The following is a 47,500-nucleotide window of genomic DNA, read 5'->3' on the forward strand; positions in this document are numbered from 1 at the left end:
TCGTTCTTTAAAACTTTAAACGTAGAGATGGAAGAAAATTTAACACAATATGGAAAGCACAATATTTCTGTTTGACTACATAGAAAGATATCACAACAGAAGGAGAAGACACTTGGCTTTAGGCTACCTTAGCCCGGTTGAGTTTCGAATTAAAAATTCTGCATAGCCGTTCTGTTTTTTCGGGGGAAGTTCAATGTATAGTTATAAAGAAAAACACCGAATTACCAGGCAAGGGTATAAACTGGTTTATAGAAAAATCAGAAGATTTCAAAAAAGATTTTCCTTCAGAAAAGAAACAATTAATAAATGAAATGTTATTCGACGTTTTTCACTATGAAAAATGGCCTAAAGTTCTCGAGCATTTCAATCTTGAATCAAATAATCTACCGATAAAAACTTTCACTCAAAGCAACGGTTCTGCTCTAAAAATAAAATCGAATGGCGGCGAGAGCGAATTTCATAAAAATTTAAAAGAAACTATTTCGAAAAATCCAGATCTCCTTAATTTAAAAAATTACGTTGTTGGTGAAACGGAATATTTCTTTCCTTCTGCAGATATGCGATAGACATTCTCTTTGAAAATAGCAAAAGTATTGTTGGGATCGAGGTAAAATCTAAAATTTCCAATGAGGCTGATATTATTAGAGGAATGTTTCAATGCATAAAATACGAATCACCGATTGAGGCAAAAAATAGAGTCAATGGTTCACGCAAAAAGATTCGTGCAATTTTAGCATTAGAAAATGAATTTCCTAAGAATCTAATTCCAATAAAGAACATCTTATCTATTGATGTCATTGATTCGCTAAGTGAAAAAATCAAGAATAGCGGGTAACTTTCAGAAAGCGAAAATCTTTCCAAAGCACCAAATTAAGGAGCAAGCTCTGATGAAACATAAAACTAATGACCCGGTTAACAGGTAAAATATAATTCAAGTTAAGGAGCGAATATGACAACCGAATCTCAGGGATGTACTCAGAAAAAAATTAAAATAAAATTCTCAATTATTCTACTCATATCTACATAATAGAGTGTCCAAAATTCTGCGTTTAAACGTGCTCAAATTAACGGTATTTTATTTCATAAGATCAGCAATACATGCACCTACAATAAAGAAACAATTAGTTTCCTTATTTCAACAAACCCACCTTACATTCGTATTTTAAAATATACTTAATTTTTGTTTTTTGCCGGAATCGGAGGTAGAGTTTCCTTTTGAATCATGTTGTCGGCTCGTATTTCTTCGTTGCTCACGTCCATCAGGGAGATCCTTCCCGAAGTGATGATGGAATAGTTATCGTCGTGAACTTCAAGAACGTCAATCGGCCTTTCCTTGGCTTCTCCAGGAGGAACGATTTTTCTTTGAAGCAAGCCGTTGTCTATGTAGTTAATCAAAGTATTTCTGATTTTTTCGTAATCGGAGGTATTCTCTTTTTCAACCGCAGCTCTGATATCGTCCAGATTCACAAACTGATATTCAGGTTTGTCTTCCGTAGGAGTTTTGGACGCAATCATTGCAAGGAGCGCAAACTTTCTCGCCCTTCTCGCGATTTTGATCCCTTCCCCGTGCAAAAGCAGTTTATATCGAAATTGATAAGGAGAAGAATTATATGCGATCGTAAAATGATCTTCAGAACTCTTCAGATCTCGAAAACCGAGGCGTAATAAATGTTGTGCAATCTTATCATTACTCCTTACGATCAAAGGAGAGGCATATTCCAAAAGAACTCTGGAATTTTGTAGATACTGTTCATGAGTCGACTGATAAAGATTCTTCATCTCTTCTTGGGCCGCTCTGAGATTTTTAAAGGAAAGACTGTAATTACTCTGAAAATAAAGCATGTTTCCGTTAAAATCGGATTGATTTGCTTTTTTCAAACTTGCGTAAGAAGGAAGCACCCCCAACTTCTTATAAAGTTCCTCCTTTCCGGGAACATCGGGCGTAACTGCAGCACCTGCTTCCGCCTTAGTATTATTAGGAGGATTTTTATTCGAAGTCCCCGCGGTATCTTCGTCCAAAATAGGAGCAAGATTGCTCACACATATATTGATGAATTTAAGATTGGTCTTATTCTCCCCAATCAGAATCCCGAGGTTGATTTGATCCGGCGATACGGCCCAAAGCAGTTGTCCGGAAACGAGGATAATTGCGATCAGTATTGTTTGAATTCTGCAAACCATGGTGTTCTCTATTTTCCAGTATCGGCCTTCCGTCTTTTTTTCGAGGAAAAATTCGTAAAAAACCATCCTCTTTCGGGCGGAATTTCCCCCGGCTTATCTGTTTTCATCCACTTTACGTGAATTCGAGGTAAGAAAAATTTGGCGAACAAGAAACTAAAGCGTTACGACGCCCTATGGTATCAAATTTCATAGCGGACTGGATCGCGACCTGTCGAACGCCCAGGAAACTCAGCGAATGCCTCTTTTGCGAATCGGCATTCAGGGAGTGAGATGTTGATTAACGCTTTCGTAAAAAGCATTTCACTGAGTTCTTTTCGTTCTAATTCCTTCGAATGAACTCAATGCTACAGTTGCAGCATAATGCTACAATCGCTTTCGCATTGGTTGCGCCGAAAACTCAGACTAATTTGATTCTTGAATACGATCTACGAATTGGAATGAAAGTTCCGGTTAGACAAAATCTTTTCATTAGAATTACTGAATTCAGATTAACAAAACTGCTTCAATCGTCCGTTTCAACGAAACAAAAACAGATGAGGAGTTTTTCCTCTTACTCATGACTATATAAATAAGTACCTATTCTATTGCGGCCTGTCTCCAACAGCTTTTAAGACAATCGGCCTTTGACTTGTATTTTCTTAAAGTAGAACTTGCTCTTTTAGATAAAGAACTTAAATCTTGAGGGCAATAGTTTGCCATGTCGTTTCTTTTCCAACGACCCCAGATGTATTCTTGCGGATTCAACTCGGACGCATAGGGAGGTAAAAATTCCACTCGAAGCCTTTTCTCATTCTCTTTTAAAAATTCATTCATTGCTTTGCTTTTATGAACGGATAAGTTATCCCAAATTAATAAAATCTTTCCTTGATTTTCCTTTAAAAGCATTTTTAAAAAATGAATGAGATTACAACTTTTAACGGCACCTGATACAATCTGGAATTGAAAATCTTTCTTCGAGATAGCGCCTATAACAGATAGTTTTTTCCAAGACATCTTGTAACGAATGATCGGCGTCTTCCCTACCAATCCCCAAGTTTTAGCCGAATACGGAATTTCACTGATTCCACTTTCATCTAAAAACATGATTTTCTGCCGATTTGTCCGGGCTTTTTTTTAAATCCGGCCAAGTTACGGTTTTCCAAGTTCGAATTGCAGATTCATTTCTTTCCAAAGCTCTTTTTTTAGGTTTTTGATACGAAAATCCCAATTGATGCAATAATACTCCAACAGAGTCTTGATGATATTTTACCTTAAACTCTTTACGAATTACATCTGTTATGCGGACTGTTGTCCAGAGTTCGTTGGGATAACCGTAACTTGTGGGACCTTTCAGGATAATTTGTTTTAATTTGCGTTTCTCCATATTCGTTAATTTTGAAGGACGACCGTTGATTCCATTCCATTTTACTCCTTCGATTCCTTCCAATTCGTATTTGTCACGCCAACGCATTACCGATTGTTTACGTACGCCAAGCTCTTTAGCTATCCTATAACAACTATACCCACGTTCAAGGAGTCGAATGCCTTTCAATCTACGCTTTTCTAATTGTTTTAAATCTTTTTTATTTGTTATCTTCATGGGTTACAATTTTAGGCCCACCTCTTTATTTGGGTACTATTTTTTACAGGGGTGAGTAGTATAAGCCTTTCTCTTTTTTTACGCCGAACTCACGTTAGTTATCGTTAAATAAATTATCTCAAAGAAGACTCGATTCTAACTCCTTGAACTTCTCACGAATTCGCCCTTTGCTGAACCGTTATTCGCTTTTTCACCGAGTTTATCGCCAATTCAAAAGCTTTCCCGTATTCATTCCGATTGGTTTTAAATTCGGGAGCGATACCATAAAAACATATAAAAAATCTTGCATTTATTACGACTCTTTTTAGCGTACAATCTATATTTGGAGGAATACTGGTGAAAGTCCAGTGCTGGCCCGCAACCGTAATGTCTGAATTCTTCGATTGCGTAAGGATTCTCTAAGAACCGGTCTCAAAACTACCTATTAAAAAAGTTAAAAACAATGATTGAGCTTGCAAGATAAAGAGAAGCCAGATAGTTTTCTGCTTTTCTTTCCCAGCGAATCAAAATAGCTCTGAATCGATTATGCCAACTATTTGTTCTTTCAACGACCCAACGTCTAGGTTTTCCTTTGTATTTACCAATGAGAGGTTTTTCACCTTTTTTCCGAATATGAGGTCGAATGTTTCTTCTTTTGATCAATGCTTCTATATCTTTGAAGTCATAACCTTTATCTAAACAAAGGTGTTTTGTTTTTTTTCTTTTTCTTCCGGAAAAAACCAAGATGGAATTCAATGTATCTTTTACATTGCGTTTATCATGAACGTTCGCTCCGCTCAACGTAATTGCCAATGGAATTCCGTTTCCATCCGTAAGAATATGCCGTTTAACTCCCAATTTGGCACGGTCTGTAGGATTTTTCCCGGTTAAACTCCCCCTTTGGGAGCTTTAACCATTGCGGAATCCATCGAAGCCCAATCCCATGCTATCTTATTCTTCACATCATAATATTTTAAAATAGATTTATAAATCTTTTTGAATACTCCCGCTCGTTCCCATTCTTGAAATCTTCTGTGACAAGTTTGACCCGATCCAAAGTCATTCGGAATTGCACGCCACTGACAGCCTGTTTTCATTCGATAGATGATACCTGCCATTACGACTCTTGTTGGAACGCGATTGCGACCACCTTTCGGCTTTGACTTCTCTTTTGGGATCAAAGGGGCTATTTGTTTCCAAAGTCCCTCGGGAATCTCTGAATAATATTTGTCCATTTCACAATTATAGTATTACACTCTCAAAGTACAAGGAGTTTTGAGACCGGTTCTAAGTCGGATACTCCTCTTTTAAGAAACACTCTCGTGGACATGGTGTGTTTTTGCTTTCAATTCATTTCTTTTGAATCGCTTCATAAGAACAGTTTGTTGGATTCGTCCAACTTGAGTGATTGCGTTTTGCATCGGGCCGTCCTCTAAGTAATATTATGTTTTTAGAGGCAACTATCTTATGGAAAAATTTAGGCAATTGATTACTCGTCGTTCTCATCCGATTGATGCGGCTCGATGTTTTTTCCACTTTCTCTTACTACTCGGACGTATGCAAACGGTACTCGAAAGTAAGAAATCGATTTTGCAAAAGTACAGCGGTTCTCAAAAATTAAGTCAAATCGGAAAATCCAGGCTTTTTAGTTATATATTCTAATTTTCGAAATAAGTTTATCATAGTATTTTATTTATACGTCCGAGTAATAAGCGTTCTGTCCTTAGGAAATTTTCCTTTTCCTATTGAAATCATCGCCCAGGAACCCGATAAGAAAAAAACGGAGCAACAAACGATCCATAGAGAAAATAAGAACAATCCGGAAGATGGGAATGGGTCCGACGGTATATTAGTAAAAGGTTATCGAAAAAGAGGCCTGACGGGTATGAAACAAAATGTCCGTTTAAAAGACATTCCGGCTACCGTTAATATAATCGACGCTCATGAGCTAAAAGCCCGCTCTGCAGACCAATGGCTCTCCGCTATATCTTACACTCCCGGCATCTTCGCAATCCGAAATTACGGCGGATTTAATACGCTCACTATTCGAGGATTAGATTCACGCAACGCTCTTTTACTCAGGGACGGAGTTAGGGACGACACGTTTCTCATTCAAAACAGTTCTCCTATGAGCAGCTTTGCAAACGTCGAAAGAATTGAAATTCTGAAAGGACCCAATTCCGTTTTATACGGACAAGGGGCAATGGCAGGTGTGATTAATATCATCAGTAAAAAGCCCAAAAAAAAGCGAGCTACGAGCTTTCTCTTACGGAAGGAAGTTTCGGCACACATAGAACTTCCGCCGGGGCTACCGGGCCAATCGGTACCGAATCCGTCCGATATAGAATAGATGCGGCAACTTCTCAATACAAAGGCTTTAGGCAGAACTCTTATATTTTGAATAACGTATCTGCCATTTTAGAATGGGATATTTCGCAAAAACATACCTTGTCGATTTCTTCCGGAAAAACTTTTGACTTTATAAAACCGGACGCGGGTCTCCCGAAATCAAAGGATCCTAAGATCGACTTGGCGGAGCCCGGAATTTCCTTGAACAATAACTATAATACGAACAACGATTACCTTAAGAACAATAATGGAAATTTTAAAATCCAGCTAGATAGCAAGTTTTCTAATATTCTTTCCATGAGGTCCTTTATATCCTATTTACCGCAAACTTACTATTATTTTGCAGCGGAAGATTTGACTCATTCTTCCATCAATAAAAATACGATAGAACGCGACCACCTTCATTTTGAAACCGGTAGATTTCCTTTACAAGGAACCGCGGAACTCAATTGGACTTTTCAAACCTGGTTTAAACATAATTTGCTATCTGGTTATGAATACCACTGGATGATTAGTCGTCACAGACAGAGATACTTTCCAAAAGGCACTACCTCTGTGAATCTTCAATATCCTAAAATCGATCCCGTTCAACCTCTACCGGAGAATTTTACCGACCGAAAAACTTTATACCAGCAAATATATTCCTCATATTTTCAAGACTTGATGGAATTTTCGGAAACCATAAAGTTCCTTCTGGGCGGTCGATACGATAGTTGGCTCAGAGAAAGCAGAACAGAAAAATTATTCGATCTAAACGATAACTATGTTTCAAAATCCGGTTCCCTTCCGACAGAACTCGATCCGATGCCAAGGTTTTTACTTACCGAGTCGGATTGATTTATCAGCCCCTGCATTATTATACCGCGTACATCGGGCATTCCACCGCGTTTGTTCCGATGACGTTTATCAATACGAGCGGCAAACAGCTCAAACCAGAAAAGGGAGAACAGGTCGAGATCGGTCAAAGAATTGAATTTGCAAAAGGGAAAGTCCAACTGACGACAGCGCTCTTTACGGCAAGGAAGTATGACGTTGCCGTTTTAGTAAATTCTCGCCCTCCTCTCTACGACCAAGCGGGAGAACTACGAACCAACGGTTATGAGTTCAATATAGATTTTCACCTAACCAAAGAATGGTTTTTCAAATCCGGCTATGCGCATACAATTGCGGAGTGGGAATTTTTTCGCCTTACAGATTCAAAAGGCAATGAAATGGATTATAAGGGAAATCGGCCGATCAATGTTCCCAGAAATACAGCGAATTTTTGGACCACTTATACGTTCTCCTCCGGTCTTGGATTCGGATTAGGTGGACGTTATGTGGATTCTATAGCTGCGAATAACGTGAACTCTTTCTTCGTCCCGTCTTACGGATTGTTCGACGCGTCCGTTTATTACAAATACAGCTACTATTATTTTCAGATTAACTGTACCAACGTATCGAATAAGAGATATTTTGTATCGTCCATCCCAAACCCAACCCCGGGACCTCCAAGACAATTTTTGTTTACGATCAGTGGTAAATTCTAAGTTAATGTGAGCAGGGTCGTAAGGAAGAAAAAAAGAGAAAGATCTTGTACAGAAAAGGCCAGATCACATATTGAACCAAATTTCCACAAGACGTATAAAAACCTTTTCAAAATTTCGGAACGGGGAGGTTCTTTGATTTTCCGTATTATTTCTATACGTCTCCGTAGTGTGTAATTAAACGAAAAAAAGTTCCAAACTTGAAAATTTTTACGATACGACGAAACATATCTTTGTCATAGAAAACGTAAAACACATTTACAGTTCAGTTCGTCATACGGGAACAAAGTCAATTTTCGCCTACGGCTGCAATCCGATCCGACTCTAAAATACGAACTCCTGTCGGTTCCTTTTCCGCGATACGAATCATTGCTTTAGCGACAGTCCTTCCATGAATCAATCTATACTTTCGAATTCCCCCTAAAAGGAATGGATTTACAATCTTTGCAAAAAACTGACCCAACGTTTCACCGGAACGAACTTCTTCCCTTTCCCCTTCCAACAAAGAAGGTCTAAAAATCCCAAGAAAAGAAAAACCGACACTTTCCAGATCCCTTTCCATTTCTCCCTTTATTCGATTATAAAATACGAATGAGTTTGGATTAGCTCCTAAAGCGCTAACTACGAAAAAAGATTGAGCCCCTATTTCTTTTACGAGTTTAGCAAGTTTCAAAACATATTCATAATCCACTTTTTTGAAATTCTCCTGGCTTCCCGCTTTGGACATCGTGGTTCCCAAACTGCAAAATACGTCCGTAATTCCTTGCGGAAGAAGTGAAGCAACTAACGCGTCATAGTCGGAAACGATTTCTTCGGCTCCGACTACGCTACCCGGTCTGCGTACGAGCGCATATACTTTTTGGTATTCGGCGGAAGTGGATAATTCCTCCAAAAGATACTTTCCGATCAGGCCCGTCGCACCTGCGACTAACGCTAATTTCTGAACCATAACCATCTATTCTCCTACAAAATGCGAAAAGAATGCGTTTCTTTCTTTTTTATGAAAGAATTTTTTTTAAAATCAATTTCTCTTCCCGGAAAGAATTGATCTCGAACCCGTAAGTTTCTATCTTGAACTTTGTGAACATTTTCCTATCGATAAAAAAAGCGCTTCATACGTTGGATAGAAAGTCCATGCCGGATTCCGTTTTGGAAGTTCTCAAAAAAGAGGAAAGAAGCGGAATCATTATCACAAATTACTTTCGCTATCTAATCGCCTTATTTTTTCTGCTTCAGATCGTCGTCAACGTCAACAGTGGAAATCACAAATTCAATCTCATCGCATTTTTGATCTATCTTTCTTTAACCTTCGCGCATACGATCGTCATCCGAGTCTCTCCCCTTTCCGTCGTAAGCGTTTTCAACTACATAACTTTGTTTACCGAATACCTTCTCATACTCGGAGTTTTGCTTTTTTATACCTTCACGACAAAGAATGTGGATTTAGGTTTTGCTCTGAAAAATCCGATTAATCTTTTCTTTTTATTTCCGATCATATATTCCCTTTTGCAGTTTAAAATTCGTTTCGTTTTTATCGGGCTATTTCTCTTTTATTTGATCTATTATTCGATTTTATGGGTCGCGGTTTCTCAAGGTCAGCTCATATACACAAAAGATTGGGGGAGTTATGTCAGCGGTCCGAATATTTTGATCGAAGACATAGTCGCGGGCAAACCGGGTTTGTATTTTTGTTTCGCGATGATGATTTCCACGGGAATTTTCCGGACAATCTCGATGGTAAAAAGAATCGGAATCGTAGAAGGTCAAAAGACAGAACTTTCCAGATATTTTTCACCTAAGATTGTAAACGAAATGGTGGAAAATCCGGAAACCTTTCAAAACGGAAATCGGCAAATTGTAAGTATCCTTTTTTTAGACATTCGCAACTTTACCTCGATGTCCGAGAACATGGACCCAAAAGAACTCGGCGAACTTCTATCGGAATTTCGGAAAATAATGACGGAATGCGTCTTTGAAAATAACGGAACCTTGGACAAATATATCGGCGATGCAGTGATGGCGACATTCGGCACGCCTCATCCTTCCCCTTCGGCGGAAGTAGACGCAAGAAATGCGGTCGGCTGCGGAGTCATTATGCAGAAACGTCTCGCAGAATGGAACTTACTTCGAAAATCGGAAGGAAAAACTCCGATCTCTATCGGTATAGGAATTCATACGGGAGAAGTTTTTGCGGGAAACGTAGGAAGCGATCTTCACAGAGAATATTCGGTCATCGGCGACGCGGTCAACACCGCTTCCCGCATCGAATCCCTCTGTAAAGTTTTAAAAAAACCTTTTCTCATTTCGAAAGAAACCATGGAGTTGCTAGGTGGAAAATATACTCTCAACCGTATGCCCCGTGTCAAAGTAAAAGGAAAAGAAGAACCTCTTCAAATCTACGAAGTTGTTTGGGGATAATTCACGATCCCTAGAGAGTGAATTAGCTAAAGCGAAGCGACAGCTTACAAGCGTTAGCTTGGAAAATGCGCCCCAGGAAACTCAATAAAACAACTCCCTATGGGTCGTGTTTTAGGAAGCAACTCAGCTAAAGCGAAGCGACAGCTTACAAGCGTTAGCTTGGAAAATGCGCCCCAGGAAACTCAATAAAACAACTCCCTATGGGTCGTGTTTTAGGAAGCAACTCAACTAAAGCGAAGCGACAGCTTACAAGCGTTAGCTTGGAAAATGCGCCCCAGGAAACTCAATAAAACAACTCCCTATGGGTCGTGTTTTAGGAAGCAACTCAGCTAAAGCGAAGCGACAGCTTACAAGCGTTAGCTTGGAAAATGCGCCCCAGAAAACTCAATAAAACAACTCCCTATGGGTCGTGTTTTAGGAAGCCATAACCAACCCCACAAATTAAGAAGGCTTTTGGGATCATAAGAATCAAAAACTGATATTTTTCAAGTGTTCCGACAAGAATGAGGCTTTCTACTTGCAAAAAGTATGATTTTCTGATAGAGAAAAATCTCCCGAGTCTTTCCACCTCCAAACTCAGCGCCTCGCTCTTCAGCAGAGCTCGTCATCCCCACCCAAAATCAGGGGAAACTCAGGCACAAAGCTTCCTAAACTCAGTAAACACCTTCCTATGGGTCGGTGTTTAGGGCGCGTTGTGGGAACTAAGTTTCAGAGAGGATTTGTCGGAATTCCGACAGATTTATCTTCGGATCCGAGTATTTGTGGATAAGGTTATGTTAAAGAGCAACTCAGCGTAAGCTTGAGAAATGAGACTTAAAAGTAGTAGTTCCTACATTTTTTGGAGCTTACTTTTTGCCGATTTTTTCCAATTCCTTACCGATTTGTCCGGTGAGAATATAAAAATACATCACCCAATCGCCCATAAACGATTTAAGGGGGTATGTGAAAGTCGCGGGACGGTTTTTCTCAACGAAGAAATGGCCGATCCAAGCAAAGAAGTAACCGGAAAACAATCCGGCAAGAATATAAAACGGATCGAAATTGGCGATAGCCGCCAAAATCCAACCGATCGCAAAAGAAGTGCCGATAAAATGAAGAGCGCGATTCACCGGATGAGAATGTTCTCCTAAATAAAACGGCCAGAATTCCTTGAAAGTAGTATAAGTTTTAGGTGCCGTCTCGGTTGCCATAATAATTGCCAATCCTCTTTTTCTTCGATTCTACCGACTACGGTCTTAAAAATCAAGCATTTGAATGAGCGTATTCCAAAACTTAGAACAATTGCAACGATCCGATGAGATCCCGATACAATCGAATGGTTTTGGGATAAACTTTAAAGTAACGTGAGTTCGGTGTAACAAAATGCGAAAGCATAGAAATGCGCCCATAGGAAGGTGTTTACTGAGTTTAAGAAAGCTCTCTGCGCCTGAGTTCAAGGAGTCGTTGCACTTTAGTTTCTTATTCGCCCAGATTTTCAACCGCCGAACTCACGTTCTTTAAATTCATTTTTACGGAAATGTATTTGGGAAAAGCCCCAGAAATTCTTTAAAGCTCGGATTCTTAGGTTCGTGTCTTTCTACAAATACAAAGAACCCAACAATTCATTTACGATCGCGAGAATCATTGTATTATTCCCGCGATCAATTGTTGCTCTAAAAACGACCTATCTCATTGACAATCCGGCAAAGCCCAAGGATAGCCGCATATGTTCGAAAGTTGGTCCATTCCCACCGAGCGAAATAAATTATCCACTTCGGCCTTGGAGATAAGTCCCTTCTGAATCAGTTTCCATCCCAAAGATTGCGGAGAAAACGGACTTTTGATCGAAAGAAATTTGTCGGTAAAACCGGGAGCTCCGTTAGCCGGAAGAGGAGAACCGTCGTAGAGTTCGTTTAAGGTGATCAGTAAATCCTTTAAACTGATGACCGTATTTTTAGGATGAACCACATCACCGTACATGATCGATTTGTAGCCGACCGGGCCCCCGTCCAAGAGTTCGCCTAACAATTTCATTTGATCGTATTTATAACTCAACAAATGAAGATTGGAAGCGCTCGAACCGGTCGCGTTCCAACAATCGATGTGAAACGGAGCGACCTGTAACAAATAATGACCAAAGGCGTCATAACGCATTTCGTTATTCGAATTCGTTTTGTAATCCGTAAACGTAGAATTGATTCCCTGGATATTCTGTAATCTGGAATTCCACTCCGGAGAATTCTCGGCAATCCCCCTCTTCCACATTTCGTACCGGAACCTCTGAAAATCGGAATACTGTTGGTCTACAATAGGAGTGAGTTGCCAACCGTATTGATAGTTACCGAAATAAATAGCAAACGGATCGTATCTCCAGGTGCCTCGATTCCCGCTAATCAAATATCTTCCGATCGGATTTACAATCCCTTCCGTAAGCGGTCACCATATCTTGGTATTGATATATAGAGTGAGACCGAGAGTAGTTGTGATTGCTTGAATCTCTAAATTGACCGGCCCAATTCACTTCGGCCAATGACAAATTAGGTGCCGCAGAAAATGTAAGAGTATGTCCGAATTCGTGACTTAAAGTGTCCGCGAGCGTTACCCCCGTCGGGAATGTGCGCTAAAAACGTAACTGAATTTCAGTTCTTTTAAGATTATTTCGGAAAATACGTGGGTTTAGGGAGATTTCTAATAATAGATAATTATTATACATAACGAAAAAAAGCGAAAAAAATCAAAGAAAATTTAGGAATCGGAACCTTTAAGGAGCCGATTCGAATTCCGTTGTCGCGTTTCTTGGTGCTGCGGAAGATTCTCCGAACCAACGCACAAATCGATAGACGTAGGCGGCTCGAAAAGCGTTCATACCGTCCTCAAGGCAGATTTGTTTTAACAATTGATCTGCCGGATCCCGATATAGTTTCCAGTCTAATTTTTTCTCTCGCATCAATTGATACAAAGCATCGTGTACAAGAGAACCGCGCAGAAAGGTTCTCGTATCGATCGTAGGTCCGCTTGGTCCGTCCCATGCGTATCCAGCGTCTATACTCAGTAGACCGTCCGGAGTCATATCCACAAAAATTTTAACGTCTGGATTTCCCAACTGTACAGATATCTTTGTCCGAATATCCGTTTGAAATCTATACGGTTTTACAAGCTGGTACTTATAGTTCTTTAGACTTTTAAAAATGATTTGATCCATGATAACCTCTCAATCAATATCGACCGCGTCTTTTTTAGCAAGGGCGTCCGGCGTGTGTCCAAATCCGGATCTTTCGAAAACACTCTTCACGATTTTATTGTAGAGAAGAATCGTAGCGAGATAACAAACGAAAAGTCGAATCGATTGATAAACCGCGATCGTCCAACCCGGAAGAATTTTGCAAATCTCTTCTTTAACAGAATCGAATGAGATGCAGTACGTAAAAACTTCCGGCATCGTGAGCCAGTAAAAAATATTATAGGGAACGGCGATCATCGTAGCGACTACAAACACAACGAGTCTTTTGTTTTTTAATAAAATACGATGAGGTAAATTTCGAAACAGAACTTGAGAAACGGTAAGGACGAGGCCCATGTAGAGGCCGTTGAGAAGCACTGTCGGAAGAAGTTCAGTTATAGATTCGATCATATAAAGCTTTCCTTATAACAGTCCTTTTTCTTTTAAGAACTTTTCGGGATCGGTTTCTTTTTTCCAGTCCTGTGCTTTCTCATCCCAAGGCCAAACTTCGAAGTGAAGATGAGCGCCTAAGCTATAACCGAAGTTCCCGGATTTTCCGATCAGATCGCCCGCGCTAACTTTATCACCTTTCTTGACCCTGGGATCTGTGTGCTTGAATTTATATCGGTTTTTTGTATGAACACCGATTGCGAGAACGAATGGAGTCCAAGCACGATCCGCCGGAACTTCGCCTGATTTAACCAAATTGATCCAGGTGTTTTTCTCCCAACGAAACTTCACCGGATATAGTGGATCCCTCCCGAGAATAGATTTAATCACGCAGTCTTCCGGAGCAAATACATCGTTACAACCACCGAGATCGATTCCTAAATGAAACTGTTTGGATTTCTTACCGTCGATGTTTAAGTATCTCCATCCGTATTTTGAGGTGATATGAGGATTTGTTACAGGTAAACGGAAGACAGGATCTCGTTGAATGTGTATGTTCGAGATCGAATCAAACGTCTCTTCTCTTGAAATCTTATTCGTATAAGCTTCTGCGAGTCGAGATTCGTTCCAATAGTTTTGATTTGTTTGAATCGCTTTTAAGTTTAGGAATTTCCGGATAAGTGGAATAAGAAGGTTTAGAATTTGTAAAATCATTTTGAGAATCCTCCGTTTTGAAATTTTGAGTGAATTTTGTGGAGGAGTTCTTTTTGCTCATCGAATTTCTCATCAAACTTGGTATCAAGTTTTTCGATTCGAGTTTCAATCATATCTAACCTTTTGTCAGTTGTTGAAGCCGTTTGTCGAAGAAGTGCGATTTCCATCGTATGCGTTTTTTCTAATTCCATCATCCGATCTGAAAGACGATCCGTTTTTGAACGTTCTTGAAACAAAAGATTCCTGTATTCCTCTTTTGCTTCTTTGATTTTCAATTCCGTATATTCTCGTTCTTCTTCACGAGTCTTTAAAACCTGAGCCCTTATTTCTTTGCACTCGTCTTTAGTTTCCTTGATCTTTGAATCGGCGTACTCCCTTTGTTCATCACGAAATCTTAATATTTGAGCTTTCACTTCCTTTCTGATTAAGAACCAAAGGAATACCGATAACGGAGACAAGAGAGGTAGATATTTAAGAATCTCATCCATCCAGGATGGTATCCCATAATCATTCAAAGGGGACAATTTTAGAAAAGTTCTATGTCTACTATGTCTGTTCTTTTCTTATTTTGATTCTTTTCTCTAAATTTTCATAATAAAGCCCGATTCGCTTCGTCTTTAGAAATTCGGGAAGATTTTCGAACTTACCGGGACGCCAACCTTTTCGGAACATTTCTTCACAGTGGTTCATCCACTGATCTTCAAAACGTGCCATTCGGATCGCTTCCGATTCCGGTGAATCAAACTGCTTCTTACAGTGCGGACATTCGATTTTATGATCCATTTAACTCTCGAAATTTAACTCAAGTTGCGTTCTTGTTTCAGCCATTTGTATTTTACGTTTCGCTTCCTCGAAATATTCCTTATCCATTTCCATTCCGATCGAGGCATTCGATCATCGCCAACGCAACAGCGGAAACCTGTATCAATTCCTTTCTGTATTCGATGTAATCGTTCTTTCCGTCGAATTTGAAATGCGTTTCAAGCGCGGCCTTGTTTACCTCTCCAACCTCTTCGCCAAGAATCGCGCACCATTCAATAGGGTTGTAGTTTTGTTCTCCCCATTTCTGATCTTGATTTTCTCTTTCTCTAAGAATTTCCTGAATGATCTTTTCTTTCATATCCAACTCCTTATAAACTGAATGTTTTTAGAAATTAATTATTACCGTAAATCGTAGTAAGCATCTCTAATGTCCGGCTCTCCAATCTTAAATTCATCGATCAGATCTAAGAAAGATTTTTCTTTATAGATCGGGGGCTGTCCGTTTAGCATTCTCTCCTGATTTTCCCAATGTTTCCCCAGAGCGGCAATCAACGCACTTGTATGTTTGCCGAAATCAACATCAAGTTGGATAAGATGTTTGTGCAGTTCTGACATTTTTTTTGTTCCTTTTTATGTAATTTGATTGTATTTCAGAATTTTGATATAACAGTCTTAACTTTTCTTTTTTCTTATTTTGAAAAACGAAAATATCTCTTCTCGCCAAATGATCGCGGCGAGAAATAAGGCCAAAATAGCCAAAACGCCCCAGACAACCAGTGTTCCCATGACCGTATACATCATGATCAACTCGAAAATTTCAAAATTACTCATATTAAACTTTCCTAAATAAGCAAATTACTCTGACTCTATGATTCGTTGAAATCGAAAGATAGATTTTTCCCTCAAGGCTCCACTGGTTTCCTGCGTACTGCGGAACGACTTGATCAAGCCAAACAAGATGCCCTCCGATTTCAAGAGACTTCCAGGCTTCCATAAGAACTTTTCCACGGTTGACCATTAAAAAACCGTAATGTTCGGCGTCTTCTTTGGTATAGGGCGGGTCCGCTAAGATCAAATCAAGAGAGTGGCCTACGATCGCGCGAACATATGAAGAAAGAAGTTCCGCATCACCTACGATTTCGGGATTCAAATCCGGATTTTTATCCATTCTCAAATACTTTCCCGGTGGAGTTTTTCCGCTAAATAAGTGAAGAACTTTGTCTTTGTCCGGAAACATAGGGAGAAGTCTTTTTAGATACTGCTCCGGATAAGCGCCGTGATAGTCGGAAGTGTTTTTATAGTTTTGCCCAAGTTCCCATTCTCCGTATAATCTTTCTTTGAAAACATGAAGCGGCGCGTAATTCGGAAAAGACTCGTTATAAAGCCATGCTCGATCCTGAATATTGAGAGCTGTCGCTTTGGAAATCATGAAGTCTTCCTTGTTTCCGATTTGAAACTGGCTACGACGGTTGTCCTACAGCCACCGGTATGATACGGAGGCATTTTGTTTCGTAAGTGCGCGGTAATTTCATCGCCCGACTTAGAGGCAATATTCAATTTTCTAATTTGCGCTTCCGTTGGATTTCTTCGATCTTTCCAAAAGTATTCTCTGGTTGGATCATCCGCTAAAAATTCACGCACATACTCCACACAAGTTCTAACTTCAATCGTTTTACCGTTCATGAGTTTGCAGATATAGGAAGTATGGTTATCCATCACCGCTACGATTTCTAAGCGTTCGATCCCGATTTGTTCGAATCTTTCGGTACGGGAAAAATTTCTGGATCTGAGAATTTGTCCGCGAACGATATGGTTTAGCTTGATTCTCAGTTTTGCATTAGGATCGATCGGAAGAACGTGTCCTTCTTTTTTCTTTCCGGGTTTGTCTTTTGGAGCCGGACCTAAAAGTTCGTCTTGAAGTTTGCGGATGACCTCATTCACGGATCCGGTTTCCACTGCCTCCCGAATCGCTTCCTCAATTTTGTTTACATCTTCTTTTCGGTTGAATTGTTTCCCGATATCAAACTTGTATCCTTTATCAAAGAAACCTAATATGTCTTTGTTTGCTTGAACCTTCGGAGGATCCGTTTTTGAATTCGGATTATTTATATCCTGCCCCGCGTCCCAGGCCTTCGAAATTGTTTCTTTCCAGTTTTTCGCGGTTTCTTCGGGAAATTTTTGTCCAAGTTCCTTTTCTAAAACATCCCAAATCGTATTGATCGCGTCGGTTTTACCCATTCCCTTTTTGGAAATTTGATTTAAGACTTCATTGACACGATCTTCGTAGGAAGAAAAGAAATGAGAAACAAACGCTTCTTCGATGGAAGCATAAACTTCTTTCTCTTTTTTTGTCCAAGCACCAAACTCTACAAGAGTGTCAAGGTCGCCGCAAACATGAGAAGTATGTTCGAACTCTTTATTCATCAGGAGTTTTTTTTTACTCCTTATACTTGAGTTTTCAGAGAATGCAAATCCGGAGCTGTCTTGAGTTTCTAACTTTTCCGAATCAAACCATTCATCCCGTCCTAATAACTTTGCACCATCCTCGGGACTGATCGCACCCGATTTTACCATAGAAAGAACAAGTTGAAATTCTGCGTTCTCGACCTGCTTTTCTGCAAGTTTAGCCTGCGCATCAGAGAGAGGATCTAAGGAGATTGATTTCTTCCAACTTGCATCGATCGTTTGGAAACGATTTCCCTTTAACAACTGATCGAAAGTAATCGCCCGAATCAGAAGTTGGATCACCGGATATGCAAAATTTCCGAGTTTGAGAAGGAATAGTTTTCCCGCAATCTTTGCGTATGCTTCCGTTACAGAATACGATCGACCGAGAATAAATAGATCGGTATCAGCACCGGAAGAAATCTGTTCCTCAATGTAGCGAGATATCGCTTCGAAGCCCCCGGTCTTGGAAGCGTCGGTTAATGTATGATGATCGACTGTTGTATCGTCGTAGGTTGCAAGAAAGCCCGATTGAGAATTCTTTTCAAAGGATTGTTTCGCACTTTGCAAAAATTCTTTCTGTTGGTTTTCGTAAGTTTTTGCATCCGTTCCCGGAAGGAGTCGCGGCCTCCTGAATTTTGCTATGATGAATCCCAAGAGACCCCATTTATTCAAAGTCTTATCGATATTTTCTTGAGTTTTGAATTGAGAATGGATCCACCTGATAGCGGAAAGAAAGGGAGGAATCGCGTACGGAGAATCTTCTTCTCTCTCGATCGCTTCATAAACATATTGTTCTTCGTTCAGCCGGTTGTAACCGAACTTTCCTTTTTCATATGGAACAAAACGAACGATGTTGTCCGCGTCGATTTCTTTTTTGAATATGACTTTCTCAACGGGGATCAAACGAATTTCAGAAACTGAATCAAGATTTAAGGACGGCACAATCTCTGCGGATAAAGCTCCGGTTGTTAAAACTTGTCTTAGAAGATGATTCGTAATTCCACGATGCTTTTTAAAGAATGCGTCGATGTCGGTTTGAATCTTTTTCTTACCGTTTTCATCGGCGTAGATTTTCCATTCGATTCCCGAATTCCCAAGGGTAAGTGCGCGCTTTACCGCTTGAGAAAGATCGGGAAAAGCGATCACAAGTTTTTTAATCAATGGAATCGATTCCAAAGGAAAGGATGGATTTACATCCTGAACAAAAAATTCCGTTTCTTGTCTGAAATCTTTTAGGTTCTTGGAACTTGCGGCAAACTCCATAAAGGAGGAAGTTCCAAAAAAATAATTGGCTAATCTTTCAAGTAAGTTCATTATGCAAACCCTCCGTATCCGGATCCACCGGATCCCGTTCCCGAAGTTTCATAAGCAATTCGTAATGAATTGAGAGCCATTCCATAGTGGTTCGGAACTTTCTTTTTGAACGACCATAGGGATTTTCCATTTTCATCTTCTCCTTTCTCTCGGACGAGCATCGTAAGATGGAATTTGAATTCTTCGTATGCTTTGAGGTCCGACTCAGAAAGTAAATTAGGATTTGGGAATATGAAAAGCCCTGCTTTAATTGCGTCGACCGTATCTTGAAGAGAATCGTCTCGGTTTACATTGACAACTCCTACTTCATCCGCGCCGGGAACTACTTCGGAATTTTCCCGATATTTTTTCGTAAAGTACTGAATTTTTAAATTTTCAGGGAAGCGGAGCGCCATACGTAACGACCAGTTACGATTCGGCATCGCATCGATGATTCCGTTTAATACGCTGAATCGAGTGATCTGTTCCGTATAACGTTCTTCATCTAAGATACTTGCTTTGTAAAGCCCGATGATTCGAATTCTTCCATCCAATGTAGGTTCACCGAAAATTCCATGAACAGTGTCTCCTTGATCCGCTCCGTGATACGTAAAGTAAGGAGAATGATCTTTGAGCCCTTGGTCTCCTTCCCATTTTTGAATTTCACCGAGTTGTAGAGGCTGCTCTTCGTCTGAACTGGAAGGCCAGCCGATGATTGAAATCGTAAGGTTCTTGCGCTTTGCACTCGTCACCGCACCGAGAAGTTTGTCATATATGGAGAACGGTTTTTTTGGTGTAAAGAGTTGAGAGCATTGGTATCCCCGACGATCGGATTTAGTTTTTGCAACGTACTCTCCTTTTTGATTGTCCAATCTGCGGCCGCATTTTTCACAGGAATAAAACACATTATTTATATTCGGATTCATTAATGCGTATCTTCCGTCAAATCCGAATATACTGATCGGTTCTTTCAACCAGCGTTCTACTAAATTTGTCCAATGTCCGCAGGAAGGACATTTTAGAAGGCGAAATCTTTGATCAGATCGTAAAAATTCAGCATGGATCCCAACATTGGGCAACGATGGCTGGGAACCGAGCATCATCCAATTCAATTTCGAAGCAAGAAGCCGATCCCCGACAAACTCAATATTTTCTTCGTCGTGTTCATCAACCTCGTCGAGCATTACGATATCCAAGTCGACCGTCTTCGTTCCGCGCTTTGTCCACGTACCGCGCATTACAAGTGTAGCCTTGTCAATTTTTTTGGTTCTCGTATTGTCTACGTTCGAATCATTGAGATGCGGTTTTAAAATCGGGCATTGATTGAGAAACGGCTCTACGCGGTCTTGAACGAAATCTTTCATCGAGGTATCGTCTGGGAAATAAATTCCAGCTTTGTAACTGGATCTAAAAATTTTCCAAACGAGTCGCGCAAGCGCCCAGACCGAATAACCGATTTGGGCGGCTTTGAGAAATATAATGTAAGGGTGGTCTTGCGATTCCCTACAAATATCTCTCCAAAATGAATAGCCGTCGAAACTGTAAGGGATAAGTTCATCGTCGCCCTTCACAAAAACGTTTTGGGTGAGGAATTCTTCCATCGTACCGTCTCGTTCGGTAGATGGCTTTCCGATCATATTATCGAGTTCTTGAAAGAATTCCTCCTGAGCGTTTTTTGTTTTAGTCTTCGCCATCGGTTAGCTCCGGTAAGAATGCGATATCGATGTCCTTCATCATCGAAACCTCGCGTTTGATATTTGCGATGTACTGAGAAAATACAATTGGATGGCTCTTTAGAAACGCATTTAACTCCGGTGTGCTTTTAATAGCTCTGTGAACCCCGCGAGCAACCTCGACCGGCTCTACACGTTCTTTTTCTTTTTCAAGCATGCGCTCTATGTCGTTCATCAATCCGCGAAATGTGTTTAACGCACCTTCACCCGATTTGAACTCGATCGTTAAGTTTCCCTGACTATCGAAAATCTGACTTTTGATCGCTTTGAAAGTACGAACTGTGTTCACGCGCAGAGTCGTAAGACTGATTTCCGCTTCTTTTAAGGCTTCGTTTCTTGCGTTTAAAAGTGCTTTCTCACGATCTTGTTCTGCCGTTGTTCCGGTTGTTTCATCAATTTCGGAAAGCCAGTTTCGAATGGTGTTCGCGGTAAGTTTTGGATATTCGGTTTTTAGGGCGCTCGCAATCTGCTCCGGGTTGTAACCGGATATTACGAAAAGGTTATACGCTCTGCGTTTTAGTATTTTAGAATAAGACACAGGGAACCGTATTCCTTTTCTTCGATTGTTTCCAAACAGAAATTGAGGCTTTCGTCCCCTATGTCCTTTCTTTTCACGCCGCCTCGGTATCTGCGTCCGCTGAAATTTCGTCCTCAAGTCTGGACGGCTTGATATACAAACGCTCCTTTTCTTCGTTCAACTCGACTCCGATTTTCTGATGAGCCGCGAGCGGATCCGCGATGATTGAGTCCTTGTTCAACTCCAGTTTTGCACGAATGAAAACCCTGGAAAGTCTTACCACCCATTCGTTGTATAACTGTAGAAGACCGTTCTCTGCGAGAATCTTCTCGAAGAGTTTTACGGAAGCCTTTGTTCTTACCGACGCAGGCGTCTTTCGATAGTTGAGTGTGCCGGAAATGAGTTTGCAGGTTTTCAGATTCGGATCCGGGAACAATTCTTCCCGATTGTTTTGTACGAAGTATGCAATCCCGCTTGTAACGTGATCGATTTTCGCTTGAATCGGATAAACGGTTTCTTCCAATTCGGAGCGAATCTGAGAAATTTTCTGATTCGCTTCGTTTACAAGCCGTTCCTTTTCGAGCATCTGTTCGCCCATGAATTCCATTCCGGCTTCGAGTTCGGATTTATTTTTGTATTCGTTATTCGGAAGGTCCACAAGCGGACGCTTCTCTTCGGTTTTTTTAAGTTTAGCCATTCGTAGAATCTCCTTCCGATTTCGGAGTTACGTCAACCGCCACAGACTTTGAAGTCGATTTTACTACGTCCGCTTTTGGGATTCGTTTTTTACGTACGACTTTCTTAGAAGCCGCCTTTTTCTTTGCCGTCTTTACGGACTTCTTTTTCGTTTTCTTTTTTGCCACCATGATTGTTTTCCTCCTTTATTCAAAAATTATCATGTGTTTTCCGTGAAAATCGTATCGTCGTATTTGCGGGTTTTACTTCGAATACGATCTACAAGTTCGTTTTTTACGATTGCTTCTATCTCAGGTGAAACTTTACCTTCTCCATTGAGCGCGTTTTCAATCGTCACCTTATCGATATCTTTTTGATAACGCTCTTTGATTCCTTCTCGAATCTGTTTTACCGAAATCTTCAAACGATCCATGATGCGAAGATAGCCGTCAGAAAGGAAGTTTCGAACGTGATTTTCTCGGATGGTTTGATCGGATAAAACCTCCGGATATGCGAACGCGATTCCAAGAAGAGCATTACGAACCGCTAAAGGAGTTCGGTATCTACATCCGCGAATAAGAAGCTCCTTTGTTTTTTCTCCCGCTTTCCCGCGTTCGAATTTTATCTTGAAACCTTCCTCTGCGATTTGTATCAGTTCGGAATGGCTTAAGTTGTTCATCGGTGCGTGGATTGTTCGGTAACCGATTTCGGGACTGGAAAGAATACTCGAAATCCGTGTCTCCGGTTTCATAAACATCAAGATTGAAAAAAGGTGATCTTCTTTATCGTGGGAGATTTCCCACACTTTTTTAAGATCGCGTAGTCCCCCGATGCGAAGCGCTTGCGCTTCATCAACGATCAAAACAACTTTTCTTCCTATGCTTCTCGCCCAGATCAAAAGCTCTCGTAGTTTGAAATATTTTTCGTTTAGATTTCCGGGAACAGTTTCACCCGGGCGAATGGTTCGGATCATCTGTTTTATTACGAACGCGATTGAGATTCCGCCTAATGTGCTTTCCCAGGCAGGACCTACGTGAACGAGAATGTATTTCTGCGGTTGGTTGGAAAAAAATTCAAGAAGGCTGTTATACAAATACGTCTTTCCCATTCCGACTTCTCCGGTAACGGCAAGCCAAGAATTGTTTTTTACCGCTTGGTACGAAAGTTTTGTGATCTTATCCGTGTTCCGAGTGTTTACGAAATCCGGTCGTTTGGTTAAAAGTGCGTTCAATTTCCTGACTCCTTGCTTGTGAAGTATTCGCGGATCATTTCCACAAGATCAAGGACCTCCTGCGCGGGGATCGATCCGACTTTTCGTTTGCAGGATTTCAGATTGTAGAGAACGATTTTGTCTATTTCCTCATCCGGAATTTCTTCGCTGAATTCGAGTTCTTCTAGAAGCCAGTCATACGCGTCGTCCACCGTCGAAAATTCCGTTGGGGGAGCGGGAGTATGAGTCTTCATTTCCAGTTTTGGAATATTCAGTTTTCCGTATGGAATTTCCGGTAAATCCGGTAAAACGTCGGAAAGGACAAGGGATTTTTCCACAGACTTAGCGCCTTTCAAGGCTTTCTTTCGATTCTTTACTCGTTCGGTTTCACGAAATCCTTTTCGTCCACCGACGTTTTCGTACGAACCGGAAGTTCTTCCGATCGGACCTTGGTCGTCGAGAAGTAAATGCCTTCCGTCGTTTGTGGTAGCAACGTAAGAACCGTCATATCGTTTGTAGATAGAGACTTCTTCACCACAACGATCAATCGCGACTTCTTCCGATGAATAACGAAGAAGATACTTTCGCGCTTCGATTGAAACACAACCGTACGCGTCCACGTCTCGGACGAGTTCGGAAACCATCGCGTCTTTCAAGTTTTGTTTTGTGACGGCGCGGATCGGATTTTTTTGAACGGATGCAAGCCATTTCGCATAATTTCCGAGTTTGTCGTTTCGATGAATCTGATAACGATACAGAAGTTCATTCAACTCATCCAAATTCGAAATCATTCCCTTTACGATTCGAACTTCGCAGCTTCGTTTAATAGCGGAGATCCGGGATTCCACTGGACCCTTGGCTTTGGAGTGACCTGGAAAGTGCGGGATCCGCTTGATTCCGAGGCGGTAAAAAAATGGATCCAGAGTTTTGAAGGCGGAGTGTCCGTCGGTATAGAGGATTTCTTGAAGTCCTTGTAAGGGAATGTAATCGTCTTCTTTCGGAAGGACGGCTCTTGTAAAAAAGTCCGCCCAGTCTGTAGAATTCTCACCTCCGTGTGTTGAGTCGCCTCCGATCGCGCTTGGTGCATACGCGTACACGTAGAACGTTTTCGAATAGACTTCCACCGCGACATAGATAATTACCTTTCTGAGTTGGGAGTCTTCGGATCCTTCGTAAATCCGAGTGATTCCCATTTCTAAATCCGGACGGACTGCAAGGTATTTTTTAGAAGGATGGAGATACACCGCGTTAAGCGGAGAAGCATCGATCATCCACGCACGATTTGCGTACGGTTCCGACCATGTTATGGAAGCTAAGGGTTGTTTTACTTGTTTACGAGCGAGTCCCTTTTCGTTCAGCCACCGTCCAAACTTGTGACGATCCCAAACGCCAGGGCGGACTTTGCCGAGTTTCTCCGCGAGTTCGATTGCAAATTCCTGCGACTTTCCGTAATCACGATTGAGCGTGAATCCGACCGTTTTTGCATTCCCTTCCGCTTTCGTCTGTTTCTTTTGTTCGTGAAGAACTTCACCGGCGTACATGAGTTCGCAAAGTGCAAAACCCTCTTTCTCTCTGAGTTCCTTTTCCAAACTTCCGAGTCTCGATCCGGTTTTTTTGCGTTTTACTTTTGCGACCGAAACAACCGACTCTCCTTTTTCGAGTCGGTTGAATACGTCATACACTCTTGGCTTGGAAAGTCCGAGAATTCGAATCGCTTTTTGAACGATTTCACCTCTGATTTTCGCGTTTTGTATTACCGTTTTTGCATATACCCATTCTCTGTACAATGGAATTACGATTCCTAAATCCAGAACTTTCATCCCAAATCCTCCATCATGGGAACCGGTAAGCAGTCGGACCACTTTTCATGGATTGATTTGTAAATTCCGGAAAGGGATGTTAGAAAAATGGAAACTACTTTACCATTTTCTAAACTATGATCGAGTTTTGAAAAATCCGAATCGTGCGCGGCAAGGATTACGTCCGCTTGCGACTGAATCGAGTTTAGAGAATTCATTAGGATTTCCGAAAGTTCTTGTCTTTCCCGAAACGCCCTTCTTACCTCCGGAGAGATTCCGGTATCTTTTGTCTGGTCATCCACGATTTTATGAAGCTCTTCCATCGCTTCTTTGTAGCTGGACGCTTCTTTTTTCGTATTCGTAACCTGGTTTTCCAAATCTCCGATGCGCTTGTCTTTATCCGAAAGGATTTTCGAAAACTCTTTCTGGTTCTTAGAAGCGAAACTCTTTTCGTAATCGGAAAGTCCCATCGTTCTTCCGTCCGGGAAGCGAACTTCTCCGTCTTCGAAAAGTGCGTTCTCTTCTCGTAACCCTTCGATGATTTTCAGGAGCACTTTGTCACTTTTTCCGCCCAATGCTTTCCGATTGATTTCCGAAGAGAATAGTTTATCCACTGCTGGAAGCGCCTTTTCGATTTTCCACCACTCAAAGACAGTGTTTTCGGTTACAAACTGCTCCATCACGGCGCATCCGGAAATTTCAAGGTAGAGTTGTTCCCGGTTTATTTCGGATAACGCAACGAGTACGGTTTCCTGACCGACTCGGATCATTTCCGTTCCGGCGCCTATCTGGCTCATCAAATAGTTGAGTCGCGCTCGTCTTTGTTCCGGGGTGACGAGTGGAACGGGTGCGGTCGATGGCGGTAATGCCACTGCCATCGATTCTGAGGCGGTTACCGAGTCTTCTTCCGACCAAACTTCCGCGACGGACGCCCGTTTTTTTACGTTAGTCGTTTTTTCGAATGTTTGTTTAGTCTTGTTCTTCTGATTTTTTTTGGGCATGCTTCTTCTCCAAGCTGATCATTTCTATTTTGAGTTCGTTTACAAATTCTTCGTAGTCGTCTGCGAGATTGTATTTTCGCAAAAAAACCATAGTACACGCACTGGAATCGATTAGGGTTGTTGCAATTTCTTTCATATCGGTTATGCCCATTGTAACGAACGATTGTAAAATGTAATGACGCGCGCCGATGAGTTCTGTTACATTTTTATCCATTATTCTTCCCCTAAGAAAAAATCTAAAATGCGAGTCCAGATCGTTTGTCTCTTGTAGTGAAGTAGAGCAGGCTGTAAATAAACGTAATGTTTCATACAATCATCCCCAGCAATTGTTTATGAATTTTCGTAAGCATTCCATTTTTCTTATATTCTTCCGCCGGATCGAAATTCAAATATGCCGGTCTCATTTTCGCTTCGATTGAAATTAAGAGTGCGAGTTCTTTTGAAGTGTGTTTTTCTTTTTGCACTTCATGGAGCCGGTTCCAATAGACTCGAAATTCCACTTCCGACATTCCGGAATGAATCAGAGCTTTTCGAAATTTGAGCGGATACGTTTTCACGTTATTTCTTTTCCTGTCGAATTCTTTCTTCTACGAGTTCTTCGTTTTGCCACTCTGCGAAATCAGAGATATAGTCTCGTCTCTCAATGTATGCCTGAAAGATTGCGGATCTTCCGAGTGCTTTCTCAGCGAGTCGCTTCCACCTTTCCGCAGAACTCGCTTCTTCCCCGAGTTCGCGCAAGACTTCGTCGGAATACTTTGTGTACAACGCCTGTCGGAGGAATACGATTCGTTCTGTGGTTGTCATTTCACTCTCCTAAGGTGAGCTTGGTTTGTTTGTTTACTCGATATATCTCTTACAAATCGTTCTTCTCGGCGTGAAACCATTGACGCAAATACGTCCGCTCCATAGACCCTTCCGTTTTCATACGCATCGTCTCCTACTCTGGTCGCTTTGAGGTGTTTGTAGCCTTCCACAAAACCGGCAAGAAAGGACATTTGATCTTGTCTGGATTCGTATTTTAAGGAAAGATCTTCCGCTTTTTTCAAAATTCTATCGTTCATGATTCGGCCTCCGTATATTAGGTTTAGAAAGTTTGCACGTTCACAAAGTAGTTCGTACTCAAGTTCCGATTCTTTGTGTTTAACGATTGATTTCATGTTTAGCCTTCCTCAGTAATTCTTTGCGTTGCTTAGGGGTTCCCCAGGCGTTCATACGAATTTGTTCACCATGCTCAGTAAGAAACTTGAAGTCATACGCGAGGATGTCGAATTTCCCGTTTTTAGTTTCGATGAATAAGTCGCGTTCCCCATCTTCGTCGATTTCATACACAAGTCTAAGTCTCATGCGATCTCCAAAACTTCTATGGTTTCAAGTGCCTGGAAGAAATCACATGCTTCGTTAAGAAGAGCATAGTCTTTGAATCTCTCCGATTCTGGGTTATGACAATAGCCGTCCCAAGGCTCTTCCCAGTCGGGTTCGAAGAATTGGCAGTTAGCACATCTTTTCATGCGGCAAACCTCGGAGAATTTACCTCTGACAGACTTGACCTAACGGAAGAAATAAAGATATTTGCAAAATGGACTCGAACCAAATTGAAATAGATATGCAAATTCTGGTTGATATGTTCGCCGATCTCCTTGAGGAAGAAGATCACGAAGATCATCCTATAGTATTCGCTTCCGTAAATGAAATCCTTTGGGGAAATGAATCTCCTGCTGAGATCATGTTGCTTCTTGGCCATTTTCAAAAAGGCCAGGAAGACGCTCTGATACCCTTGCGCTTCTGGATTGGAGGCCGAAGATATTTTAGGAACCTTCTTGCTCATTGTAATTTCCTTTCGCGTCTTCCAAAAGAATATACAGATGGTTTTGTTCTGTGTTTACGAACTTCTTTGCAGGAACAGGGCATTTCTCCATTAACGCATGAAAATTGTGCGATCCTCTTGGATAGTTTACCGTGTGCTTTATTCAGCAATTTGAATGCTGAAATTACTGAATCTGGTTTTGATTTCATCGCTTGAATCAGGCGGCCTCTTCGAGTATTAGAAACTTCCTGAGGTAGCCCGATTTCTTCAAAATATTTAGAATATGCGCGAGCGATTACGAACACAACTTCCGCTCTTGCTCGACATTTTGAAAATTTGCCTGGAATAGTTCGACTTCTCTGTTTGTATTCTTGTGTCAACTCATGTAGGTTAATCGCTTTCATGCCACGAACCTCGGAGCAAACGCGGCTTTATATATTGGATATACGAGATCGTATTGTGCCTTGCGGAACTCTTCCCAGGTTGTTACGACACCCTTATACGTTGTGCGGTATTCGAAACGTTTTCGAACCATCCACTCGAACGCTTCTTCAAACGCAACAGGATTTCCTAATATTTCTCTTTCCTTATGTTCTTTGTAGGCTTCGCGGGCGTCTGCTACGGATATCTCCCACTCTTGGAGTAGGATTTCGTTTACACGGGCGGAGGTTTTACGTTCATGGATGCAGTTTGAAATCGTAGTTTTATTAATGATATACTTGGATGCAAGCTCAGAGATCGTTTTCCCTGGTTTTGCGATCAGTTGGAGTTTTAACGAGGAAAATTGCCGACCACACCTTTTATTAAACATGTGGAACCTCCCCGGAAGCAGAATGGAGGAGGCCCTCTTTTTCTAATAGAGTGCGTATATTGTGACCAGGAGCGATCCCGCTGAGCACTTGGGTTACATAACCGTAATTCAGGTTATGAATACGGGCCCATTCGGCAACGCTCCCATGTCGATATCTAAGTTCGGTTTTGATTTTTTGTCGGATTTCCCTGGGAATGAATCGTAATTCTGAATCTAAGGAGGAGCCGGAATTTTCAAATATTGCCGAATCGTTTTTGTTCATGGTTGACCGCCACTTATGCCGAAATATTATATAATTAACTATCAGCTAATATGTATCCTAAAAGAATATTTTCAACAAAAAAATTAACTGTAGGGATATTTTTTTAAAGGGAAACATTGATGGATAATGTTTCCCAAAATCAAAATGAGATTTCAGGGCGAGTTCGCGAACTTATTAGTGCTTTAGGAATAACGCAGAGAGAGTTTGCGGATAAATTGAATCTAACTCCCGCGTTTATTAATAATGTATTAAATCAAGGAAAATCATTTTCACAAGAAACCATAATCAAAATTTCCTTCAAATTTCGAGTAAACATAAACTGGCTCTTATCTGGAGAGGGGGATATGTTCATTCCTTCCTCAGAAGAAATTCACAAACAAGCTGATGAATTTACGGAACTATGGGGTAAACTCCGAAAACGTGAAGGAATGATAGAGTTTGTTCGAGTTGTTGCTGATTCGACAGACGATGAATGGAAACGGATTAGAGAGATGGCTCGGTTGCTACTCGGAAAATAGAAAAAAAGCTATAAAACTTGAACTATATCCAAAATTTCCTCTGCTGCTGAACGAATTAGCATATCCTTTGGAACACAGTCCCCTAAAAGTATATTATGAGTTAAAATATCTAAAGTCTCCTCGATTTTCTGTAGCACCATTTCTGTATCCAGGTTATCCAACATGATTTTCGTTTCCTTATCGCTTGTGTAGTATGGATAAATCCCCCGACAAAATCAAATCTAAATTTTGTAAAAAATATTGCATTTCTTGTGAGTTATGTGGCATTGGGACCAACATAGGTCACTATTGCGTATAAATGTTGACCTTGCAATCAAGGGGTTAATGGTTCGAAAGGAAAGAGCAAATGCGTGAAAAAAGAAGATTGATTCTAAGTGTAATTTTTATATTTTTTGACCTCTTTATTACAATCTCTATCCAAAGCCAGGATCTACAATCCTACGCATTAGAGGTGTCTTGCCAGGAATTTGGGAGTTATTCCAATCTGGAAGAAATTGAAAAGGCGAAAGTAAAAAACGATTCTGCTAAAATCTTAGTCAAGACAACCAATGATAGTAGCATCAAGGTTCCGGTTAGCTATGTGAACAATGCGGGTGAGATTGCAGATGAAAAGAACTTCCGCATTTTCATGAAGACATATGAATCGATTTGTGGTAAAGAATCAAAACCCCCAATTTACAACTCAATCCAATTTGTAGCAAATAGAGTTTTAAAGAATTGCGTTAAAAAGTTCGAAAAGACGTTTCAAACTATACAGGCCAGATCGCATGCCGTAAACATTTGTCATGACACATTAAATGCAACTATGAACAATCCAATACCATCGAAACCATTAGATCCACGTTGTCCAAGTTTTGGAACCCTGGCCCTTAAAAAAGCAGAGTTAGATAACGTTAGATTGAATAAACCTTTTCCTATTCCCAGGCTATGGGTCCGAGCGTATAATGGTGAGGACATAGCTATTCAAGAAAATCTGGTGACCAATGCGTTAGAGGTTTCTAATGATGAGGAATTACTTTTTTTTCTTGTGAATTACTCGATGGTTTGCGGTAGCAAAGTGCCCCCGTTTTTCGAAAGTATCCCTTACGTTGAATCTCAAGCATTTAAGTTTTGTGTATGGAAGCTTAAGACAATGAATAATCCCCAGGCAGAAAGTAAATGTTATGAAAAACATAACGATCTAAATCGAGGGAAATAAAACCTGTAATTTAAAAAATAACCTACTTCCCCGAAATCGCAATCAGACCCTGAATTAAGCCGGATGCTTGTTTACGAGTGAGTAAATCAAACGGCTTTTTGTATTGCCTTTTGGAAAAATCGTCCAAGTCAAGCTTGTAAACCCCCTTCCTGTTGATCTTTTCACAGATTTGTTTCGCGAGTTGTTTTTGATCATAAGAACGTTTTTGAAGATTCTTCTTTAAGATAGAAAGAGGATCCTTCGGCCTTTGCTTGAAAACTCTTTGGCGGGCTATATTCAAGATATTGATTACTGCATGAGCCTGCAACGTATTTAAAGAAGATATAGAGTTAGATCCGGTTTCATTCAAAACGATTTCGTAAACTTTCGGTTTCGACAAACCGGCTTCTCTTGCGGTGGCCCAAAGTTTCTTCAATTGGTCCGAATTGATTTTTTTGTCCGTAAACATCTTGTAAGTCCCTTAAAGAAGGATACGTCTCTTTTTTCTGATTGACAAGAATATTTTTGTATATTAGGAAATAGTTAAGTATGAACGCACTCGTAACAAAAACATCAAAAATTAAACTATCATCCCACGTAAGAAAACTATTTTACTCCACTCGCGAATTTGCAAAACTCTTAGGAAAGAGCGAGAAAACGATACAACGCTGGAAAGAGGAGCAGACATTCCCTTTCCCATCGTATGAACTTGGAGAACGAAGTACCGTATGGCTGATCTCGGATGTTGAGAAATGGCTCAATTCCCGCGCGGAGAAAAAGTAAGGACATAGCGGACATTCGAGTTTAACGTTTTACTAATTCTCTTTCTATCAAAAACACATAGGCTAAACTCGCCATGTGCCAAAAGCAAATTTAAAATTCGATTCCAACGGATATCTAAGATTAGAGTCCGGGCTTCTTCTCCATAACTCTGGTGTTGCGCGTGGAGAATTTCGTTCTCTCCACGCCGACTTTTTTCAAGCTGGGTCTTCGGTAAATTCAGGAGATACAACCACCCTCGTAGAGAATGAAGAATACGCGGAATTCAATTTTCGAATGTTGTCCGCGGTTCTAATCGAAGGATGGTGGTGTGATTTTAGAAATCCTGCGATCTTAGAGGTTGCTGTAGAACAATTTAAAACTAAAATCTATACTGATCATCAAAGGAACGTTCGCAACGCGATAGGAATCACACGTAACCCTATATTCACAAAACGTAATAATATTCCGGGAATCGATGCGGTTTTTCGGATATATAAAGAATTCGCTCCTGAAGTGATCGGACGCCTAAAAACGAAACCTGCCTTGATCGATGCGAACTCCGTAGGTATTTCTTTCACATACGAAAAATCACATCCACTGATCGATAATTTTTACGGTCGCTTAGGAGAAGTCATCGATGGCGAATACGTCCGTCTCATTCCGATTAAAATCCTTTCTATTCCGGAAACAAGTCTCGTTGCAGTGCCAGCGGATAGTACCGCAAGGAAATTCGCGGGATTTGATTTCTCTCAAGGCAATCTTTTAAACACAAACGTAAACAATCAGGAGGATACAATGAAAATCAAACGCACTATTTTGTCACTTCTGGGGGTTGATTCCCAAAAACTCGGTCTGTCCTTTGGGGAGGGCGAGTCCTTGGAATTGCCGTCGGAAAAAATGGAATCCGTGCTGGAAGAAGCGGGGAAAACCATTTCAAAATTGCAAGACCAAGCGCGTCAAAGTGCCGTCTTGCAAAACAACTTAAACCAGTTCGCAAAACTCTTCGGAAGCGAGATTTTTCCGGAAGGAATCGATTTCGCATCCAAGGTTACCGAACTCCAAGCCCTCTTGGAAGAACCTAAAAAACTGCTTACCGCAGAAAGAGAAAGGGCGATCACCGCATACCGCGTTTTCTCAAAAAACAAACCCGATCCCGTTATCGAGTCTTTGATTCAAGGCGCAAACCTGGAACAAGCCAAGGCGTTTTCGAAACAGTATGGCGCTTCATTAGAAAATTCGCATCCGTTTAAATGTGAAGACTGTGGTTCAAAAAAGGTTTCACGCGCATCGGGAAGTCTTAGTGAACCACAAGGCGGAGCAAAATCTTCTCAAAAGAGAAATCCCGACAACTTCAAACTGAGTAAAAAGTAAAAGGAGAAACAACATGCCTTTAGATGAAGCATTCGAAGTCGGTTATCGTGGGATCATAGAACCAAATACGATCACCGTAAAGCATCAATCTCTAACGAAAGCGGACTTAGGCAAACCCGCTAAGTTTTCAGCAAACATGGAAGTTATCCTCTGTGCCAACGGAGATACTCCAGCTGGACAAATCATTTCTGTGGATGAGAAAAAGAAAATTCTCGGACTCCAAGTAAGCGGAGTCTTCGAATACGAATACTCCGGATCTAATCCGACTCTTGGTTACTTAAATATCCAAGCGGACGGAACCGGAAAGATCAAGACTGCATCCACTGGAACGCCCGTTCTCGTTATCTCTGTTGATACCGGAGCGAAAAAAGTAGCCTTCATTATTTAAGGAGAAAAGAAAGTGCCACACGTAAAATTAGATAACGGACTTGTTCGTCTCGACTTACAAGCCGAAGCATATTCCGACGCAAAGAAAGCCGGTCTCTCCATGAGCGAATTCATGGAGAAAGAAGAAACCGATTTCGGGTACGACCCGGAAACGCCTGCCGGTCAAAAATTTTCGCCATTCGAACGCCAACTCATAGCGAATGATGTTCCGATCGGACAAGCTTCATTCTCAGTGGACGACTTTATCAAGGCATCGAGCCAATCGAAGTATCTTTTTCCTGAGTTCGTTAACCAGAACATCTACATTGGAATGAATATGGGACAACTCCAAGTAAAATTGGAAGATACGCATTCTGTGAAAACTCGAATCAATCAAGGTGCGGCGAGATCCACCGCGTTTGATATCGAAGGATCCGATCTTACTGCGAAGAAAAAAGCAAAAGAGTCCGGCGGAAAATTTCCGAAAGCTACAATCAAAACTCAAGATAAGGCGATCGAAACCAGTCCTGTAGGACTCGAAATCGATTTTACCTACGAGGCTTTGAAGAGAATGCAGATTCTCAAAGTTCAAAACATCTTTCAAGTTTTCGGTTGGAGACTTTCTCAACAGATTACAAAAGAAGCACTTCGAGTCATTAGAGACGGGGACGGAAATACGGGAACAGAAGCAACGCCATCCCAAACTCTTGCAAACGTTTGGAAATATTCCGACGTGGTAAGTCTCCTTCTCTCCGCTGATAAAGGTGTAGAGTTCACTCACGCAGTCGTTTCTAAAAGCTTTTTGGAAAAAATGCTCACCGACGAAACAAACTTCAAGCAGTTCCAGTCCATGAACCTTCTCGAAGGGTACGTGAAAACCGGTCAGGTCGCAAACTTCTTCGGAGTAAACTGGAAGACTCACCCCGACATGGACGACGAAACGATCTTAACATGGAACAAGGATGTAACGTTGGAGCTTTACGAAGATTCCGCAGGCCAACTTGTAGAAAGCGACCGGTTCATCCGTGAGCAAATCGAAGCAAGCGTAATCAGCTACGACTTCGCATTTGCAAAACTCTTTTCCGCAAGCTGTCACTACAAAACAAAGAAACCGTAATCGGAACTTTAATCGTATGTTGAACAAAGTCGCAGACCTCAAAAAACAACTGAGAATCCAGGCGGAAAGCCTGGATCTTTCTGATGAAAGAGACGGGGATTCTCCGTCAGCGTATGAGGATTATCTTGAGTCTGCGGCGATGCTTGCCCGCGTAAGAATGTTTTATTGGGAAGTTACGATACCGGATGAAGGACCGTTTCGCCCAGCGCTTCTTACAGCAGAAGTCCTTCTCATCAAAGCCGAAATCATTGAAGAATTCGGATTCAATGACGGCTTCGATCCCGAAGAAGTTTCCACCGGCGGCGGCGAAGGAACGCGTGTGAAACATTCTCGAATGAGCGCGGAAGAACGCGGAGAAATCGCAGAAGGATTTCGTAATAAAGCCTACTTTCTTCTTTTTGGAAAACAGCCTTCCGAATCTCCGGGGGTTGTATGAGTACAAAGGCTTTGTTAAGTCGAGCGATCCAGAAAGGATCTCAGACAAGAATCAAGATTCTTTCTCCCGTCTCAACTCCCGGTCCTTCCGGCATGAACGCATCGAAGAAGACGACATACAAACCGGGAAAAAGTTTTTCTTGTATTTGGATTTGGAAAGATGCGACTAACGATAACGAAGTTGGGGAAAGGCAAGAGTATCGTGCCGTTTGTCAAATCCGTCCCGAGGTATTGGGTGCGGAAATTCTCTCTCCGGATTGTCGGATTGAGAAGGAAAGTTTCGGAGAATGGCTCATAGATACGATCCATCCGGTTCAAGAACTGGAAGGGTTTTCTTTGATCCGTATCGAAGTCCGAAAACCAAAAGCGGGAGGAAACAAAGTATGAAATTCCTTACCGTAACGGATACGTTCGGCCCCGTACTTCAGAACGCAGTTTCGAAAGGACAAGACAAACTCGTAAAAGTCCAAGACAAAAACGCTGCACTTGTCCAGGCGAACATCATCAAAGGGATTCGTTCTCAGAAATACAAATCCGGTTGGCCGGAACTTGCAGAAACGACGAAGGAGAAAAAACAAAAAGAAGGAAAGTCTCCTTTGACTCTCATCGAAGACGGAGAGTATTCCGCTTCGTTTGAAATTACAAAGGAAGGAGATTCCCGTGCGATCGGAACCAACTCGAAACAGGCACTCGCGTTAGAACGAGGATTTGAGGCAAGAAATCTTCCTGCAAGGCCACACGTCGGACCAGCATACGAAGAATCCAAAAAAGTGATCATAGAGAATTTCAAAGAAGCTATGAAGGAGATTTTCAAAAAATGAGAAAATCTCACATCGACTTCCTCCGCGAGATGGTAACGAATATCGAGATCGAAGAAACGGTCGTATTTTCGCCGGAAAAATTCTTCGAATATCAACCTCCGATGGATCAGATCGAAGAACAAATTCCTTGCGCGATCATTCGTTTTTCGGAACCGACGAACGTTCTTGGAAAGAAAATCAAACTTCGGTTGGAAAAGATCGTTCGCGGAAATTCGACTTTTATTCAGTACGCGGTAAGACAGGCAAAACAAGATTTCAAATACACAATCGATTTTTGGATGAACACCCCGGAAGCGGATGTTGGAAGCACGGTTTCAAATCGCGGAATTCTCGATCAATGTGTTTTATACGTGAGCCAAAGAAGATGGTTTAAAACGGAAGAACAGATTCCGATTCGTGTTCGTCTCGGGAAATCAAGCGTTGTGGATGATCCCGCAAAAGAATCAGGCAATTATAAACTCTATCTGGAAGTTATCTTCAACGACGGTCTTTATACGATCGAAGAGGAAGAGACTCTTTCCGGAGTAGAACTCGAGGCCGCAGAGCCAATCATAGAAGGAGTGTAAGATGGATAGATACCAAGCGGTAACTACGATAAACAAGGTTCGGATTCCGGATAACGCGATTTTGAAAAAAGAAATCGTGTCAACGAATAGAACATATGACTGCGGAGAGGTTCTCGAGAACTATTCGATCAAACTGTCGCAATCTTCCGGACCGAAAAGTGTTCCGATGGAAGAACTCACCGACGTTAGTCTCATCCATCTGGAAGGTGTTTGGGATGAAACGAATTCTACTTTCGGAGTGAAAGAAGGTGATCCCGCAACCTTCGAGTTTGAATTCAACGGATCCGGTCTTTGGATCGGAGCGAAAGAACTCAAACTCTGCGGGATTCAAGACTTAACTGGAATCGAAGTTCGTTGTCCGGATCCGAACGGGCTTCGGATAAAAATCAAAGTTTTTGTAGGTGCAAAAGGAGAGTAAAGATGGCCGTAAGTTCAGTTTCAACAACACACGTATCCGGAGGACTCGGAAATAGTTTTCCGTACGAAGATAAGGTCCACGCGAAAATCGGAGAGGCGGAAGGATACGATGCAAACACTCCGATTTTGATTTCTTCCTACCAGCAAGGAAAGGACGTATTCATCAAGGGAGAGTTAGTCGATGCACTCAAACAACACTTCGAAGAATTTGACGAAGAGCTTGGCGAAGTTCCCGTTCCGGTCCTTTGTGTTCGACCTGAAAACGATCAGGTTGGAAGCGTGGATCCGATGATTCCCGGATCGGCAAACACTGGTTTGGCGGATCCGCCTACAATTTCAGGAACCCCCGTCGGAAACCGATCTGTTGTAATTCGAGTTTCTAAGGCGGGCGCGCTCGGAACCGCAGAATATCGTAAAAGCGAAGATGGCGGGGATACGTTCGGGCCCTTGCTTGTAACTCCTGTTTCCGGAGTAATTGCCCTTGCCGTTGGAGTTACCGCAACGTTTCATAACGACACTCCTCTCGCAGATACGTTTCACGTAGGGGATACGTTTACGTTTAACATCAAAGGACCCGGTCCTTCCGAACAAAGTCGACTTCTCGCTATCCAAGCATTGAAAACCGTAGACCAAGGAAGTACTCCTTTTTACTGGTTTCACCACCTTGGAGACGTTCGTCGTTCATTTGCCTTTTCCGTTTCGGTTCTTCTGGAAGAAATGAGAACTGAAAATCTTTTTCGGATCTTTGCGGTTTTGGAAATCGAGCGAAAACTTCCATCCGAATCCGTAGAATCCTATTTCCTTCGGATCGGGGACGAATGGGATTCTTTCGAAAACGAAAGAGTTTGTGTGGTCGGCGCGGAAGGCCGTTACATTCCCGGCGGGATCAACTCAAACGGTGGATGGAACGCTTCTCTCGAACTTGCCGGGGCGATCGGAGAATGGCGCAATGCTGCTACGTTTCTATGCGCGAGGCTCGCGGCTCATCGTGTCAACGTTAGCGCGGCTTGGGTTGCCAAAAACAAATCCAGAACCTTCATCGGAATTCGTTATTGGAACGAAGGTTACAAAGGATACCGGACCGCCTTCGATGATATGGGTCTGACAATTCTTCAAATCTATCCGGACTACCAAGGTGTCTTTATCGCATCCGACAACTTGATGGCCGGTGCTACATCCGACTTCCAGTACATCCCGGAACTTCGTCGGGCGAATAAAATGCACCGGGTCGTTTACCGAGAGTCTCTTCCGTTTCTAAAATCGGATACGGAAACCAACTCCGGAAGCGGGGGCCTCGACTATCTCAAAGCCGTAATCGACGCCAAGGTTTCTTCTGAGATGGAACGTGCAGGTGAAGCCGAAATATCGGGACACGAAATCAAACTGCAACCGATCAAAACAGTGAATGGGAGAAAGATTCTTCCTGCAACTCTCAAGATGTTCATCAAAGACAGAATCGATGCCATTCAGTGGTCCACTGAATTTGCGCTCGCGTAAACAAACTAAAAGGAGAAATTCAAAATGCCAAATCCAGGAGATATTTTACCGCAGAGTTTAAGTTTCGAAAACTTCACTCTCAACATGTTGGGAAGGGAGCTTATCAAGTTCAGTAAATTTAGCTTGGACTACGAAGCGGATATCGCGTTCAAACTCGGAAAAGGTGGAGAGCCAGTAAGCTGGTCCGTCAAGAGTTACAAGCGAAGTGCAAAGGCGACAATCGAACTCGACGAGTTGAAATATATGATCAAACTCGCCACCCCTTTTGGTGGGGATCTTTTAAAACTTCCACCTTCTCCGATTACTGCGCGTTGTGAGGTGGAAGGAGGAACTCTGCTTTTAACCGTCCCTGCGGCGAAGATCATTAAGTTTTCCCTTCCGTTTGAGACAGGAGCGGATGCGGCGGAAACGGACTTAGACCTCGCAGTGACGAGTTACCCGATTATTACATTTACTTAATATATTTTACAAGGAGAAGAAAAGAAAATGGAAATCCAAGGCACTCAAAAACATGACGACTACCAACAGGCAATCGCAAGCCTTCCCGAAGAGTACGTTCCGATAGACGAAGGATTCCTTACACATTACGAAGTGGAAATCGAAGCGATCAAAGAGTTTTTATCCGACAAGGGTGGACTTCATCTCATTCAAGTGGACGAGTATTCCACTCTGTGCAGAGTTCCCTCGAAAGAAACTCTTTCCAAAGCTTCGGAGCGTAGTAAAAAGTTAGATCCGATCGAAGCCGATATTGATTTCGTAGGTCGCTGTTTGGTGTATCCAAGTGCTGCAACATTTTCCGGTTGGACAAACAACGGAGCGCCCGGTCTTGCCTCTTCTATAGCCCGGAAAATTTTCGATCTGGCAAAACTGAACCAAGAGGCGGTTTCAAAAAAGCTTTAGCGGATCGGGAGGCGGAAATTCGCTCAGGACTCGGGGCGCTTGAAAATTTAATTCGTCTTTTATCTCCCGAGACGCAGGTTCCGGATCCGTTTGATGTGGAAGAAATCGCAAGAAGAAGTAAAGACGTTCAGTGGACACAAGAAAGGATTATCGATATGATCGCGGCCGGGGTTGCCAAAGGAATCGCCAAAGCGTTCGGTAAGTGATAATCTTATTTACAAAGGATTTTTAATTTAGGATAAAGGAATAGATAAAGATGGCGAAAGATTGGAAAGGTTTTGATCCAAAAAATCCAACGGCGAGCGATTTGATTCCGTTTGCTGGAGTGATCTATTTTTTCTTACATCTTTGGTCTTTTTTTCCATTGTTTGGAATCATTCCTGCGGTTCTCGTCATTCCGTTTAACAAAAATAAATTCCTAAAATACTTACCTCTTGTAACAAACCTTTCTGTGTCCACGGTCTATCTGCTTTACAAGTAGGTACAAATGGATACATTCGAACTCGGTGTTGTTTTAAGTCTCAAGGATTACGCATCTGGTCGTCTCGGTGAAATCGAGACAAGATGGAAAAATGTTCGAAAGAGTATGGACGAGACATCCGCATCCGCAAGACTTTTTGATCGGTCGATGGGGATGGTCAAAACCGGTCAAAGTCTACTCGAATACGGGTCGGGTGCATTATACTTTTCCAAATCTCTCATCGAAGCAGGACTCGAAGCGGGTAAACTTGAAAAAAACATAGAGTCTTTAGGTGTAACTAAGGACGAAGTTTCTAAAATTTCTTCCGAAGTTCGCGGAATGACCGGCGACATGGGAATCGCCCAAGAGACTTTTTTATCAGGAATCTACGACATTAAATCCGCTATTTCTAGTTTGAACCCAGCGGAACTTTCAAGCGTCGCGGGCGCTTTGGGTAAAGCCGCTATTGCAACCAAAGGAGACTTTGCGGGACTTGCGGATCTTTTCGGAACCACTCACGCACAATTTAAAAAGATGTATAACGAATCGGACGCCGCGTTTGCATTACGTTTTGCGAATACGCTTTCTCTTTCCGTTCAAAAATTCAAAACCGACGGTGCTAAGATGCAATCGGCAATGCAAGGGCTCGGTGCAACTGCGGCGGGGATGGGCGTCAAACTCGAGGAGCAGATGGCGGTTTTGGGAATGCTTCAAAATACGATGCTTCCGGGAGTTGCGGGAACCTCTTACCGCGCTTTCCTGAGTTCGGTAGGAGAAGGATTTCAGAAGCTAGGACTCAGCGCAAAAAACGCGCAAGGTCAAATCAAATCTATGCCCGAACTCTTGGAAGAGATGAATCAAAAATACCAGAATTCCTTTGTAGTCAATCAGGCTACGGGGAATAAAGTTCTAAAACTTGATGCAAGAAACGAAATCAAAAGAGCGCTCGGTTCGGAGGAAGCCGTGGCCGCGCTTGAAAATCTCCTTCCTAAAATGGGAGAGTTAAAAACTTCCATTTCCGAAATCCAAAACGCAAACTTAAGCGGTACCGCAGAAGCCTTAAACAAAATGGCTTCCATCAATCAAGACAACCTATCGTCTCAATTGGACCGTAGCGCAGAAGCTTGGAAGAGTTTAAAAACAAGCCTCGGTCAAGATATTTCCTCCGGTCCGATTCTTGGGATCACAAAAGGATTTGGAGATATGCTGTCCGGGTTGACTAAATTCTTAGACCAAAGTCCAGGGCTTCGGAAATTTATTTCTTATCTCGTGATCGGCGGATCCGTTGCTCTCTTTTTAGGAGGCGCATTCACTACTCTCGTTGGAATTGTAGGAATGTATACCGCTGTAACGAATTCCGCGGCGGCGGCAAAAATTTTCGATACAATCGCTACTATAAAGAACTGGGCGGCAAAAGTTGCCAATAGAACCGCGACCATTGCGCTGGCTGTCGCAGAATACGCGTTAATCGGAATTGTCGGTGCCGCGGTATATACTTGGAAAGGACTGATGTTTTTGTATGGAGTGATGACGAGTAGAACGAAAGCTCTCGCCGCTTGGCAAACAATCCAAACCGGTGTTACGACCGGCCTTGCTTGGGCTTCGAATTTATTAAACGCTTCCCTTTGGGCCAACCCGATCACCTGGGTCGTTGCAGGAATTCTTCTCGCGGTTGGTGTTGTGGCCGCTGCGGCTTACTACTGGAACGAGTGGACAACTGTCGTTTCAAACGCTTGGAATCAACACAAAAACCTAATCTCTGTTCTTTTACTTTTAACCGGTCCGATCGGTTGGACGATTGCGGCTTTGGTAAAGATCAAAGACAATTGGGCGACAATCGCAGGCTGGATCGACAAGGCGGTCGCCGCGGTAAAAGTTTTTTTCGGAGCCGGGGGCGATCAGGTAGCGATCGGAGTGACGCAAAATACCTTAAAGCCAGTCTCTGTCAAACCGGCGACTTCCGAGACAAAATCCGTTTTTGATTCGATGAAGATGGGAAGTGTCGACAAGATGCTTTCTCAAACGGGAGGATCAAAGCTTGATTTGGGCAATCAAGCCCAATATTCCAAAGCATTAGAAATTCCTAAATTAGATCCTTCTTTACTAAACAGTCCCTTGCAAGGGTATCCGGGTGGAACATCCAAGACTCCCCCGATTCAAATTACAATCAATCGACTCGTAGACAAAATCACATTCCAAAATAATTCTTCCGGATACAAAGAGGCCGGGGGCTTTATCGGGAATGTGTTTACAACTGAAATCAAAAAATCTGCGGAACGTGGAAACCCAGCGGTTCCATTTAGTTTCGGATCAGGAGGTCTCTAATGTTTTTAGATCCAATACCAGGGGGAACGTTTTTAGCGGTTACGGGCAGTGATCTGGATCCTGTAAAAATCGGTGGTTACAGTTGTCCGAGAGGGACCAAGGTTACGATCTCTCAGGAAAAAAACTATTCCAAGACAACCGTTCCGGGACGAGAAGGAACGATCAAAGAAGTTGTAGGGTTTCATGATTGGCAACTTACAATTGAATTCGAGTTTGTAAGTAACACAGGAATGCAATTAGGTGCAATTTCAGAGTTACGTGACATTGAATCAAAATGGATGAAAATGGATTCCCTGGAAATCGTTCATCCTAAAATCAATGCGCTTGGAATTATGAAAGTTTTTTTAATTAGAATCGAATTCCCCGACGAGGACCGAGGTTTTGAACTTCCCGTACGAATCGAAGCAATCAGCGATGATCCTTCCTTTGATTTGGAGACTTCTCCAAAATGAATGAACGTGTCCATTACGTGAAAGAGAACGATACTCTCCAAAGGATCGCGGCGCTCTACTGGGGAGATTGGACATTGTGGCCACTGCTTCAAGATTCCAATTCGCACCTAACTCAAAAAATCGGTTTCGATTGGCCCGAGAAATTGAAAGAAGGGATCGCCTTGAAAGTACCGACGAGTCTTCCTACTTCGGATCTTGACCACACGGTGGCAAAATCCGATTCTTACGAGTCCTTGAGTTTATTCTACTATTCTACAGAACATTTCAGTGAACGGATCCGAAATCAAAACGAGCGAAAAATCCTTCGGTATTTGATCGGTAGTAGGATTACGATTCCGGCACTTGTGGATCGAAGAACATTCCAAACCGCTAAGGAGAGAATCAAAACATGGCTTTAATCATGAGACAACGCTTACTCATTGGCGGTAAAATTCTTCACAAAATTTCGGAAGCCGAACTCATCAGCGGACGCAAAGAGCCGCATGCCCAACTGACAATTAGACTCCCGAAGATGAAGGGATATGACAGTAAAGCATTCAAAAAGGGTGATTTAGTACGTTGGTGGGCATGGTATGAAGGATACAAAGAATCCCTTGAATTTGAAGGAAAAATTGTGAGCATATCTCCAAAGATGCCTTTGGAAATTGTCTGTAGAGACAATATGTATGATCTTCAACTCAAAACTGTAAATTTTAATATTGATAAGATGACAATACCTTCAATCGTTAATCGTTGTATTTCCGCCGAGGATGTAATTCCTAAAATTGACCCAACCATTGCTTCAATACGATTAAGTTATGATATTTTAACCGCAGGAAAACGCGCTGCTTTCGTACTTCATCGACTAAAAAAATATGGAATCGACGCTTTTTTTCGGAATAGTTTTTTGGTAGTTCAGAATCCAACGAAAATTCCCGCTCCCGCTAAAAAGAAAGTCTTTCAATTGGGTCACAACGTAATCAAAGACAATCTATCCACGCGGGAAAGTAGGCCGATCCAAGTTAAATTAAGAAGTTATAACATAGACACGGGAAAGATGCAGGAAGCTACATATACCGAAAACGGAGGTGAGGAACTTATTTTCGATTTGGACGGAATTTCCTTTTCCGAACTTAAAAAAAGAGCGGAAGAAATCTATCACGAGATTGCGGGAACCGGTCTTGTCGGAGAATTTGAGACCTTCGGAGTTCCGTCGGTGCAACATTCAGAAATCATAACATTCAAAGATCCGGACGACAAGGCGAGATCGAAGGACGTATTTGTGGATAAAGTGATAAAAACTTGGTCCGCTAAAAATGCAACGTTTAGACAAATCATCCATCCTGCTGTTGTGAAATTCAAGGATGCAGTATGAGCGTTGCTCAGGATATAGTTACTCTCTTTTTTAGCGAGTTTACGATCAACTGGGCGACTATGGCCACGGTCGTTCGTGTTCAGGAAGAACCGGACGATTCCGGGAAATCGGGACTTTTGACTGCGACTGTCAACGGCGCGAACAAAGAAAATATACGCTGGTTTTGGCCTGTCAAACCTGCTATCGGTAGCCGTTGCATTATTCTCTTCGGAGATAACAACGCAAGTAGAGCGGTTGCAATCGGCTTTAACAAAATTGCAAAAATCAAAACTAAAGTCACCGAACTCTGCGAGATCGAAGTAGACGAACAAGGTTTTAAAATCAATCATTCTCAGTTATTGTCCGTGATTGCAAAACTTACGGAAGGAAAACTGACTTTCAAAAACGGTCCTACTTTAGAAGTCGCGTTAGACTCCATTCAGAACAAAATCAACTTCAAAGGAAAAGTCGAAGTCGGGGACGCAACCATTTCCGGAGTCGATACAAACGCGCTGGAAACTTGGATGAACGAAATCGCCACGTCATTACAAGCCCTCTACACCGCGATTCAAACGTCGCCGGTGATGCCGATGGATGGAGGCGCATCTTACAAGGCAGGACTTTCCGGAGCTATTTCTTCGAAACCAATTCCTTCGGTTCCTGCTACTCTCAAAGTTTCCAACCTCAAGTACGGAAAGTCTTAAGCTTTGCCTACTATCTCAAATTTGAATTTTGAAACAAAATGAGAAGAATGAACTTCGGTCTGCTATCTCGCACAAAAAAATAGAAGACATAGCGGACATTCATTCCTATCAATCACTCGAATCGCTTGCGGTCTCCTTTCCCATAGATAACCTCTATTTTGTGGATTTTTTAACCGACGCGCTTACTGAGGATTTACTACTCGATTCAAAAACTTTTGATTTTGCGGAAAGCGAATCGGAAATAGAAGTCGTGCGCTCGATGGTGATGGAAGCGTTCGATATGACTCCTGCGGACGACATTGATTTTCCAGAAATCTACAGCCGTCAAAGAAAGCATCTTTACGAAGACGACGATAACGGTCCTCAAGAAAGGATGAACGATGCGTTCCGGATCTTAGAACAATTCCCCCAAATCGATTCCGACACAATTAAGATTTCCGTACTCAAAGAAGGTCTTTCTATCTACTTCCGATTAAAAACCGGAGAAGAACTCGTCTTGAATCTTGGGGGAAACTCATGATATTATACACTACAAAATCAAACGTTCAAAGAGAAATAGAACGGAACGTTTCTAACTCTAAGGTTTTTGAAAGCCATGATTTTACTCAAAACTCAAAAGCGAGCACAATTCTAAGATCTCTTGCAAACGCAATCTATCTATTCATCGATCAAAATCTTGTAGCACTCCAAAAAGCGATCCACTATCATACAGCCGAAGAAGAAGACTTACACGAGTGGTTAAAGCGTTACGGCCTGGAATGGAAGGAATCGACTCACGCGAAACACAGAATCCGAATCGGTTCTAAAACAGCCGTTCCTTACGAAGTTCTGATTCCCGTCGGAAAAATCGTAGGTACCGCGGATCACAAGATTCAGTTTCAGATTACACAAGAATCAAAGATTCTTCCTACAACGCCCGTAGACTCAAGAGGCTTCCATACTGTGGAAGTGATCTGCGAAGCTCTCATTTCCGGCACAAAAGGCAACGTTGCCCAAAACGCAATTTCCGAAATCATCGACTATATTGAAGACTGTGACGTTGTGTATAACCCGAATACGATCCCCGAATTTGTAGCGCGGGACAGAGAAACAATTGCAAGTGTTCGGTCTCGTTTGCAAGAGGCTGAAATCAAATCTTCCTCTCTGTGGACTCCGGAATGGTACGTAAGCGAAGCATTAGGATTTTCGTTTGTAGAAAGGGCTATCTTTAAAAGCAGCAAAGCAATCGGAATTCCGGGAGTCGTAAAACTTCTACTCAAAGGAGCCAGTGGAGCAATTTCATCCGCACAGTTGCAAATCGTAGAAACGCACTTTGATAGCGAAGATAAAAATCCAGGAGGGGTTGCAAAAGTTGTCTGTGAAAACGTAAGCGCGATCGAAGTAAGTAAGGTTTTTATTATATACTTCGCTTCCGCCGAATCGATTCCGGATTCAATCACACTTGAAAACATTGTGGATACGTTTTTCTTCTCTCTCAAAGACGGCGACGATTTTGTTACCAACTCGCTTCGTTCCAACCTTTTAAATCTTCCGGACGCAGTTCAGTGTGACGTCGACAACGGAGACAACATTTCCATTCCCCCTGGTAGCCTTGCAGTCAAAGGTTCCGGTTTTGACGTTACTGCAACGGTGTATTCATGAGTCGTTTTCGTTTCGATTTCAATTCTTTGGTCTGGGCAAATTTAAGAAGATCCATTCGTCAAACTTCTCCCTTACCAGCTTCAATGAATGAAAACGGAACCGGTGGTCTTTCCAATAGTCTTTGGTACCGAGTTCTATTCGCATTTTTAATTGTGATTCAGGAACGACTCAAACGATCCAACTGGTTATACAGACAAATCTGGGTGGATACAGCAGACGGTAAGGGCCTCGACTGGTGGGGAGCTCGTTATGGTTTGTCTCGTGAACCGGGCGAGTCGGATAGTTCGTATTATCTCAGAATCTTATTCTTAGCGGAATATCGCCGTCTTCCACCGACTCTTTTTACCAAAAAAAATCTAATCGCAAGGATCACCGGACTTTCAACAGATCAAATTTCAGTCGAACAAGTTTTTGATTTCAAATACAGAATGGGAGATCCGATCGGATCGATCCTCGGATCCCGTGATTACTCTTTTTATGCTTTCCGAATCTATATCCCTTCGATCAGTAAAAAATCCCGTCAAAACCTCATCCGTATTTTAGATGCGGTGAACATAGGCGGAAACGTTTGGGAAATCTGGGAAGAGTTAAATCCTTCCGGTCCTCCTCCGACTCCGGAAGACGGACAGGTTTGGAAAGGAACTCGTTTGTCTGAAACGTTATTAGGCGCCGAATCGCATTGGTTAGTATATTAGGAGTTTATTATGAGTAATTTAAGAGGTTTGAATTTTCCAGTAAATGGTAAACCGGTTTTTCAAGGTGATTTTGAAACCGAACACAACCGTATGGAAGACGAAATCATAGAACGTTTTTCCGATCTTGTTACCGGTGAAGTTTTGTCCGGTGGCGATTTAACACCCGGATCTCTTCCCAATACGATAAACCTTACGGAGGTTGTCGCATATGATTCCAAAGGTAGGAGGATCCGCGTAGCCGCGCAAAATAACCTTCTCGTAACCAGACAGAACTTAGATTCGTTTGTTGTTTTACGTCACAAGTTTCAAACCGATATTTCCCCTTATCTCGATTCTACCGGGTACGCAAATACGTATCGTCAAAACTCGTTCGAGATTTTATTCAAAGAAACTACCGATTCCGAGGACGTTGTTCTTTTTAAGATTCGTAGTTTAAACGGCGCGATTTCCATTTTAAATGATCTTCGGTCTTTGTGCCGTATCAAGTCAGGCAATATCCGAGACAGTTCGGTTACGAATTCTAAGTTAGATGCAGATGTCAAAGTAGGCTCCTTATCTGCGTTAGTCGGTCGCTTTAATAGTTCGATGCGTTCTAGTATTTCAAGCGCGCTCAACGCGATTGAAAGTTGGATCAGTGCGGAGGAAACTGCAAGGCAGAATAACATAAATCTTATAAACTCACTTCTGATCCCACTTGGTGGTGTTAGAGAGGACAATCTCAACCAACTGGATCCGAATTATTTCAAAGATGCCAATGGGCAGGCCATTTCGCGGTCACAGTTTGCGGCACTTTGGAACTTGGTCCACAAAACGGTTTCAAGTATTGCTCCATCTACCGATCGAATCACCGTATCCGCACATGGTCGTATAGAGGGGGATTTGATTAAATTTGCATTTTCAGGCGGTGGAATCACAGCATTAACGAAATATTATGTTCGTAACCCGACGCTGAATGATTTTCAGATTTCATTCACTCGGACGGGTTCGATCATCGATCTAACTGCAAATCAAACAGGAGATTGCATAGTTGATACCGAGTTCGGATTCGGGGATGGTTCAACCACGTTTAACATACGAGATAGAAACGGCATATTTGTGAGAGGCGCCGGAGTTCACGGAACCAGGGCCAAAGCCTCCGGCGGAAATTATGACGGGGGACCTGTCGGATATGAGGGGCAGGATATGATGCAAGGTTTTGTAATTAACGCTATACAAAACGGTGGATCAGCTTGTATGCCAGGGAGTTCGATAGGAACGGGGAATGCACTATTTCCGTCGTCAGACGGGAACAAC

General features: G+C 42.1%; 59 protein-coding genes and 5 pseudogenes (2 of these 64 running past the window's edge). 30 read left to right on the forward strand and 34 right to left on the reverse strand.

The window, feature by feature from the left end; all coding sequences use genetic code 11:
• The 3 genes and pseudogenes from FHG67_RS22975 to FHG67_RS14770 all read left to right on the forward strand — a co-directional run.
• A pseudogene (locus tag FHG67_RS22975) lies at positions 1-30 on the forward strand (hypothetical protein) (its annotated part extends 167 nt beyond the left edge of the window); the annotation flags it as partial.
• A 19-nt stretch (positions 31-49) separates the two neighbouring features.
• Entirely contained in the window at positions 50-166 is a 117-nt protein-coding gene (locus FHG67_RS22895; RefSeq protein ID WP_004503129.1) for an IS3 family transposase, read from the forward strand.
• A complete protein-coding gene (locus tag FHG67_RS14770; protein WP_004494948.1) occupies positions 138-566 on the forward strand; it encodes a hypothetical protein in 429 nt (142 codons plus the stop codon). Before FHG67_RS22895 ends, FHG67_RS14770 begins: the two co-directional genes overlap by 29 nt.
• A gap of 607 nt (positions 567-1,173) precedes the next feature.
• Here the strand turns inward: FHG67_RS14770 and FHG67_RS14775 are convergent.
• The 3 genes and pseudogenes from FHG67_RS14775 to FHG67_RS14800 form a co-directional block, all read right to left on the reverse strand.
• Positions 1,174-2,181, reverse strand: a complete 1,008-nt coding sequence (locus FHG67_RS14775) for an adhesin OmpL37 family surface protein (protein ID WP_004501518.1) — start codon at positions 2,179-2,181, stop codon at positions 1,174-1,176.
• A 576-nt stretch (positions 2,182-2,757) separates the two neighbouring features.
• Positions 2,758-3,760: pseudogene (locus tag FHG67_RS22425) on the reverse strand (IS630 family transposase).
• Between the two features lie 417 nt (positions 3,761-4,177).
• Positions 4,178-4,974, reverse strand: a protein-coding gene (locus FHG67_RS14800; RefSeq protein WP_244947466.1) for an IS5 family transposase whose coding sequence is annotated in 2 segments (ribosomal slippage) — positions 4,178-4,629 and positions 4,629-4,974 — 798 coding nt in all. Because the reading frame shifts where the segments join, the coding sequence is not laid out codon by codon here.
• A 482-nt stretch (positions 4,975-5,456) separates the two neighbouring features.
• On the opposite strand from FHG67_RS14800, the pseudogene FHG67_RS22430 reads away from it, so the two are divergent.
• Positions 5,457-7,617 (forward strand): annotated as a pseudogene (locus FHG67_RS22430) (TonB-dependent receptor).
• A gap of 286 nt (positions 7,618-7,903) precedes the next feature.
• Here FHG67_RS22430 and FHG67_RS14815 read toward each other — a convergent pair.
• The gene (locus tag FHG67_RS14815; protein WP_142499837.1) at positions 7,904-8,563 is read right to left on the reverse strand and encodes an oxidoreductase; all 660 of its coding nucleotides are present in this window, start codon (positions 8,561-8,563) and stop codon (positions 7,904-7,906) included.
• Positions 8,564-8,748: 185 nt separating this feature from the next.
• Here FHG67_RS14815 and FHG67_RS14820 point away from each other — a divergent pair, with 185 nt between their 5' ends.
• Positions 8,749-10,032 carry an adenylate/guanylate cyclase domain-containing protein gene (locus FHG67_RS14820; RefSeq protein WP_004500948.1) on the forward strand — a complete coding sequence of 428 codons (1,284 nt, stop codon included), beginning with the start codon at positions 8,749-8,751 and terminating at the stop codon, positions 10,030-10,032.
• A gap of 845 nt (positions 10,033-10,877) precedes the next feature.
• Here FHG67_RS14820 and FHG67_RS14825 read toward each other — a convergent pair.
• From FHG67_RS14825 to FHG67_RS14955, 29 genes and pseudogenes are all read right to left on the reverse strand, one after another.
• Positions 10,878-11,222, reverse strand: coding sequence for an Mpo1-like protein (locus FHG67_RS14825; RefSeq protein WP_002619699.1), 345 nt, complete (start codon positions 11,220-11,222; stop codon positions 10,878-10,880).
• A gap of 478 nt (positions 11,223-11,700) precedes the next feature.
• Positions 11,701-12,595: pseudogene (locus FHG67_RS14830) on the reverse strand (DUF1554 domain-containing protein); the annotation flags it as partial.
• Positions 12,596-12,772: 177 nt separating this feature from the next.
• Entirely contained in the window at positions 12,773-13,213 is a 441-nt protein-coding gene (locus FHG67_RS14835) for a hypothetical protein (RefSeq protein WP_004503652.1), read from the reverse strand.
• A gap of 9 nt (positions 13,214-13,222) precedes the next feature.
• Positions 13,223-13,642 (reverse strand): hypothetical protein, encoded by a 420-nt coding sequence (locus FHG67_RS14840; protein ID WP_061230714.1) that lies wholly within the window; start codon positions 13,640-13,642, stop codon positions 13,223-13,225.
• A 12-nt stretch (positions 13,643-13,654) separates the two neighbouring features.
• Complete coding sequence (locus FHG67_RS14845; RefSeq protein ID WP_061230715.1) at positions 13,655-14,335, reverse strand: M23 family metallopeptidase; 681 nt, start codon at positions 14,333-14,335, stop codon at positions 13,655-13,657.
• A complete protein-coding gene (locus FHG67_RS14850) occupies positions 14,332-14,823 on the reverse strand; it encodes a hypothetical protein (protein ID WP_061230716.1) in 492 nt (163 codons plus the stop codon). The genes FHG67_RS14845 and FHG67_RS14850 overlap by 4 nt, the downstream gene beginning before the upstream one ends.
• A gap of 58 nt (positions 14,824-14,881) precedes the next feature.
• Complete coding sequence (locus FHG67_RS14855) at positions 14,882-15,118, reverse strand: hypothetical protein (RefSeq protein WP_004498555.1); 237 nt, start codon at positions 15,116-15,118, stop codon at positions 14,882-14,884.
• Positions 15,119-15,217: pseudogene (locus FHG67_RS22735) on the reverse strand (site-specific DNA-methyltransferase); the annotation flags it as partial.
• Positions 15,198-15,455, reverse strand: coding sequence for a MazG-like family protein (locus FHG67_RS14865; protein WP_004498506.1), 258 nt, complete (start codon positions 15,453-15,455; stop codon positions 15,198-15,200). The pseudogene FHG67_RS22735 and the gene FHG67_RS14865, both read right to left, overlap by 20 nt.
• A 41-nt stretch (positions 15,456-15,496) precedes the next feature.
• The gene (locus FHG67_RS14870) at positions 15,497-15,712 is read right to left on the reverse strand and encodes a hypothetical protein (RefSeq protein WP_004498517.1); all 216 of its coding nucleotides are present in this window, start codon (positions 15,710-15,712) and stop codon (positions 15,497-15,499) included.
• A gap of 217 nt (positions 15,713-15,929) precedes the next feature.
• Positions 15,930-16,526 carry a hypothetical protein gene (locus tag FHG67_RS14875; RefSeq protein ID WP_004501743.1) on the reverse strand — a complete coding sequence of 199 codons (597 nt, stop codon included), beginning with the start codon at positions 16,524-16,526 and terminating at the stop codon, positions 15,930-15,932.
• Positions 16,523-18,859 (reverse strand): hypothetical protein, encoded by a 2,337-nt coding sequence (locus tag FHG67_RS14880; protein ID WP_142499838.1) that lies wholly within the window; start codon positions 18,857-18,859, stop codon positions 16,523-16,525. Before FHG67_RS14880 ends, FHG67_RS14875 begins: the two co-directional genes overlap by 4 nt.
• Entirely contained in the window at positions 18,859-20,532 is a 1,674-nt protein-coding gene (locus FHG67_RS14885) for a phage terminase large subunit family protein (protein ID WP_004498592.1), read from the reverse strand. The genes FHG67_RS14880 and FHG67_RS14885 overlap by 1 nt, the downstream gene beginning before the upstream one ends.
• The gene (locus FHG67_RS14890; RefSeq protein ID WP_004498552.1) at positions 20,519-21,109 is read right to left on the reverse strand and encodes a hypothetical protein; all 591 of its coding nucleotides are present in this window, start codon (positions 21,107-21,109) and stop codon (positions 20,519-20,521) included. Before FHG67_RS14890 ends, FHG67_RS14885 begins: the two co-directional genes overlap by 14 nt.
• Before the next feature lie 73 nt (positions 21,110-21,182).
• A complete protein-coding gene (locus tag FHG67_RS14895) occupies positions 21,183-21,785 on the reverse strand; it encodes a host-nuclease inhibitor Gam family protein (RefSeq protein ID WP_004498572.1) in 603 nt (200 codons plus the stop codon).
• Entirely contained in the window at positions 21,778-21,954 is a 177-nt protein-coding gene (locus tag FHG67_RS21815) for a hypothetical protein (RefSeq protein WP_004498512.1), read from the reverse strand. Before FHG67_RS21815 ends, FHG67_RS14895 begins: the two co-directional genes overlap by 8 nt.
• A gap of 29 nt (positions 21,955-21,983) precedes the next feature.
• On the reverse strand, positions 21,984-22,994 hold the full coding sequence (locus FHG67_RS14900) for an ATP-binding protein (protein ID WP_142499839.1): 1,011 nt from the start codon (positions 22,992-22,994) through the stop codon (positions 21,984-21,986).
• Positions 22,991-24,793, reverse strand: coding sequence for a transposase family protein (locus tag FHG67_RS14905; protein WP_142499840.1), 1,803 nt, complete (start codon positions 24,791-24,793; stop codon positions 22,991-22,993). The genes FHG67_RS14900 and FHG67_RS14905 overlap by 4 nt, the downstream gene beginning before the upstream one ends.
• Positions 24,790-25,773, reverse strand: coding sequence for a hypothetical protein (locus tag FHG67_RS14910; protein WP_036085959.1), 984 nt, complete (start codon positions 25,771-25,773; stop codon positions 24,790-24,792). The genes FHG67_RS14905 and FHG67_RS14910 overlap by 4 nt, the downstream gene beginning before the upstream one ends.
• Positions 25,742-25,924 (reverse strand): hypothetical protein, encoded by a 183-nt coding sequence (locus FHG67_RS14915; RefSeq protein ID WP_172616536.1) that lies wholly within the window; start codon positions 25,922-25,924, stop codon positions 25,742-25,744. Before FHG67_RS14915 ends, FHG67_RS14910 begins: the two co-directional genes overlap by 32 nt.
• Before the next feature lie 154 nt (positions 25,925-26,078).
• Positions 26,079-26,330 carry a hypothetical protein gene (locus tag FHG67_RS14920; protein ID WP_004498545.1) on the reverse strand — a complete coding sequence of 84 codons (252 nt, stop codon included), beginning with the start codon at positions 26,328-26,330 and terminating at the stop codon, positions 26,079-26,081.
• Between the two features lies 1 nt (position 26,331).
• Positions 26,332-26,577, reverse strand: a complete 246-nt coding sequence (locus tag FHG67_RS14925; protein WP_004498537.1) for a hypothetical protein — start codon at positions 26,575-26,577, stop codon at positions 26,332-26,334.
• Positions 26,574-26,834, reverse strand: a complete 261-nt coding sequence (locus FHG67_RS14930; protein WP_004498514.1) for a hypothetical protein — start codon at positions 26,832-26,834, stop codon at positions 26,574-26,576. Before FHG67_RS14930 ends, FHG67_RS14925 begins: the two co-directional genes overlap by 4 nt.
• Positions 26,835-26,913: 79 nt before the next feature.
• The gene (locus FHG67_RS14935) at positions 26,914-27,117 is read right to left on the reverse strand and encodes a hypothetical protein (protein ID WP_004498518.1); all 204 of its coding nucleotides are present in this window, start codon (positions 27,115-27,117) and stop codon (positions 26,914-26,916) included.
• On the reverse strand, positions 27,114-27,281 hold the full coding sequence (locus FHG67_RS21820) for a hypothetical protein (RefSeq protein WP_004498509.1): 168 nt from the start codon (positions 27,279-27,281) through the stop codon (positions 27,114-27,116). Before FHG67_RS21820 ends, FHG67_RS14935 begins: the two co-directional genes overlap by 4 nt.
• Positions 27,278-27,598, reverse strand: coding sequence for a hypothetical protein (locus FHG67_RS22740; protein ID WP_004501951.1), 321 nt, complete (start codon positions 27,596-27,598; stop codon positions 27,278-27,280). Before FHG67_RS22740 ends, FHG67_RS21820 begins: the two co-directional genes overlap by 4 nt.
• Positions 27,595-27,981: a hypothetical protein gene (locus tag FHG67_RS22745; protein ID WP_004501947.1), complete on the reverse strand. Its 387-nt coding sequence runs from the start codon at positions 27,979-27,981 to the stop codon at positions 27,595-27,597. Before FHG67_RS22745 ends, FHG67_RS22740 begins: the two co-directional genes overlap by 4 nt.
• Positions 27,978-28,388, reverse strand: a complete 411-nt coding sequence (locus FHG67_RS14950) for a hypothetical protein (protein WP_004502160.1) — start codon at positions 28,386-28,388, stop codon at positions 27,978-27,980. Before FHG67_RS14950 ends, FHG67_RS22745 begins: the two co-directional genes overlap by 4 nt.
• On the reverse strand, positions 28,381-28,650 hold the full coding sequence (locus FHG67_RS14955; RefSeq protein WP_004498560.1) for a hypothetical protein: 270 nt from the start codon (positions 28,648-28,650) through the stop codon (positions 28,381-28,383). Before FHG67_RS14955 ends, FHG67_RS14950 begins: the two co-directional genes overlap by 8 nt.
• 119 nt (positions 28,651-28,769) lie before the next feature.
• Between FHG67_RS14955 and FHG67_RS14960 the strand changes: the two genes are divergently transcribed.
• Positions 28,770-29,168, forward strand: coding sequence for a helix-turn-helix domain-containing protein (locus tag FHG67_RS14960; RefSeq protein ID WP_004498533.1), 399 nt, complete (start codon positions 28,770-28,772; stop codon positions 29,166-29,168).
• Between the two features lie 346 nt (positions 29,169-29,514).
• Complete coding sequence (locus FHG67_RS14965; protein WP_004502161.1) at positions 29,515-30,366, forward strand: hypothetical protein; 852 nt, start codon at positions 29,515-29,517, stop codon at positions 30,364-30,366.
• Positions 30,367-30,388: 22 nt separating this feature from the next.
• Here FHG67_RS14965 and FHG67_RS14970 read toward each other — a convergent pair whose 3' ends face one another.
• Positions 30,389-30,814, reverse strand: a complete 426-nt coding sequence (locus FHG67_RS14970; RefSeq protein ID WP_061230721.1) for a hypothetical protein — start codon at positions 30,812-30,814, stop codon at positions 30,389-30,391.
• Between the two features lie 80 nt (positions 30,815-30,894).
• On the opposite strand from FHG67_RS14970, the gene FHG67_RS14975 reads away from it, so the two are divergent.
• The 23 genes from FHG67_RS14975 to FHG67_RS15085 all read left to right on the forward strand — a co-directional run.
• Positions 30,895-31,128, forward strand: a complete 234-nt coding sequence (locus FHG67_RS14975; protein WP_004498529.1) for a helix-turn-helix transcriptional regulator — start codon at positions 30,895-30,897, stop codon at positions 31,126-31,128.
• A gap of 75 nt (positions 31,129-31,203) precedes the next feature.
• The gene (locus FHG67_RS14980) at positions 31,204-32,478 is read left to right on the forward strand and encodes a hypothetical protein (RefSeq protein WP_061230722.1); all 1,275 of its coding nucleotides are present in this window, start codon (positions 31,204-31,206) and stop codon (positions 32,476-32,478) included.
• A 13-nt stretch (positions 32,479-32,491) separates the two neighbouring features.
• The gene (locus FHG67_RS14985; protein WP_061230723.1) at positions 32,492-32,866 is read left to right on the forward strand and encodes a hypothetical protein; all 375 of its coding nucleotides are present in this window, start codon (positions 32,492-32,494) and stop codon (positions 32,864-32,866) included.
• Between the two features lie 12 nt (positions 32,867-32,878).
• On the forward strand, positions 32,879-33,961 hold the full coding sequence (locus FHG67_RS14990; RefSeq protein ID WP_061230724.1) for a hypothetical protein: 1,083 nt from the start codon (positions 32,879-32,881) through the stop codon (positions 33,959-33,961).
• 16 nt (positions 33,962-33,977) lie between these two features.
• Positions 33,978-34,397, forward strand: a complete 420-nt coding sequence (locus FHG67_RS14995) for a hypothetical protein (RefSeq protein WP_004498599.1) — start codon at positions 33,978-33,980, stop codon at positions 34,395-34,397.
• A complete protein-coding gene (locus tag FHG67_RS15000) occupies positions 34,394-34,783 on the forward strand; it encodes a hypothetical protein (RefSeq protein WP_061230725.1) in 390 nt (129 codons plus the stop codon). The genes FHG67_RS14995 and FHG67_RS15000 overlap by 4 nt, the downstream gene beginning before the upstream one ends.
• Positions 34,780-35,217: a phage virion morphogenesis protein gene (locus tag FHG67_RS15005; protein WP_004498544.1), complete on the forward strand. Its 438-nt coding sequence runs from the start codon at positions 34,780-34,782 to the stop codon at positions 35,215-35,217. Before FHG67_RS15000 ends, FHG67_RS15005 begins: the two co-directional genes overlap by 4 nt.
• Entirely contained in the window at positions 35,214-35,783 is a 570-nt protein-coding gene (locus FHG67_RS15010) for an LIC10173 family protein (protein WP_004502056.1), read from the forward strand. The genes FHG67_RS15005 and FHG67_RS15010 overlap by 4 nt, the downstream gene beginning before the upstream one ends.
• A 1-nt stretch (position 35,784) precedes the next feature.
• The gene (locus FHG67_RS15015; RefSeq protein ID WP_061230726.1) at positions 35,785-36,201 is read left to right on the forward strand and encodes a hypothetical protein; all 417 of its coding nucleotides are present in this window, start codon (positions 35,785-35,787) and stop codon (positions 36,199-36,201) included.
• Between the two features lie 2 nt (positions 36,202-36,203).
• Positions 36,204-37,697, forward strand: coding sequence for a DUF2586 family protein (locus FHG67_RS15020; protein ID WP_004498601.1), 1,494 nt, complete (start codon positions 36,204-36,206; stop codon positions 37,695-37,697).
• 24 nt (positions 37,698-37,721) lie between these two features.
• Entirely contained in the window at positions 37,722-38,156 is a 435-nt protein-coding gene (locus FHG67_RS15025) for a hypothetical protein (protein ID WP_004498562.1), read from the forward strand.
• A gap of 27 nt (positions 38,157-38,183) precedes the next feature.
• Positions 38,184-38,597 (forward strand): LIC_10177 family protein, encoded by a 414-nt coding sequence (locus tag FHG67_RS15030; RefSeq protein ID WP_004498589.1) that lies wholly within the window; start codon positions 38,184-38,186, stop codon positions 38,595-38,597.
• Positions 38,598-38,614: 17 nt separating this feature from the next.
• A complete protein-coding gene (locus FHG67_RS15035) occupies positions 38,615-38,803 on the forward strand; it encodes a hypothetical protein (RefSeq protein ID WP_142499927.1) in 189 nt (62 codons plus the stop codon).
• A 50-nt stretch (positions 38,804-38,853) separates the two neighbouring features.
• A complete protein-coding gene (locus FHG67_RS15040; RefSeq protein WP_004498602.1) occupies positions 38,854-39,078 on the forward strand; it encodes a hypothetical protein in 225 nt (74 codons plus the stop codon).
• Between the two features lie 6 nt (positions 39,079-39,084).
• Positions 39,085-41,382, forward strand: coding sequence for a phage tail tape measure protein (locus FHG67_RS15045; RefSeq protein WP_004502049.1), 2,298 nt, complete (start codon positions 39,085-39,087; stop codon positions 41,380-41,382).
• Positions 41,382-41,834, forward strand: a complete 453-nt coding sequence (locus tag FHG67_RS15050; RefSeq protein WP_061218312.1) for a DUF6046 domain-containing protein — start codon at positions 41,382-41,384, stop codon at positions 41,832-41,834. Before FHG67_RS15045 ends, FHG67_RS15050 begins: the two co-directional genes overlap by 1 nt.
• Positions 41,831-42,232, forward strand: coding sequence for a hypothetical protein (locus tag FHG67_RS15055; RefSeq protein ID WP_004502047.1), 402 nt, complete (start codon positions 41,831-41,833; stop codon positions 42,230-42,232). Before FHG67_RS15050 ends, FHG67_RS15055 begins: the two co-directional genes overlap by 4 nt.
• On the forward strand, positions 42,223-43,188 hold the full coding sequence (locus FHG67_RS15060; RefSeq protein ID WP_142499841.1) for a late control protein: 966 nt from the start codon (positions 42,223-42,225) through the stop codon (positions 43,186-43,188). Before FHG67_RS15055 ends, FHG67_RS15060 begins: the two co-directional genes overlap by 10 nt.
• The gene (locus tag FHG67_RS15065; protein WP_004498566.1) at positions 43,185-43,871 is read left to right on the forward strand and encodes a hypothetical protein; all 687 of its coding nucleotides are present in this window, start codon (positions 43,185-43,187) and stop codon (positions 43,869-43,871) included. The genes FHG67_RS15060 and FHG67_RS15065 overlap by 4 nt, the downstream gene beginning before the upstream one ends.
• Positions 43,872-44,031: 160 nt before the next feature.
• The gene (locus tag FHG67_RS15070) at positions 44,032-44,391 is read left to right on the forward strand and encodes an LIC10183 family protein (protein WP_036075913.1); all 360 of its coding nucleotides are present in this window, start codon (positions 44,032-44,034) and stop codon (positions 44,389-44,391) included.
• The gene (locus FHG67_RS15075; RefSeq protein WP_004498521.1) at positions 44,388-45,512 is read left to right on the forward strand and encodes a baseplate J/gp47 family protein; all 1,125 of its coding nucleotides are present in this window, start codon (positions 44,388-44,390) and stop codon (positions 45,510-45,512) included. The genes FHG67_RS15070 and FHG67_RS15075 overlap by 4 nt, the downstream gene beginning before the upstream one ends.
• Entirely contained in the window at positions 45,509-46,207 is a 699-nt protein-coding gene (locus FHG67_RS15080) for a hypothetical protein (protein WP_004498546.1), read from the forward strand. Before FHG67_RS15075 ends, FHG67_RS15080 begins: the two co-directional genes overlap by 4 nt.
• Positions 46,208-46,216: 9 nt before the next feature.
• Positions 46,217-47,500, forward strand: partial view of a hypothetical protein gene (locus FHG67_RS15085; RefSeq protein WP_004498503.1) — the 5' portion only. It continues 72 nt past the right edge of the window; the window shows 1,284 of its 1,356 coding nt (coding positions 1-1,284); the start codon lies at positions 46,217-46,219; the stop codon falls past the right edge of the window.

It is taken from the genome of Leptospira weilii, from assembly GCF_006874765.1.
In the GTDB taxonomy this organism is placed as follows: Bacteria; Spirochaetota; Leptospiria; order Leptospirales; family Leptospiraceae; genus Leptospira; species Leptospira weilii.

Excerpts from the sequence above, each read along its gene's own strand:
- FHG67_RS22895 (WP_004503129.1), top strand. The coding sequence starts at position 50 with ATGGAAAGCACAATATTTCTGTTTGACTACATAGAAAGATATCACAAC.
- FHG67_RS14775 (WP_004501518.1), bottom strand. The coding sequence starts at position 2,181 with ATGGTTTGCAGAATTCAAACAATACTGATCGCAATTATCCTCGTTTCC.
- FHG67_RS14815 (WP_142499837.1), bottom strand. The coding sequence starts at position 8,563 with ATGGTTCAGAAATTAGCGTTAGTCGCAGGTGCGACGGGCCTGATCGGA.
- FHG67_RS14820 (WP_004500948.1), top strand. The coding sequence starts at position 8,749 with ATGCCGGATTCCGTTTTGGAAGTTCTCAAAAAAGAGGAAAGAAGCGGA.
- FHG67_RS14825 (WP_002619699.1), bottom strand. The coding sequence starts at position 11,222 with ATGGCAACCGAGACGGCACCTAAAACTTATACTACTTTCAAGGAATTC.
- FHG67_RS14835 (WP_004503652.1), bottom strand. The coding sequence starts at position 13,213 with ATGGATCAAATCATTTTTAAAAGTCTAAAGAACTATAAGTACCAGCTT.
- FHG67_RS14840 (WP_061230714.1), bottom strand. The coding sequence starts at position 13,642 with ATGATCGAATCTATAACTGAACTTCTTCCGACAGTGCTTCTCAACGGC.
- FHG67_RS14845 (WP_061230715.1), bottom strand. The coding sequence starts at position 14,335 with ATGATTTTACAAATTCTAAACCTTCTTATTCCACTTATCCGGAAATTC.
- FHG67_RS14850 (WP_061230716.1), bottom strand. The coding sequence starts at position 14,823 with ATGGATGAGATTCTTAAATATCTACCTCTCTTGTCTCCGTTATCGGTA.
- FHG67_RS14855 (WP_004498555.1), bottom strand. The coding sequence starts at position 15,118 with ATGGATCATAAAATCGAATGTCCGCACTGTAAGAAGCAGTTTGATTCA.
- FHG67_RS14865 (WP_004498506.1), bottom strand. The coding sequence starts at position 15,455 with ATGAAAGAAAAGATCATTCAGGAAATTCTTAGAGAAAGAGAAAATCAA.
- FHG67_RS14870 (WP_004498517.1), bottom strand. The coding sequence starts at position 15,712 with ATGTCAGAACTGCACAAACATCTTATCCAACTTGATGTTGATTTCGGC.
- FHG67_RS14875 (WP_004501743.1), bottom strand. The coding sequence starts at position 16,526 with ATGATTTCCAAAGCGACAGCTCTCAATATTCAGGATCGAGCATGGCTT.
- FHG67_RS14880 (WP_142499838.1), bottom strand. The coding sequence starts at position 18,859 with ATGAACTTACTTGAAAGATTAGCCAATTATTTTTTTGGAACTTCCTCC.
- FHG67_RS14885 (WP_004498592.1), bottom strand. The coding sequence starts at position 20,532 with ATGGCGAAGACTAAAACAAAAAACGCTCAGGAGGAATTCTTTCAAGAA.
- FHG67_RS14895 (WP_004498572.1), bottom strand. The coding sequence starts at position 21,785 with ATGGCTAAACTTAAAAAAACCGAAGAGAAGCGTCCGCTTGTGGACCTT.
- FHG67_RS21815 (WP_004498512.1), bottom strand. The coding sequence starts at position 21,954 with ATGGTGGCAAAAAAGAAAACGAAAAAGAAGTCCGTAAAGACGGCAAAG.
- FHG67_RS14905 (WP_142499840.1), bottom strand. The coding sequence starts at position 24,793 with ATGAAAGTTCTGGATTTAGGAATCGTAATTCCATTGTACAGAGAATGG.
- FHG67_RS14910 (WP_036085959.1), bottom strand. The coding sequence starts at position 25,773 with ATGCCCAAAAAAAATCAGAAGAACAAGACTAAACAAACATTCGAAAAA.
- FHG67_RS14915 (WP_172616536.1), bottom strand. The coding sequence starts at position 25,924 with ATGGGCATAACCGATATGAAAGAAATTGCAACAACCCTAATCGATTCC.
- FHG67_RS14925 (WP_004498537.1), bottom strand. The coding sequence starts at position 26,577 with ATGACAACCACAGAACGAATCGTATTCCTCCGACAGGCGTTGTACACA.
- FHG67_RS14930 (WP_004498514.1), bottom strand. The coding sequence starts at position 26,834 with ATGAACGATAGAATTTTGAAAAAAGCGGAAGATCTTTCCTTAAAATAC.
- FHG67_RS14935 (WP_004498518.1), bottom strand. The coding sequence starts at position 27,117 with ATGAGACTTAGACTTGTGTATGAAATCGACGAAGATGGGGAACGCGAC.
- FHG67_RS21820 (WP_004498509.1), bottom strand. The coding sequence starts at position 27,281 with ATGAAAAGATGTGCTAACTGCCAATTCTTCGAACCCGACTGGGAAGAG.
- FHG67_RS22740 (WP_004501951.1), bottom strand. The coding sequence starts at position 27,598 with ATGAGCAAGAAGGTTCCTAAAATATCTTCGGCCTCCAATCCAGAAGCG.
- FHG67_RS22745 (WP_004501947.1), bottom strand. The coding sequence starts at position 27,981 with ATGAAAGCGATTAACCTACATGAGTTGACACAAGAATACAAACAGAGA.
- FHG67_RS14950 (WP_004502160.1), bottom strand. The coding sequence starts at position 28,388 with ATGTTTAATAAAAGGTGTGGTCGGCAATTTTCCTCGTTAAAACTCCAA.
- FHG67_RS14955 (WP_004498560.1), bottom strand. The coding sequence starts at position 28,650 with ATGAACAAAAACGATTCGGCAATATTTGAAAATTCCGGCTCCTCCTTA.
- FHG67_RS14960 (WP_004498533.1), top strand. The coding sequence starts at position 28,770 with ATGGATAATGTTTCCCAAAATCAAAATGAGATTTCAGGGCGAGTTCGC.
- FHG67_RS14965 (WP_004502161.1), top strand. The coding sequence starts at position 29,515 with ATGCGTGAAAAAAGAAGATTGATTCTAAGTGTAATTTTTATATTTTTT.
- FHG67_RS14970 (WP_061230721.1), bottom strand. The coding sequence starts at position 30,814 with ATGTTTACGGACAAAAAAATCAATTCGGACCAATTGAAGAAACTTTGG.
- FHG67_RS14975 (WP_004498529.1), top strand. The coding sequence starts at position 30,895 with ATGAACGCACTCGTAACAAAAACATCAAAAATTAAACTATCATCCCAC.
- FHG67_RS14985 (WP_061230723.1), top strand. The coding sequence starts at position 32,492 with ATGCCTTTAGATGAAGCATTCGAAGTCGGTTATCGTGGGATCATAGAA.
- FHG67_RS14995 (WP_004498599.1), top strand. The coding sequence starts at position 33,978 with ATGTTGAACAAAGTCGCAGACCTCAAAAAACAACTGAGAATCCAGGCG.
- FHG67_RS15000 (WP_061230725.1), top strand. The coding sequence starts at position 34,394 with ATGAGTACAAAGGCTTTGTTAAGTCGAGCGATCCAGAAAGGATCTCAG.
- FHG67_RS15005 (WP_004498544.1), top strand. The coding sequence starts at position 34,780 with ATGAAATTCCTTACCGTAACGGATACGTTCGGCCCCGTACTTCAGAAC.
- FHG67_RS15010 (WP_004502056.1), top strand. The coding sequence starts at position 35,214 with ATGAGAAAATCTCACATCGACTTCCTCCGCGAGATGGTAACGAATATC.
- FHG67_RS15015 (WP_061230726.1), top strand. The coding sequence starts at position 35,785 with ATGGATAGATACCAAGCGGTAACTACGATAAACAAGGTTCGGATTCCG.
- FHG67_RS15020 (WP_004498601.1), top strand. The coding sequence starts at position 36,204 with ATGGCCGTAAGTTCAGTTTCAACAACACACGTATCCGGAGGACTCGGA.
- FHG67_RS15025 (WP_004498562.1), top strand. The coding sequence starts at position 37,722 with ATGCCAAATCCAGGAGATATTTTACCGCAGAGTTTAAGTTTCGAAAAC.
- FHG67_RS15030 (WP_004498589.1), top strand. The coding sequence starts at position 38,184 with ATGGAAATCCAAGGCACTCAAAAACATGACGACTACCAACAGGCAATC.
- FHG67_RS15040 (WP_004498602.1), top strand. The coding sequence starts at position 38,854 with ATGGCGAAAGATTGGAAAGGTTTTGATCCAAAAAATCCAACGGCGAGC.
- FHG67_RS15045 (WP_004502049.1), top strand. The coding sequence starts at position 39,085 with ATGGATACATTCGAACTCGGTGTTGTTTTAAGTCTCAAGGATTACGCA.
- FHG67_RS15050 (WP_061218312.1), top strand. The coding sequence starts at position 41,382 with ATGTTTTTAGATCCAATACCAGGGGGAACGTTTTTAGCGGTTACGGGC.
- FHG67_RS15055 (WP_004502047.1), top strand. The coding sequence starts at position 41,831 with ATGAATGAACGTGTCCATTACGTGAAAGAGAACGATACTCTCCAAAGG.
- FHG67_RS15060 (WP_142499841.1), top strand. The coding sequence starts at position 42,223 with ATGGCTTTAATCATGAGACAACGCTTACTCATTGGCGGTAAAATTCTT.
- FHG67_RS15065 (WP_004498566.1), top strand. The coding sequence starts at position 43,185 with ATGAGCGTTGCTCAGGATATAGTTACTCTCTTTTTTAGCGAGTTTACG.
- FHG67_RS15075 (WP_004498521.1), top strand. The coding sequence starts at position 44,388 with ATGATATTATACACTACAAAATCAAACGTTCAAAGAGAAATAGAACGG.
- FHG67_RS15080 (WP_004498546.1), top strand. The coding sequence starts at position 45,509 with ATGAGTCGTTTTCGTTTCGATTTCAATTCTTTGGTCTGGGCAAATTTA.